The sequence below is a fragment of the Aquibacillus halophilus genome, assembly GCF_009649745.1.
GTDB classification, from domain to species: Bacteria; Bacillota; Bacilli; order Bacillales; family Amphibacillaceae; genus Aquibacillus; species Aquibacillus halophilus.
In genome coordinates this window covers 57672-115342 of record NZ_WJNG01000009.1, presented here as the reverse complement: position 1 = coordinate 115342, position 57671 = coordinate 57672, and the positions used below count along the sequence as shown (strand labels likewise).

The 57671-nt window shown below is 35.4% G+C and carries 60 protein-coding genes, 1 tRNA gene and 3 pseudogenes (2 of these 64 cut by a window edge); 23 read left to right on the top strand and 41 right to left on the bottom strand.

Features of this window, described 5'->3' with window-relative positions; all coding sequences use genetic code 11:
- The 3 genes in view from GH741_RS12345 to GH741_RS12335 are tightly spaced (at most 51 nt apart) and all read right to left on the bottom strand, a layout consistent with a single transcriptional unit that may run on beyond the window.
- Positions 1-421 carry the 5' portion of an RNA polymerase sigma factor gene (locus tag GH741_RS12345; RefSeq protein WP_338079406.1) on the bottom strand. 95 nt of this gene lie to the left of the window's left edge, so the window shows 421 of its 516 coding nt (coding positions 1-421); its start codon is at positions 419-421; its stop codon lies off the left edge, out of view.
- Between the two features lie 51 nt (positions 422-472).
- A complete protein-coding gene (locus GH741_RS12340) occupies positions 473-2710 on the bottom strand; it encodes a histidine kinase dimerization/phospho-acceptor domain-containing protein (protein WP_153737093.1) in 2238 nt (745 codons plus the stop codon).
- Positions 2688-3380: a response regulator transcription factor gene (locus tag GH741_RS12335; RefSeq protein WP_153737092.1), complete on the bottom strand. Its 693-nt coding sequence runs from the start codon at positions 3378-3380 to the stop codon at positions 2688-2690. The genes GH741_RS12340 and GH741_RS12335 overlap by 23 nt, the downstream gene beginning before the upstream one ends.
- Positions 3381-3851: 471 nt before the next feature.
- Here GH741_RS12335 and GH741_RS12330 point away from each other — a divergent pair, with 471 nt between their 5' ends.
- On the top strand, positions 3852-5408 hold the full coding sequence (locus tag GH741_RS12330; RefSeq protein ID WP_153737091.1) for an ABC-F family ATP-binding cassette domain-containing protein: 1557 nt from the start codon (positions 3852-3854) through the stop codon (positions 5406-5408).
- A 46-nt stretch (positions 5409-5454) separates the two neighbouring features.
- Here the strand turns inward: GH741_RS12330 and GH741_RS12325 are convergent, their stop codons facing one another.
- The 3 genes from GH741_RS12325 to GH741_RS12315 form a co-directional block, all read right to left on the bottom strand.
- Positions 5455-5874 carry a hypothetical protein gene (locus GH741_RS12325; protein WP_205677332.1) on the bottom strand — a complete coding sequence of 140 codons (420 nt, stop codon included), beginning with the start codon at positions 5872-5874 and terminating at the stop codon, positions 5455-5457.
- 45 nt (positions 5875-5919) lie between these two features.
- A complete protein-coding gene (locus GH741_RS12320) occupies positions 5920-6384 on the bottom strand; it encodes a DUF2243 domain-containing protein (protein ID WP_338079404.1) in 465 nt (154 codons plus the stop codon).
- A 150-nt stretch (positions 6385-6534) separates the two neighbouring features.
- Positions 6535-7254: a YwaF family protein gene (locus GH741_RS12315; protein WP_153737088.1), complete on the bottom strand. Its 720-nt coding sequence runs from the start codon at positions 7252-7254 to the stop codon at positions 6535-6537.
- A gap of 171 nt (positions 7255-7425) precedes the next feature.
- Between GH741_RS12315 and GH741_RS12310 the strand changes: the two genes are divergently transcribed.
- The 3 genes and pseudogenes from GH741_RS12310 (at position 7426) to GH741_RS12300 (ending at position 9172) form a co-directional block, all read left to right on the top strand.
- A complete protein-coding gene (locus GH741_RS12310) occupies positions 7426-7626 on the top strand; it encodes a hypothetical protein (protein ID WP_153737087.1) in 201 nt (66 codons plus the stop codon).
- Between the two features lie 21 nt (positions 7627-7647).
- Positions 7648-7896: pseudogene (locus tag GH741_RS22440) on the top strand (OsmC family protein); the annotation flags it as partial.
- A gap of 205 nt (positions 7897-8101) precedes the next feature.
- A complete protein-coding gene (locus tag GH741_RS12300; protein ID WP_153737086.1) occupies positions 8102-9172 on the top strand; it encodes a DUF3231 family protein in 1071 nt (356 codons plus the stop codon).
- A gap of 47 nt (positions 9173-9219) precedes the next feature.
- On the opposite strand, the gene GH741_RS12295 is transcribed toward GH741_RS12300, so the two are convergent.
- A complete protein-coding gene (locus GH741_RS12295; protein WP_338079409.1) occupies positions 9220-10134 on the bottom strand; it encodes a phosphatidate cytidylyltransferase in 915 nt (304 codons plus the stop codon).
- Between the two features lie 98 nt (positions 10135-10232).
- Between GH741_RS12295 and GH741_RS12290 the strand changes: the two genes are divergently transcribed.
- Both GH741_RS12290 and GH741_RS12285 read left to right on the top strand, forming a co-directional pair.
- On the top strand, positions 10233-10790 hold the full coding sequence (locus tag GH741_RS12290) for a hypothetical protein (protein ID WP_153737084.1): 558 nt from the start codon (positions 10233-10235) through the stop codon (positions 10788-10790).
- 117 nt (positions 10791-10907) lie between these two features.
- A complete protein-coding gene (locus GH741_RS12285; protein ID WP_153737083.1) occupies positions 10908-12257 on the top strand; it encodes a dihydrolipoyl dehydrogenase family protein in 1350 nt (449 codons plus the stop codon).
- Positions 12258-12326: 69 nt separating this feature from the next.
- Here the strand turns inward: GH741_RS12285 and GH741_RS12280 are convergent, their stop codons facing one another.
- Both GH741_RS12280 and GH741_RS12275 read right to left on the bottom strand, forming a co-directional pair.
- Positions 12327-13157 carry a metallophosphoesterase gene (locus GH741_RS12280; RefSeq protein WP_153737082.1) on the bottom strand — a complete coding sequence of 277 codons (831 nt, stop codon included), beginning with the start codon at positions 13155-13157 and terminating at the stop codon, positions 12327-12329.
- A gap of 135 nt (positions 13158-13292) precedes the next feature.
- Complete coding sequence (locus GH741_RS12275) at positions 13293-14459, bottom strand: TraB/GumN family protein (protein ID WP_153737081.1); 1167 nt, start codon at positions 14457-14459, stop codon at positions 13293-13295.
- Positions 14460-14731: 272 nt separating this feature from the next.
- On the opposite strand from GH741_RS12275, the gene GH741_RS12270 reads away from it, so the two are divergent.
- The gene (locus GH741_RS12270; protein ID WP_170287625.1) at positions 14732-15058 is read left to right on the top strand and encodes a YolD-like family protein; all 327 of its coding nucleotides are present in this window, start codon (positions 14732-14734) and stop codon (positions 15056-15058) included.
- An 82-nt stretch (positions 15059-15140) separates the two neighbouring features.
- Complete coding sequence (locus tag GH741_RS12265; RefSeq protein ID WP_153737079.1) at positions 15141-15317, top strand: Spo0E family sporulation regulatory protein-aspartic acid phosphatase; 177 nt, start codon at positions 15141-15143, stop codon at positions 15315-15317.
- A 298-nt stretch (positions 15318-15615) separates the two neighbouring features.
- Here the strand turns inward: GH741_RS12265 and GH741_RS12260 are convergent, their stop codons facing one another.
- Both GH741_RS12260 and GH741_RS12255 read right to left on the bottom strand, forming a co-directional pair.
- The gene (locus tag GH741_RS12260) at positions 15616-16044 is read right to left on the bottom strand and encodes a DUF3995 domain-containing protein (RefSeq protein WP_153737078.1); all 429 of its coding nucleotides are present in this window, start codon (positions 16042-16044) and stop codon (positions 15616-15618) included.
- A gap of 264 nt (positions 16045-16308) precedes the next feature.
- Complete coding sequence (locus GH741_RS12255; protein WP_205677331.1) at positions 16309-16902, bottom strand: TetR family transcriptional regulator; 594 nt, start codon at positions 16900-16902, stop codon at positions 16309-16311.
- A gap of 191 nt (positions 16903-17093) precedes the next feature.
- On the opposite strand from GH741_RS12255, the gene GH741_RS21620 reads away from it, so the two are divergent.
- A complete protein-coding gene (locus GH741_RS21620; protein WP_170287624.1) occupies positions 17094-17237 on the top strand; it encodes a hypothetical protein in 144 nt (47 codons plus the stop codon).
- Positions 17238-17525: 288 nt separating this feature from the next.
- Positions 17526-17792: a hypothetical protein gene (locus tag GH741_RS12250; protein WP_153737076.1), complete on the top strand. Its 267-nt coding sequence runs from the start codon at positions 17526-17528 to the stop codon at positions 17790-17792.
- A 1-nt stretch (position 17793) separates the two neighbouring features.
- Here GH741_RS12250 and GH741_RS22145 read toward each other — a convergent pair whose 3' ends face one another.
- Positions 17794-17925, bottom strand: coding sequence for a hypothetical protein (locus GH741_RS22145; protein ID WP_276608233.1), 132 nt, complete (start codon positions 17923-17925; stop codon positions 17794-17796).
- A 66-nt stretch (positions 17926-17991) separates the two neighbouring features.
- Positions 17992-18768 carry a DUF2268 domain-containing putative Zn-dependent protease gene (locus GH741_RS12245; RefSeq protein ID WP_153737075.1) on the bottom strand — a complete coding sequence of 259 codons (777 nt, stop codon included), beginning with the start codon at positions 18766-18768 and terminating at the stop codon, positions 17992-17994.
- A 195-nt stretch (positions 18769-18963) separates the two neighbouring features.
- Between GH741_RS12245 and GH741_RS12240 the strand changes: the two genes are divergently transcribed.
- Positions 18964-19653 carry a class I SAM-dependent methyltransferase gene (locus tag GH741_RS12240; RefSeq protein ID WP_240795486.1) on the top strand — a complete coding sequence of 230 codons (690 nt, stop codon included), beginning with the start codon at positions 18964-18966 and terminating at the stop codon, positions 19651-19653.
- Between the two features lie 268 nt (positions 19654-19921).
- Positions 19922-20428 carry a CBO0543 family protein gene (locus GH741_RS22435; protein WP_420809401.1) on the top strand — a complete coding sequence of 169 codons (507 nt, stop codon included), beginning with the start codon at positions 19922-19924 and terminating at the stop codon, positions 20426-20428.
- Positions 20429-20561: 133 nt separating this feature from the next.
- Here GH741_RS22435 and GH741_RS12235 read toward each other — a convergent pair whose 3' ends face one another.
- Positions 20562-22790, bottom strand: a complete 2229-nt coding sequence (locus tag GH741_RS12235) for an MMPL family transporter (RefSeq protein WP_338079403.1) — start codon at positions 22788-22790, stop codon at positions 20562-20564.
- 169 nt (positions 22791-22959) lie between these two features.
- On the opposite strand from GH741_RS12235, the gene GH741_RS12230 reads away from it, so the two are divergent.
- Complete coding sequence (locus GH741_RS12230; protein WP_153737072.1) at positions 22960-23580, top strand: TetR/AcrR family transcriptional regulator; 621 nt, start codon at positions 22960-22962, stop codon at positions 23578-23580.
- Positions 23581-23780: 200 nt separating this feature from the next.
- Here the strand turns inward: GH741_RS12230 and GH741_RS12225 are convergent, their stop codons facing one another.
- From GH741_RS12225 to GH741_RS12175, 11 genes and pseudogenes are all read right to left on the bottom strand, one after another.
- Positions 23781-24164, bottom strand: a complete 384-nt coding sequence (locus GH741_RS12225) for a DUF302 domain-containing protein (protein ID WP_153737071.1) — start codon at positions 24162-24164, stop codon at positions 23781-23783.
- A gap of 390 nt (positions 24165-24554) precedes the next feature.
- Positions 24555-25331 (bottom strand): sulfite exporter TauE/SafE family protein, encoded by a 777-nt coding sequence (locus GH741_RS12220; protein ID WP_153737070.1) that lies wholly within the window; start codon positions 25329-25331, stop codon positions 24555-24557.
- Positions 25332-25436: 105 nt separating this feature from the next.
- Positions 25437-25664: a sulfurtransferase TusA family protein gene (locus tag GH741_RS12215; RefSeq protein ID WP_153737069.1), complete on the bottom strand. Its 228-nt coding sequence runs from the start codon at positions 25662-25664 to the stop codon at positions 25437-25439.
- Between the two features lie 27 nt (positions 25665-25691).
- The gene (locus tag GH741_RS12210; RefSeq protein WP_338079402.1) at positions 25692-26819 is read right to left on the bottom strand and encodes an MBL fold metallo-hydrolase; all 1128 of its coding nucleotides are present in this window, start codon (positions 26817-26819) and stop codon (positions 25692-25694) included.
- A 111-nt stretch (positions 26820-26930) separates the two neighbouring features.
- Positions 26931-27506 (bottom strand): sulfurtransferase TusA family protein, encoded by a 576-nt coding sequence (locus tag GH741_RS12205; protein WP_153737068.1) that lies wholly within the window; start codon positions 27504-27506, stop codon positions 26931-26933.
- 32 nt (positions 27507-27538) lie between these two features.
- Positions 27539-27835: a rhodanese-like domain-containing protein gene (locus tag GH741_RS12200; protein ID WP_338079401.1), complete on the bottom strand. Its 297-nt coding sequence runs from the start codon at positions 27833-27835 to the stop codon at positions 27539-27541.
- A gap of 14 nt (positions 27836-27849) precedes the next feature.
- A pseudogene (locus GH741_RS12195) lies at positions 27850-28211 on the bottom strand (rhodanese-like domain-containing protein).
- 55 nt (positions 28212-28266) lie between these two features.
- Positions 28267-28746: a DsrE/DsrF/DrsH-like family protein gene (locus GH741_RS12190; RefSeq protein WP_153737066.1), complete on the bottom strand. Its 480-nt coding sequence runs from the start codon at positions 28744-28746 to the stop codon at positions 28267-28269.
- Between the two features lie 480 nt (positions 28747-29226).
- Positions 29227-30147 (bottom strand): aldo/keto reductase, encoded by a 921-nt coding sequence (locus GH741_RS12185; protein WP_153737065.1) that lies wholly within the window; start codon positions 30145-30147, stop codon positions 29227-29229.
- Positions 30148-30192: 45 nt separating this feature from the next.
- Positions 30193-30600, bottom strand: a complete 408-nt coding sequence (locus GH741_RS12180; protein WP_153737064.1) for a VOC family protein — start codon at positions 30598-30600, stop codon at positions 30193-30195.
- 20 nt (positions 30601-30620) lie between these two features.
- Positions 30621-31565 carry an aldo/keto reductase family protein gene (locus tag GH741_RS12175; protein WP_153737063.1) on the bottom strand — a complete coding sequence of 315 codons (945 nt, stop codon included), beginning with the start codon at positions 31563-31565 and terminating at the stop codon, positions 30621-30623.
- Positions 31566-32343: 778 nt separating this feature from the next.
- On the opposite strand from GH741_RS12175, the gene GH741_RS12170 reads away from it, so the two are divergent.
- Genes GH741_RS12170 through GH741_RS12160 form a run of 3 tightly spaced genes read left to right on the top strand, consistent with a single transcriptional unit; the run spans position 32344 to position 36819 of the window.
- A complete protein-coding gene (locus GH741_RS12170; protein ID WP_420809400.1) occupies positions 32344-33303 on the top strand; it encodes an AAA family ATPase in 960 nt (319 codons plus the stop codon).
- A 4-nt stretch (positions 33304-33307) separates the two neighbouring features.
- Positions 33308-34549 (top strand): DUF58 domain-containing protein, encoded by a 1242-nt coding sequence (locus tag GH741_RS12165; protein WP_153737061.1) that lies wholly within the window; start codon positions 33308-33310, stop codon positions 34547-34549.
- A complete protein-coding gene (locus GH741_RS12160) occupies positions 34546-36819 on the top strand; it encodes a transglutaminase-like domain-containing protein (RefSeq protein WP_153737060.1) in 2274 nt (757 codons plus the stop codon). The genes GH741_RS12165 and GH741_RS12160 overlap by 4 nt, the downstream gene beginning before the upstream one ends.
- Positions 36820-36889: 70 nt before the next feature.
- On the opposite strand, the gene GH741_RS12155 is transcribed toward GH741_RS12160, so the two are convergent.
- The 11 genes and pseudogenes from GH741_RS12155 to GH741_RS12110 form a co-directional block, all read right to left on the bottom strand.
- Positions 36890-37837, bottom strand: coding sequence for an ATP-grasp domain-containing protein (locus GH741_RS12155; protein ID WP_153737059.1), 948 nt, complete (start codon positions 37835-37837; stop codon positions 36890-36892).
- 245 nt (positions 37838-38082) lie between these two features.
- Entirely contained in the window at positions 38083-38274 is a 192-nt protein-coding gene (locus GH741_RS12150) for a hypothetical protein (RefSeq protein ID WP_153737058.1), read from the bottom strand.
- 109 nt (positions 38275-38383) lie between these two features.
- The gene (locus GH741_RS12145) at positions 38384-39625 is read right to left on the bottom strand and encodes an ATP-binding protein (RefSeq protein ID WP_153737057.1); all 1242 of its coding nucleotides are present in this window, start codon (positions 39623-39625) and stop codon (positions 38384-38386) included.
- Positions 39626-39946: 321 nt separating this feature from the next.
- A complete protein-coding gene (locus tag GH741_RS12140) occupies positions 39947-41197 on the bottom strand; it encodes an ATP-binding protein (protein ID WP_153737056.1) in 1251 nt (416 codons plus the stop codon).
- A gap of 291 nt (positions 41198-41488) precedes the next feature.
- A complete protein-coding gene (locus GH741_RS12135) occupies positions 41489-42565 on the bottom strand; it encodes a YkvI family membrane protein (protein ID WP_205677330.1) in 1077 nt (358 codons plus the stop codon).
- A gap of 296 nt (positions 42566-42861) precedes the next feature.
- Positions 42862-44190: a CoA-disulfide reductase gene (locus GH741_RS12130; RefSeq protein ID WP_338079407.1), complete on the bottom strand. Its 1329-nt coding sequence runs from the start codon at positions 44188-44190 to the stop codon at positions 42862-42864.
- Positions 44191-44287: 97 nt separating this feature from the next.
- Positions 44288-44404, bottom strand: a pseudogene (locus GH741_RS22430) (thioredoxin family protein); the annotation flags it as partial.
- Positions 44405-44465: 61 nt separating this feature from the next.
- On the bottom strand, positions 44466-44594 hold the full coding sequence (locus tag GH741_RS22140) for a hypothetical protein (protein WP_276608232.1): 129 nt from the start codon (positions 44592-44594) through the stop codon (positions 44466-44468).
- A gap of 424 nt (positions 44595-45018) precedes the next feature.
- Entirely contained in the window at positions 45019-45273 is a 255-nt protein-coding gene (locus GH741_RS12120) for a stage VI sporulation protein F (protein WP_153737054.1), read from the bottom strand.
- A 303-nt stretch (positions 45274-45576) separates the two neighbouring features.
- Positions 45577-49002 (bottom strand): glycoside hydrolase family 2 TIM barrel-domain containing protein, encoded by a 3426-nt coding sequence (locus tag GH741_RS12115; RefSeq protein WP_153737053.1) that lies wholly within the window; start codon positions 49000-49002, stop codon positions 45577-45579.
- Positions 49003-49025: 23 nt separating this feature from the next.
- On the bottom strand, positions 49026-49586 hold the full coding sequence (locus GH741_RS12110; RefSeq protein ID WP_153737052.1) for a sugar O-acetyltransferase: 561 nt from the start codon (positions 49584-49586) through the stop codon (positions 49026-49028).
- 432 nt (positions 49587-50018) lie between these two features.
- On the opposite strand from GH741_RS12110, the gene GH741_RS12105 reads away from it, so the two are divergent.
- Positions 50019-50564 (top strand): CotY/CotZ family spore coat protein, encoded by a 546-nt coding sequence (locus GH741_RS12105; RefSeq protein WP_153737051.1) that lies wholly within the window; start codon positions 50019-50021, stop codon positions 50562-50564.
- Between the two features lie 222 nt (positions 50565-50786).
- On the opposite strand, the gene GH741_RS12100 is transcribed toward GH741_RS12105, so the two are convergent.
- Both GH741_RS12100 and GH741_RS12095 read right to left on the bottom strand, forming a co-directional pair.
- Positions 50787-50859: transfer RNA gene (locus GH741_RS12100), tRNA-Val, on the bottom strand.
- A 150-nt stretch (positions 50860-51009) separates the two neighbouring features.
- Positions 51010-51573 (bottom strand): biotin transporter BioY, encoded by a 564-nt coding sequence (locus GH741_RS12095; protein WP_153737050.1) that lies wholly within the window; start codon positions 51571-51573, stop codon positions 51010-51012.
- 318 nt (positions 51574-51891) lie between these two features.
- Here GH741_RS12095 and GH741_RS12090 point away from each other — a divergent pair, with 318 nt between their 5' ends.
- Positions 51892-52482 carry a cell wall hydrolase gene (locus GH741_RS12090; protein WP_153737049.1) on the top strand — a complete coding sequence of 197 codons (591 nt, stop codon included), beginning with the start codon at positions 51892-51894 and terminating at the stop codon, positions 52480-52482.
- Between the two features lie 84 nt (positions 52483-52566).
- On the opposite strand, the gene GH741_RS12085 is transcribed toward GH741_RS12090, so the two are convergent.
- Complete coding sequence (locus GH741_RS12085) at positions 52567-53187, bottom strand: class I SAM-dependent methyltransferase (RefSeq protein ID WP_153737048.1); 621 nt, start codon at positions 53185-53187, stop codon at positions 52567-52569.
- A gap of 157 nt (positions 53188-53344) precedes the next feature.
- Between GH741_RS12085 and GH741_RS12080 the strand changes: the two genes are divergently transcribed.
- Positions 53345-53857, top strand: coding sequence for a DUF3231 family protein (locus tag GH741_RS12080; RefSeq protein WP_153737047.1), 513 nt, complete (start codon positions 53345-53347; stop codon positions 53855-53857).
- 87 nt (positions 53858-53944) lie between these two features.
- On the opposite strand, the gene GH741_RS12075 is transcribed toward GH741_RS12080, so the two are convergent.
- Both GH741_RS12075 and GH741_RS12070 read right to left on the bottom strand, forming a co-directional pair.
- A complete protein-coding gene (locus GH741_RS12075; RefSeq protein WP_153737046.1) occupies positions 53945-54157 on the bottom strand; it encodes a hypothetical protein in 213 nt (70 codons plus the stop codon).
- 70 nt (positions 54158-54227) lie between these two features.
- Positions 54228-55073, bottom strand: coding sequence for an SDR family oxidoreductase (locus GH741_RS12070; RefSeq protein WP_153737045.1), 846 nt, complete (start codon positions 55071-55073; stop codon positions 54228-54230).
- Positions 55074-55336: 263 nt separating this feature from the next.
- Between GH741_RS12070 and GH741_RS12065 the strand changes: the two genes are divergently transcribed.
- From GH741_RS12065 to GH741_RS12050, 4 genes are all read left to right on the top strand, one after another.
- Entirely contained in the window at positions 55337-56062 is a 726-nt protein-coding gene (locus GH741_RS12065; RefSeq protein WP_153737044.1) for an alpha/beta hydrolase, read from the top strand.
- 142 nt (positions 56063-56204) lie between these two features.
- Entirely contained in the window at positions 56205-56717 is a 513-nt protein-coding gene (locus tag GH741_RS12060; RefSeq protein ID WP_153737043.1) for a YjcG family protein, read from the top strand.
- 9 nt (positions 56718-56726) lie between these two features.
- Positions 56727-57149, top strand: a complete 423-nt coding sequence (locus tag GH741_RS12055) for a GNAT family N-acetyltransferase (RefSeq protein ID WP_153737042.1) — start codon at positions 56727-56729, stop codon at positions 57147-57149.
- 123 nt (positions 57150-57272) lie between these two features.
- Positions 57273-57671, top strand: partial view of a YetF domain-containing protein gene (locus GH741_RS12050; RefSeq protein ID WP_153737041.1) — the 5' portion only. It continues 273 nt past the right edge of the window; 399 of the gene's 672 nt are visible here — the first part of the coding sequence; its start codon is at positions 57273-57275; the stop codon falls past the right edge of the window.

Genomic DNA, 57671 nt, shown 5'->3' with positions numbered 1-57671 from the left:
GTGCAATTTCACTTTCCTTTAACCCTTTCTCTAACTTAAGCCAAAGAACATCCTGATAATCAACTGTCAATGTTTTAATAGCACGATTCACTTCTTCATTTAATAATAAAATTTCTACTTCTTCTAGCACGTTCTGGCTCACTTGTTCACCTAGTATCTCAAGGATTTCTTCATCAAACAGGACACCTTGATTTTTCTTTTCTTTGCGGACAAAATCAATCGCAGTTCTAGTTGTAATTGCTGATAGCCACGCACCCACCTTACTTTCATCTTGGATAGAGGAAACATGCTTTATCGCCTTAATAAAAGTTTCTTGAACGACATCTTCGGCCAGATGTGCATCTCTAACAATCGAATAACTCAGATGAAATAGCCGCTTAAAATACAAATGATATAATTCTGTGAAATCTATCGTAGTCACCGTTTTCTCCCCTATCTTGTCATCACACTAAAAATGGAATAAACAACTTAATTACTCCTCTAACTTTAGAGATATACACACTTTAAATAAATCACCATCAGTATCCATATCAAGACTGCCTTCATGGAGGTCGACGATTGATTGTGCGATCGCAAGCCCAAGTCCTGAACCTTCCGTTTGCCTAGATGTATCTCCACGCTTGAATCTTTCAAATAACTCATCACTATTTTCGCCTAGCTCATATTTTGAAACATTCTTAAATGTAATAATTGCTCGGTCATTCTTTGTAGATAGATTAATATAAACCCTTGAATACTCCAAAGAATATTTAAGGATATTTCCTATTAAGTTATCAAAAACACGCCATAATTTCTGACCGTCGACCAGAGAATATACCGGTTTATCGATGTTCGTAATCCTAAATTGGAGACTAGAGTCGTTGATTGTGTCATCATATTCCGCAAGTGCCTGCTGCAATAACTGAACAAGATCAACCTTTTCCTTTGTTAATTGAATATTGCCACTAGCCATTTTTGATACCTCAAACAGATCATCAATTAACACCTTCAAGCGCTGTGATTTCCTGTCAATTATTTCAAGATATGCTGCACTCTCATCACTTGATACATCACCAGATTTTAATAGCTCGGTATAGGTAATAATTGATGTCAAAGGCGTACGAAGATCGTGACTGACATTGGTAATTAACTCTGTTTTAAGACGTTCACTCTTTGCTTGCTCATTCTGTGATGCTCGTACACCTTGCTTTAGTACATTTATATTACTAGCCAGTTGGGCAAAAACCGATTTTCCTGTTACCTGCAGATCGTTCCCCAAATTACCTTTTGCCAATTCGTTGGTTTTCTCGACAATTTGATTGAAATAACCGATACGATTAACCAACACCATCACCAGAGGCAATCCCACAGCACCAAGCAATATAATATAGAAAATAACAAAAATTGGATGTACGATCGTCATAATTACTGAAATTCCTAATAGGAATATCAATCCCAAAACAATAAATAACTGTGTACCGGTCGTTTGGTCTAAAAATGCTGTTTTCAGACTGTAGACTACTTTTCGAAAAACTACCTTTAGTCGCTTTGTCATTTTATTCAAGAGTGATTTTTCTAATTGACATTTAAAGTTTTTCCAATCTTTTAATGTTCCTGCTAGAAACTTTCCCTGAATAAAAGTAAGACCAATACCAACTGTCCCAATGAGCAGCCCTACCGCTATGAAAAAGCCCTGTATTAAGGAATGATCAAATATATAAAGTAGCCTACCAGCTGCTAACAACGTAGTTATAATGGTAGCAATTCCTGTCAGTCCAAAAAGTACGGCTCTTACATCGATCGAAAGCTTATTATAATAAGTCTCCAAGTTAGAGACTTCAGCCTTAATTCCTTTTGATTTAAAAATGATAATAAGAATTAGTATAAAAGCAAGCACACTTGCTGCTACATAACTCCAAAATAGTATTTGTTCCTGTCGATAGTTATGATATTCTTCCATAATTGGATTCGACCACGAAAAGGATTTTGGTACGGCAATTTCACCTTCAACCGTACTATTTGTCGGGGTTATTGAGTCTATTAACTCTTCTGCATATCCCCCGACATAAGCATACTTAACATATTCTCCGATCGAATAATTTGTAACATATAACATATCGACTGGATCTATTGGGGCCAATTCATCTTCTGGATAGTCTAAATTTGAGTAAACTTCACCTGTAACTCTATCTGTAAAATAGTATTTAAAATTCTCTTTTAATCTTAAAAAATCAGAGCGATAATTTTCTCGTTCATTATAATATTCTCCTAATAGTTCTTCCTTCTCCTTAATAACCTTTGCCTCAACATACTCATCACTTTCAAAATTCTTGGTAATGTCCTCAATTTTAGCATCTCTTTCAGCAATGTAGGTATCAGCTACCTGTTGACTACCCGTATCCAATGCTCCTTGAATTAAGTGTTCATATTGAGAATTTATGCCATTGATTTGTTCTGGTAGATCACCATATCGATAACGGTGTTCGTTGATTTCCTCTTCTGTAACAGTTAACGACTCTTTTGCTTCGTCTAACGGAACACTATTTAGCTCAAACATACTTAAATATCTTGCAAACTCGTCAATTTCATCTTGGAATTTCGATGTATGGAAATAATCCTTTTGGGCGTAATAAGTACCGTAGTTAGCAAGGAAAAGGATTCCACTTAAGTTAAAAGTAAATAAGATAGCGATTATACATATGATAACTTTACTTTTCCATTTTGTAGCCAATGCCCCATACCACCTTTAGATATCTTGGATTTTTCGGGTCTATTTCTATTTTTTCACGAATTTTGCGGATGTGGACTGCTACAGTATTTTCAGCATTATAGCAAGGCTCATTCCAGACCTGCTCATAAATTTCATTAATTGAGAACACCCGACCGGCATTTGTCATAAGTAGCTCAACAATCTTATATTCAATTGGCGTAAGCTTAACCGTTTCTCCATGAACGGTGACTTCTTTTGCGGATTTTTCTAATGTAAGACCATTTAAATCAATTACTTTGTTTATTCCTTCATATGTACCGAACGTTACATACCTTCTTAATTGAGATTTCACACGCGCCACAAGCTCCATGGGATTAAATGGTTTAGTTATGTAGTCATCTGCCCCTACCTGAAGGCCTAATATCTTATCTGTGTCCTCAGCTTTAGCACTCAAAATTATAATTGGAATGTTTTTCTTTTCTCGAATTTTATATGTGGCAGAAATTCCATCGAGTCTAGGCATCATAATATCTAAAATAATCAGATGGACCTGGTGTTCATTTAAAATCTCCAATGCATCGATTCCATCCTTGGCCTTTAAAACGGTGACTCCTTCATTTTTCAGGTAAATTTCAATACCGTCTCGGATTTCCTTTTCATCATCTACTACTAGTACATAATAATTATCCATTTCCACCCAACTTTCTATTAAGCCTCTTCTATATTTTTATACTAAACTACATTTCTTAATATTCGGTTACTATAATTCTTAAGAATTTCTTAAGTTTGATGCAAGTTTTAATTATAAAACTAGCTCTAGTATATTAGATTTTGCGTTAGTAGTGTAAAATCACCCTAAACTGTAGAATTAAATTTAAATATATCTATTAATATATCGAGCGAATCTAGTTCTAGGAGAGCTCACTATTATTAGTAATTTTTAGTCTGGACTTCTAGCAGTCATGACCTTGGCTAAGATATAATTTCACCATTCCCTAATTCATTTCTGAATTTATTCATCAAAAAAACCACCCTTAACCTTCACAAACACTGGATTGGAAGTTTCTTCTTAATAAACTTTTCGTTATCCTCTACCACTTTTGTTGAATCACCTTTATAATAGGTAAAGTCTGAACTTATTAAAGGAAAAGGTGTTTTAATTATGAGTTTACTATCGGTTAGTAATTTAAGTCACGGATTTGGCGATCGAGCCATCTTTGATGACGTATCATTTCGTTTGTTAGCAGGGGAACATATTGGGCTTATCGGAGCTAATGGCGAAGGTAAATCCACTTTTATGAATATTATCACCGGCAAACTAGATCCTGATGCAGGTAAAGTTGAATGGTCTAAAAATACAAGGATTGGTTACTTAGATCAACATACCGATCTAAAGCAAGGCATGACAATTAGAGATGTGCTAAGGACAGCCTTTAAATACTTGTATGATATCGAGGAAGATATGAATAGTCTGTTTGGGAAAATGGGTGAAGTCGAACCAGAAGAATTGGAACAACTTCTTGAAGAAACTGGTCGTATGCAAGATTCCCTCACAAACAATGATTTCTATATGATTGATGCAAAAGTTGAAGAAGTTGCTAATGGTCTTGGGCTAAATGAATTTGGCTTGGACCGTGACGTTAACGACTTAAGTGGTGGACAACGAACAAAAGTGTTGCTTGCCAAGTTGTTATTAGAAAAACCAGATATTCTATTACTTGATGAGCCAACAAACTACCTTGATGTCGAACATATTGAATGGTTAAGGAATTACCTATTACAATACGATCATGCTTTCATTTTAGTTTCCCATGATATTCCATTTTTAAATAGTGTTGTTAATTTAATCTATCATATGGAAAATCAAGAAGTAACACGTTATCCAGGTGATCACAATGAATTCTTACGTGTTTACGAAATGAGAAAGCAGCAATTAGCATCAGCTCATAAAAAGCAACAAAAGGAAATATCCAACCTAAAAGACTTTGTGGCAAGAAATAAAGCCAACGCGGCAACGAGTAAAATGGCAATGTCACGTCAGAAAAAATTGGATAAGATGGATATAATCGAACTAGATGCTGAAAAACCGAAACCACAATTTCGTTTTAAACAAGCAAGAACGCCTGGTAAATACTTGTTTGAAACAAAGGATCTCGTAATTGGATATGATGAACCCCTATCAAGACCGCTTGATTTAGCAATGGAACGCGGACAAAAAATTGCCCTATCGGGAGCAAATGGCATCGGGAAAACCACTTTACTTCGAAGTATTCTTGGAGAAATCAATCCTATATCAGGTTCTGTCCAGCAGGGTGAGCATCTGCATCTTGGCTACTTCGAACAAGAACTAAAGGAAACAAGCAAAAACACATGTATCGAAGAGATCTGGGACGAGTTTCCTCACCTAACCCAACAGGAAGTTCGTTCTTCCTTAGCAAAGTGCGGCCTTACAAGAAAACATATTGAAAGTAAGGTGCAAGTACTAAGTGGTGGAGAGAAAGCAAAGGTACGACTATGTAAATTAATCAATAGTGAAACAAATTTGCTAGTGCTAGATGAGCCAACCAATCACCTAGACGTTGATGCAAAAGCTGAATTAAAACGAGCACTTAAGGAATATAAAGGAAGTGTTCTTCTTATCTCACACGAGCCTGACTTCTACGACGGTGTTGTCACTGACGTGTGGAACTGTGAAAATTGGACTACAAAAGCATTTTAACTATTAAAAGCCTATCTTCCCTTCAAGAGAAGTTAGGCTTTTTATTTTACTTGATAATGAAGGAAGGAACCTTTACAAGCGTACTATCTTCAATCCTATTCCCCTTAACTACCAAGGCTCCATGATTATTGGAATGAAGTGAAACTTTTATTTCTTTTTCCCCTGGTTTAAGCGATCCCAGGTTATAATACTCCCCATATAAACGATTTATTTTAATGCCATTTATAAAGAGATGGGCGTGACCCTCATTATAACTTTCTAGATTATCTCCCACTTTCTCGGGGGCAAATTCAAAGTTCTTAACTTCCAATTTTAAAAGCCAGGTAGCTGACTGATCTTGTTGAACCAAAATTTCGACTGAAGGAATTAAATATCCTTCTGGAATATGTACTTGATCATGATCCATCCCAGTCGAAGATGAATGCATGTGTTGATTCTGATTTATAAAGTAAATAAATAATATCAAAAATAAGGCTAAGAAACTTAGAAAACTTTTCACCTTTTTCATCTTCTAACGCGCTACTTTAATCTGTTTAGATTTTCTTATAATCATCCATCCAACAATAATGAGCAAAATGCCCAGTGCTAAAAACGCCAAATCATAGACTAAAGGATTTTCAGCAGTTGGTTTTACGCGATGGACCTGTAATATATGGTGATTAACGATTCCTTCGACTAGATTGAACGTCCCACCACCAATAAAAACGCCCCCAAAAAATATACTCCAATTATACCCGAGCTTGTCATTTCGGGTATCCTTGAAAATTTTAATTCCACCCCAAATGAGCAAAGCAGAGAAAGCAGCAGTAAAGAAACCATCAGTTAGGATCTCCAGCTGAATATTAGTACTAAGTACCATGTGATGCCATTGCAACAACTGATGAAAAACAATTCCATCAATAGCACCTAGCAAACCTAATCCAAGAATAAACGCAGCTACAAACAAATTTTTATCTTTGATACTCAACGAAATCACCCTTTTAAATCTATCATCACCTCAATTAATATCCAAATCTTGCAATATTATACTTACAAAATCAAAACACAGATATAAGAACTTTTGTTAATACTGGGTAACTATACTTTTAAAACTTTCAAATTTAGAATGTAACAGTAACTAATTAATTTATTTCCGGAAATATTTCGCAAAGAAAAACGGAGAATATAATAGAAAAAACGTAACTAATGCTATGACCTCAAGCAAGAGAATATATGTTGGCCACGGACCTAAATAGTCGAAGATAGATGGGTTAATCGGCTTCCTCATGATATACATGTAATTGCCATCTATAGCTTTATTGATAATAAAAATAAGTGCTGCATATCCATTCAAATACAACACTGCTTTAAAAATAGATTTGAAAGTAGGACGATATCCTTCAACGAACACCATAAACATATTAGCAATAACAATCCCTCCATGGGAGATGAAAAAATGGACATATCTAAAGTGAGGGAAAGTATATGCATGGATGTCTGGTGTAATCATTGCTTGAATAGCACTTCCTATCCCCGCAAAATAAGTAAATTCAAATAGTTTATAATTTCTTGTTAATAATAAGACACTAGATAATAACAAGGAAATACTACTTAAGTGAAGAGGAAGAGAATACCTAACTGTCCAAGTCCCTATATGGCTTTGCCACCAGATCAAGCTTATTTCAGAAAAGAGCAAAATAATCGCCAATGAATACCTGAAGATTTTATTTGTCAACCGCTGCCTTAGCTGTTCTCTGAAAAAATACATCCCAATACAAATAACGAGAATGACCACCAGAGTGAACAAATGAGTATGAGAAAACAAAACAAAAGGTTCACTTCCGTCTTTAATGAACAAATCGCTCATAATTTCCTCCTCCTTTGTCTTATATAAAATATCTAACAACGATACTACAACACTAATTGGTATGTTAAGTATAAACCAAAAGCCTAAGTTCTCAAATGAAATAAAGCTCAGATCATTATCATTGCATATCATTTTCTGAAAATGTACTCTATAAGAAAAGGTGGTGTGTTAATGAGTAACCCAATTGAATTAACAAAAATTACGATTGTTCAAAAGGATACTGCTAACAAAATCCGACAAGCTTATATAGGAGATTTCGAGGAACCTGTGTACTATGGTGTTCATGGGGGAGTAAAGGATTTCTATGGCACTGAAACTGAAGTCGAATACCCTTCAACACTAGATCATATTGTGGCTGCAGCTGGTGGCTGACTAGTTGGTACTCTTTCTGGCGCGCTGGAAGCGCGTAAAATACCAACTTCACCAGACAAAGTAAGTGCGGATATTCAAGGTACAATTGAAGCACCTGAAGGCATTTTAAAAATCACTAAAATAAAGTGTCATTATCATGTTAAAGTACCTGATGGAAAACAAGAAACAGCTGAGCGAGCCTTATCTGTGTTTGATAAAAAGTGTCCAGTGGCTCAAACCCTAAAGGGTGCGGTTTCATTCGAACATACTTGGGATATTGAAGCATATTGATACTGAAAATAATTAAGCTTAAAGTACCCACCTGTTAATTAACAGGTGGGTACTTTAAGTTAGAGACTTTTCCCACGCTAATAGCCGAACAAAAAATGGTCTAAATTTCTTGTAAACTTCAATCTAAAAAATATTAGTAACAAACTAATAATTTATAACCTATTCACGAATAATACCTCAAAAGGATACTTTAGGAGGAACAAGAATGGACAAGGATGCCTCAACGCATGTGGATAAAGACACACTTGAGAAAATTCGAGAACACCAACAAAATAAAAAGTTGGTGTCATCTGAACTAGGAGATTTATTTGCAAACTATCTCGGTGACTCCTTATTTAGTTGTGTTTTTGAACATCACCTTCAGGTTGTCCAAGACGATGAAATAAAAGATTTTCTTGAATATGCCTTAGCTACATCAAGCAAACACGTACAAATGATTAAAGAAATTTATTTAAAGGAAAAGATTCCTGTACCTGTTGGCTTTGGAGAACAGGATGTTAGAAAAGATGCACCGCGGCTTTTCAGTGATATATTTATGGTTTTTTATATTACAGAAATGTCAAGAGCAGGTTTGATGACTTATGGAAGTGCACTATCGAGTTCGTCAAGACAAGACATTGTCGATTACTTTAAAATGTGCATCGATGATACAGTAATCACCTATGAAAAGGGATTGCATCTATTACTTTCAAAAGGGATGAATACTTTCCCACCTACTATTCCTTACCCGAAGAAGGTAGATTTTGTTGAAAAGAAAACATTCATTTCGGCTATAGCAGGCAAGCTTAGACCATTAACAGGGTTAGAGATTAAACATATACAAGTTAATATTAATACAAATACATTAGGAAAAGCGATGATGCTAGCATTTAGTCAGGTTGCAGCATCAGCTAAACTAAGGGAATATTTCCAGGATGGCGCCCAGGTAGCAGATACACAAATCAAACAATTAGGTTCCTTCCTACTTGCTGATGACTTGCCTGCTCCAAGTTTAATGGATGCACATATCACAGATTCTACTACCCCTCCCTTTTCTGATAAGTTAATGCTTTATCATACAGCACTTGCTAATGCTATTGGCATTTCGAATTATGGATTAGCTGTATCTAAAATAATGAGGCATGATTTACATAGCCAATTTGTTACACTTACAGCGGATATTGGAAAATACGCAAACGAAGGTATAAACCTTATGATAAATCTTGGATTGCTAGAAGAACCTCCAACAGCCACAGATCGAAAAAAACTTTCAAAAGAATCACACGGGAACAATTAGAGAATTAAAAGCCACCTGAAATAGTTGATTTCAGGTGGCTTTTAATTTCACATAAATTCAAAATAGTACCTAATAATGTGGAAAAATATTGGTGACGTATAGGTTAAGCTATCAATCCTATTTAGATAACTTCCCTTTAGTGTTTCGAGTTTTTTGCTGTCATCGATTAGTAAGTCTCGCTTTAAAACTGAAATAGTCAGGGATCCTAAGTATCCAGCTATACTAATTATTACACCCGATAATATTCCAAAAGTGAGCCCAAATGGAGTCAGAAATGGGTAAAGAAAGTAAGAAACCAGTGTTGTGACTAGCATTGCACCAATGAAGCCTTCCCATGTAATATATGGATTTGCCGAAGGAACAACCTTTCTTCGACCAAAATATAAGGATATCAGATAATGTGCGACGTCATTCAACTGGGTTAGAACGATTAGGAATAATACTAGACTCGATCCAAACTCTGGAGATGCAAATTGATAGTATGCTAGATGACTTAATCCGAACACCATCAGCATTAATCCCCATTGTGTCGTACTAACAGAACGAAGAAAACCCAAAGTCCCCTTATTAATAATCCTGGGTAAAGGCAAGAATAAAAAAACGTAAACAGGGATGAACACTATAAACATTCCGTACCAACCAATGTAAATCCAATAAAACTGAACTGGAATTACTAAATAACACCAGAGATACAAGCGCCTGTCGGATTTCTTTGACTTAATCATTGAGAAATACTCTTTCAATGAAAAATAGCATAAGACCATTATCGATAGTAAGGAAACAACAGGGTTAAATAAGGTTGCAAAACAAAAAACTACGAACATCCCCCACCATGTTTTAACACGGAGCAGGATACCAGAAAAATCCTTGGTACGCTGTTGTTTTTTCAAAACAACCAATACAATTGTAGCCGACAACAATCCAATGAATATAATAGCTAACGTCCATAGTGTTTCAATCACATGAATCACCCATTCTTTATTAAAAACTGCATTCATTTTACTAAATTTACTATATAATTGAAAGAAGAATAAGAATATTTGAAAAAGAGGTACTTGAAATGACTGCAAATTCTTACGTGTATATCATGTTATCAGACACAGGAACCATGTTCACGAATGTAATTAAAAAATATACAAAAGCCCCTTACAACCATGCCTCCCTCTCATTTGATCCCGAGCTAAAAGAAATGTATAGCTTCGGACGCAAAAACCCTAAAAATCCATTATACGGAGGTTTTGTTAAAGAAGATATTTTCACAGGAACCTACAGTAGGTATAAAGGGACAACCTGTGTTATCTATAAGCTTGAGGTAACCGAACGTGAAATTGTAAAGATGAAACGAGTTCTTGATGTATTTATAAGAAATGGCGATAAATTTCTATATAACCTTTTAGGTGTCATTGGTGTGTCATTAAAAGAACCTGTTGAATTTAGCAATTCCTACTTTTGCTCTCAATTCGTTGCAGAAGTTCTTAATCGATCTGGGATTAAACTATGGGATAAGCTTCCGGCTTTGGTAACTCCTGAGGATTTCAGGAAAAGTGACCGTCTTCACCTTACCTACGAAGGGAAGCTTTTTGAGTTTGAACCAATCAAACGACAGCTCTCAGAGTAAAGAATGAATTACAATCTGAATGTGAATAGTAAAAAGCCGTATAAGATGCACGGTGTTTAATGTGAACTCAAAGGGGAATCTTACCATCAGAAGAACCCTAAAGAGGAGTGCATAAGGATGGAAAAAGAATATGATTTGATTGTAATTGGAAGTGGAACCGGAGGATCGGTCGCAGCATCAAAGTGTAATCAAGCAGGCTGGAAGGTAGCAATGATTGATGAACTTCCTTTTGGTGGAACATGTGCATTAAGAGGTTGCGATCCTAAGAAGGTATTAGTAGGAGTATCGGAATATCTAGACGGAGCTCAACGATTGAATGGGCATGGAATAAATGGAGAAGTTACGATCAACTGGAGTGACCTAATGCAATTCAAAAAAACGTTTACAGCTAGTGTTCCTGAAATGAAAGAAAAAGGGTTAAATGACCAGGGAATTGATACTTATCATGGACGTGCGAAATTTATTGATGAAGACAAATTGCAACTAAACGATACTACTCTTAAAGGAAATTATATCCTAATTGCTACAGGAGCAAGCCCGGCAAAATTACCTATCGATGGTAGTGAGCACTTAACATATAGTGATGATTTTCTAGAACTTGAGCAACTACCAAACCACATAGTGTTTGTGGGTGGAGGATATATTTCTTTTGAATTTGCTCATATTGCCACTAGAGCCGGCGCAAAGGTTCAACTCCTTCACCGCGGTGATCAACCTTTAAAAGCTTTTGACTCCGATTTAGTAAACAAACTAGTCGATTATTCAGAGGAACTGGGTATTGACATACAACTCAAAACAGAAGTTAAAGAAATTAGAAAAACAAACAACGGCTACTTAGTTGTTGCAAAACAAGGCAATAAAACTCTCGAGTTTGAAACAGACATGGTAGTCCATGGTGCTGGTAGAACTCCAAACATAGATTCCCTAAATCTTGATAAAGCAGGGATAACTGCCAGCAATAAAGGAATAGAAGTTAATGAGTTTCTCCAAAGCACTAGTAATCCAAAAATCTATGCGGCGGGGGATGTTGCAGCAACCAATGGAAAAGCCCTTACACCTGTAGCTGGAACGGAATCACACACCGTGTCATCGAATCTTCGGAAAGGAAACCACCGTTCCATTGAAGAACAGGTGATGCCAACCAATGTGTTTACACTTCCTAAACTTGCCTCGGTTGGTTTAACTGAAGAAGAAGCATCAACAAAAGTTAGTAACTACACAGTTAATGCTATCGACACAACTAACTGGTTCACCTACAAACGAACCAATCAACCTGTAACATTTGCGAAAGTAATAATAGATCAAGAAAATGACAAAGTAATTGGGGCTCATTTTCTTAGTAATGAGGCTGATGAATTAATCAATCATTTTGCCACCGCAATTCAATTTAATTTAGCAACCAAAGATTTAAAAAAGATGTTGTTCGCTTACCCCACGGTAGCATCTGATATTGCACATTTGATATAGGGTACCAATTAAATTGTTTTGAAATAACCTCTGTCTAAGTCTAATGAATAGACAGAGGTTATTTTTTAATCAATTAGTTGTATCCCTATTAATAACCCTGATTAAGCTTAATTGACTTGGATTTAAAAACCGAATTGGCAATATACTTGTACCAAGTCCGCTATCAATATATAGATATTGATTCTGGCCAAGTTTATACTTTCCTTTGTCTAACTTTGGAAGGAATCCTTGATCTGGAGCTACTAATGCCCCAATAAATGGGAATCTCACCTGTCCACCATGTGTGTGTCCACTTAAGGTTAGTTCCGCTGGTATATGATAGTTTTCTACGATACCCGGAGAATGGGAGAGTAACACAGTATAGCTGTCATCGCTGACACCCGAAAAAGCTTGTTGGACATCTTCATGATTGGTTGATGAATCGGCAACCCCAACTAAGTTAAGTGTTACATTATTCTTGGTAATTTGAATATTTTTGTTATCCAAAATTGTTACATGGCGGTTTTTGAGGCCGTTAAAAAACTCTTCAGCACGAGGGTTTTGCCACTCATGATTACCGGATACAAAATAAATGTCCTGATTAATGTTCTTCAAATTATCGATAAAATGAAAGACATCATCAAATTCAACTGTACCACGGTCGATTAAATCACCAGTTATAACAATGATATCTGCATTTAACTCTCTTACGGTGCTAATTAATTTTTGATTGTTTTTTCCAAAAACTTTATTATGTAGATCACTAATTTGCAAAATCAGCAAATCCGTATCCGTTGGAATTTTATTACTATTTACCTCAACACTGTTAATTTGAAAATAATTTGTGTCAAAATAAATCTTCGCAGAAACTGCTAATATAACTACTATAAAAGTTAAAAGAGCCAATCGTTTTTTATTCATACATACCACCTAACGTACAATTCTTTTACATTTCGACTTTTTTATGACTATTCCTGTTAATAAAAAAGACACCATCCCTATATCTGCGGATAGCGTCTGCTTTAATGAAAAGGATCTATTGCGAATCAACTTACCTTATATATTTTCTAGAAACAATCGGATGACATCTGCTCCACCAACTACAGTTCCTAATACACTTCCCAAGTTTGCTAAGACAACAATAAGTAAAATACGCGTTACCTTATTATTCCAGAAGCCTTTTACATTATAAACATCCTCAGAGAGCGTTTCAAAGTCCGCTACATTAGGCTTACGTACCAATGCTTGAACAATTCCAGCAAACCAACCAGCCGCAATTAATGGATTTAAAGAAGTTATTGGTGCTGCAACAAATGCTGTTAAGATAGCCAGTGGATGTCCTAATGCAATCGCCGTTCCAATAGCTGAAAATGATCCATTCCAAAGTATCCAACTAACGGTCTGCTGAATTCCTGCAGAAGGATTTGCTAAAAAGGTATAGGCAATAATTGAAATAATCAGGAACGGAATCGCCCATCCAATTATTGTAGGCATCTTAGATTTAGGTGGAATTTGGGATAGTTGATTAAGGTCCTGTTCTTTTTCTATTTCTATTTTAATACCCGGAATATGAGCAGCACCTAAAACAGCAACGACCTTGTTTCCTGGAGCATTTTTGATTTTGTGAGATAAATACTGATCTCGTTCATCAATTAAAGGCACTTTCAATCTAGGAAAATTAACTGTGAGCTCATCTAGCATAGCATCCAGCATATCTTGGGATTTCATCTTTTCAAGTTCTTCTTCCGTAATAGTCTCATTACTAAAAATACTAGCAACAATTTGCATAAGAAGCTTGGTTTTGCCCCATAATCCGACACCATGCCATATACGGGCAAATGTTATTTGAATATTTCTGTCAGCAAGTACTAGATTGGCACCTATTTCCTCTGCTGAATTTATTCCTTGAATCATTTCTTGACCAGCACTAATCCCTAATTGTTTTGCCATCCTTTTTTGGAAAGAGGATATGACCAAATTCATTAGCAATAATGTAGCTTTCTTTTCTTTCATCACCTTAAAAATATCCATCTCTTTCCAACGATTTCCATCAATAATAGATTGATATCTTTGCTCGTCCAATTCTATGCAAACAGAATCTGGTCTTTCAGATTCAATAACTTCCTTTACTTGTTCGGCACTTTGTTTGGATACGTGAGCAGTTCCGATAAGGATAATTTCCTTACCATCTAAATTTATTCTTGTAATATTTTGGTTTGACATAAACTACCTTCCTTTTGAAGATTCTTATTAATACTCAACTTATCCAATACGTTGTTATTAACAGCATATGAGTAACTTTTCTACATTAAACTATTTTTTATCTGTCCCTCAAATAATATACTCTATCAACCTAAAAAGCCACCATGAAAAATTGAAAAGTTGTATTTCATCGTACAGGTTGTGAACTATTCACCTTAAGTTTATGACTTGTAAAAATAAAAAAAATAGCATATACTACACTTGTAGAACATATGTTCCTTAGAGGTGATGGAATGACTAATGTGAATGACCGCGGGAGTATCAAGTGGACTCCTTTCATGATGCCGGAACACATTGAAATGCTAAATAATTATTGGAAATCACAAAACAATGTAGAGAAGCCTATTTTAAGTGAAGATCATTACGAAGAAATGAGTCGGACGATAGAAGAAGCTATTGAACACATGCTTAAAGTTGCTATCCAGTATTATAAAAGTCAAAGAATTAAGGTGGTTGAGGGGATAATTAAACGACCTGTAATGGATCGATTAGAAATTCAAACTGCAGACGGTATAGACTACATAGCCTTTACGGATATTTTGGATGTATCGATTATTTAATAATTAATTGATGTGTCATATTCCATAATGCAAAAAAAGTATTGTATAATTTTATAAAGTCTAGTTAAGGTTGTGGCAGCCAATGGACAAGAAAAAAAACACTATTGACGAGCAAATAGAACAATTAAGATTAGCAATGTATGAAGCATACTCTAGAGATCCTTCTGGAGTAGAATTACTTTTGATATCGCAACAACTCGATAAAATTTTAAACAAAGAATTTGCAGAAAAAAATAGATCAAAAGAGAAATCTTCTTAAAATGAGGATTTCTCTCTTCTTGACCTAAGCCCTAGAAAAGTTTCAGTACTTTGGGATCAGTTCGATAACCTATGATCCACTATCTAATACATAACAATAATTTATTGAATACATTTTTTTGTATCACATGAATCTTTTGGTTTACTAAATACGTAGTAAATATAGAACGCTATTAGTGGATAGTGAGGTGACAAACCATGTTTATGAGAATTTTCCATAAATCAAATCGTTTGACCCAGACGGCTCTAATCACAGGCTCGATTCTGTTACTAGTAGGTGGCATAGTTATGCTTTTTTTCTAGAATATAACTGCCACCACAAAAGACAGTGCAAGGTATAAACAAAGTGGACTAAAATATTTTGTATCGTATTTAGCGAACTTAGTTTGTCTAATTCTTTTAAAGAAACCAAGGTATTTAAAGTCTCCTATTGCTCTTAAAACAAATACAGAAGCAACAATATAACTCCCAACCTCACTGAAAAAATTTGCTTGAAAAAAAGGTACCATATTTGCTTGAATAAGTAGAATACAACAAGCAGCTAAAATTAAAATCGCAACTGATACTGTTTCAAAAACTCGAGGGGTAAAAATAGGCTGTTCCCCTCCCTCTTTTTGAGGTAAAACAACACTACTTCCCCAAGTCCCGCCAAAAGCCCAGTAAAAGTGTACGCCACTTATTAGCAAAAGGATGGTGATTGCTGACAATAAAATGAGTGTATCTGTCATATCTCAGTCCTCCTTTTTTTTACAGAACTACCAGTATAAAAAACCAAAACAATTTAAATTAAGCTGATACAAGAAAAGAAAATTAATGTGACCAATCGAAATGATTACATATCAGAGATACACTTATATTTATGATAATTATCTCCCCCATTATTTCAATTCAACGACTGCTTAATCACAAAATTCAAAAGAAAAAAAAAGAACTTTGATCCTTAGATTAAATACTTTAGGACGCTATTCTATACAATATAGACATTATCTCTGTTACTTTTCACCATTCTCAATCCCCTCCCAGACAACCTCGAATTGTTCTTGGAAATATCTTGTAATATCATTCACCGTCATATCAGTTGATGCCCAAGAAACAAGTGATTGGAAATAAATAGCAACTAAAATAGATGCAATGACTCTAGGGTCTCTGTCACTAACAAAGGATTTTTCCTCCAATGCTTCAACTATGATCTTTTCAATCTGAGACTGAAGTTTCACTATATTATTAGACTCATCTTTCATTACGATCGCCGATCTGATTGTTTCTGATATAGCTGTTTTTAATAGAACTGAGTACTCAACATATATCGATAATAGGTCTGCAAAAATAAGCTGTAATCTCTCTTTAAGTTTTTTCTGGCTGTGTTGATGAACAGTAGTCTCCAAGAGTTCTAGTTGGGAATTACCCAACTGTAATAGAATATGTTCTTTCTTTTTAAAATGGTTAAAAAATGTTCCCTTTGCAATTCCACATGCGGATGTAATTTCCTCTACTGATACATTTTCATACCCTTTTTGTTTGAATAACTCAATAGCCTTAAGAAATATTTGTTCTTTTAATTCTTTTTTTCTATTGCTTCTTAACACGATTTTCATCTCACCTCGTTTATAATGACCTTAGTCAATTATTGACTAAGGTCATTATAGTGCAGTAGTAAAAACATTGCAATGCAATTGTCTGATCCAGCTATTGTAATAAGTAAAGAGTAACTATGGAAGCAAAAATTCCCATTGTAAATCCCTATTTTTGTTATACTAAATTAAAGAGGTGATTAAAAATGAGTCTAAAGTCTAACATTTATAAGATTTTACGCATTTGGAATGATGTTGATTCCGTTCGTAAGGGGCGAGTGGGTAAAAGAATTGGAAGGCGTGCTGCAGGAAAGGTGACAGGAAAAATGATGAGAAAGTTGTTTAAATAGGAAGCCTTGCCATATTGGCAAGGCTTCTTTGATGCTCTGGCTACTGTAACTCCCCCATCTCCATTTAAACTCCAGCTAACAAAAAGAATATTGTTTGTGCACAGCGATCACATGAATAGTTATATAATTAACATCCTCAAAAATACCACTGATAAAGCAGAGTTACTCCTATTAACTATTGCACATCTAATTAAATTTCCACTAATACCCTGATTCACCTGTCCTTTACGTTCATTGAAGTCCATACATAAAATACTTTATAGGTCAAATAGATATGGGGGTGACGAAATGTCAGTTGGACATTATCATGAACTATGCCACAAATATAGAGGAAAAGCTGTTGAAATTAGAACACATGACGGAAAAACCCATAGAGGAATCATTCACCACGTTGTAAACGACAGAGTTATTTTACATCCTCTAAATCGCCCTAGCAATTTAGGGGGGTTTAGTTATGGTGTCTACGGTCCGGGTTACGGTTATGGTGGTCTTGGCTGGGGCGTAGCTTTAGGTTCTATTGCGACATTGGCTTTGCTTCCTCTATTTTTCTGGTAATTTAATTGTTGTTGAGATTTTGTTTTTTCCCTCGTTGAATAGTAGTAGTTGAATGTAAAAACTGGTAGTTAATGGTCAAAATAAAAACAGACGAAACATCGTCTGTTTTTATTGCCATTATCCATGAAGGCATATATACATACATCTCCCAAACATTAGGTTAAGTGGATTAAATACGTATTTGAAAATCGTTATTTATTTAATATACTTTAGCAATTTCTTCTGTTTGAACATCCAATAAATCTTTACTTTTTAAGCGGTTAGTTTCCATATATTTTTTTACTAAGTAATATCCAACACAGTACCCAGCCATTTTTGGATAATGGCGTAAACCAAATAAGATGTCTTGGTGTTTACGGTCTGTTTTTAAAATATTACGATTTGGTTGTAATAGGTTAATCCACATCGTTTCAAGTTCATCAGGTGAGTAGTAAGCAGTCCAGTCAGCTACAAATTCTTCAGTAAATCTTTCTCGGACCGCATTTTCAGCCAATCCTTCTAAAATAATTGTGTCTAGCAGTACGTAATCAACTTCAGTTTTTTTGAACTTAGATAGCCGGCACACATGATTATATTCATGTGTGAACATTGCCTTTACTTCTTTTTCTGAATTATCCTCTGATAAAAAGAGAAAAAGCTTATCTTTAAAGGCTATACCTGATTTCCCGTTAAAGTCTTGCATTAAATTTAAATTATTTATATCTGATGGAAATATAAAAGTGGGGATAGTTGGACCCTCCCACATTTTTTTTAGTCGTTGTTCTTCATTTGCCACTATTCTCCAAACTTTGTTCTCCTGTAACTTTGTGACTTGTTCCTTTCCATTCCTTAATGGAAAATACATTCCATGTAGGGTTAAGTAATTATATATCTCAGAAGCCTGAACATCGTCAAATAGAACCTCTAGCTTCTCACAAATTTCTATTGGTTTATCATATAAATCTAGTAACCACTTATCTGTTCTTATTACACTCATATTGGACACCTCTGATTTTACAGTAATCTAATTTACGATATGTATTTTATCTGATATACGTTACATTCCTTATTATGTTTAATATTAAAGCTAACTTTTTATTAAGAAAGTGACCAATTGTTTCTAGTTACATAGAATATCATAAATATTAACAACGGGGCGGGGCTAATTTTGGAATACACTTATCTTGATTGTTTGGCATTATTCGGGGTTGGGGGAGCCCATCCTGGAGGACTTCAACTTACAAAAGATATGTTATCAAAGGAAGTTATCGACGAAACAAAGTCAGTTCTTGATGTTGGTTGCGGAACAGGGCAAACCTCTGCATTTTTAGCCAAACAATATGGATGTGATGTTACTTCTATAGATTCCAACACAATTATGTTAGACAAAGCAAAAAAAAGGTTTTCATCCCTACAACTACCAATCAATACTGTACATGGGAGTGTTGAGTATTTACCTTTTGATGATGGAGTATTTGACATTATCTTATCAGAATCGGTTACGTCATTTACAAATGTGTCGTTAACAGTTCCTGAGTATAAAAGAGTGTTAAAGCATAGTGGGTTATTACTTGCAATTGAAATGGTAATTGACAAAAAAATTTCTGAGGACGAATCGAAACCAATTATCGATTTTTATGGAATTTCCCAATTACTAACTGAATCTGAATGGATCAATCTATTTAAACAAGCTGGTTTTAAACATATAAGCATAGATACTTTCGGACAACAATTTGACGAGAATAATGTACAAAATGCTGCTGATTTCTCGCTTTCCGAAAATATAGATGAGGAACTAATTCAAATTCTCGAGAAACATGAACAATTAACTGATACCTACAAGGATATACTAGGTTATCGTATATTTAGGTGTTGTGTTTAGCTTAAAATGAGATGTTAAAGTGGGTAATGTCCAGTTAACATCTTTGAAAAATTAATGGTAACCATTTTCGACTACAATTAAATTGAATTGTGGTCACTATACACTAGAATACTGTTCCTTTAGTTGGCACATAATATCTTAATGATGTTAACTTTTTATGGCAAATATAAGTACTATTACATCAGTCAAAAGTTTACAAGCATCAACCATTAAAGCTGTGTTTATACTCGATAAACGGAGATAATGCCTTATCTTAAGGATTGGTATCATGTATATTTTAGTGAGTGTGTTCTATATTATAGCGGGGTTCATTTGGGGCGATTGGAGAAATTGGAGAAGGTATTATCCCACATTTCTCTTTTTTATGATTGGAGATTTATTATATAATTTTTTACTTTTTAATAAACCAATGTGGCTTTTGAACGATCTAATTCTCCCTAATCATACAATAATATCACTTTTATATATGACTACTATTTACTTTGCAACAGTATTGATTTATTTAGGGAGGTTCCCTAACGGTTGGAAGCAACGTTTTTTTTGGTTTTTGTTATGGTTAATTATATATTTGGCAACCGAATACTTAAACTTTAGATTAGGTTTTATTAAATTCTATAATGGTTGGAATATATGGTGGTCTGCTTTATTTTCAGGTATGATTTTCTTTATTCTACCGACTCACCATAAAAGACCTCTGTTAGCTTGGGTGATATCTACTATTTTTATAATCACATTGTTAACTATATTCAATGTGAACATTAGTGACATGAAATAAGTACCAATAAAAAATGCTAAAACCCACTTTTACATAGGATTTAGCATTAAAGTGGCTAGTCTTATAACGTCTAACCTGACAGATCTATTTTTCTTTACAATTTGTTATACATATTGAAATTCTAATTTCTTCTTCAACTACCACTTTGCTTATCAACTTCTTCTTTCTTCCAAAGCATACCTGGCCAGAAGGCATATTTTCCAAGTACAGTTGTTATAGCTGGAACAAGTAACGGCCTTACAATAAAGGTGTCCAACAAAATCCCGATGGCTGTTACAGTACCAAACTGCACCAAAACCTGTAGAGGAAGTACAGCCAAGACGGAAAATGTACCTGCTAAAATTAAACCGGCTGAGGTAATTACACTGCTCGTTTCACCAACGCCTTCAGAAATAGCCTTTTTCAGTGGCATATGCCTTCTGTTTTTCCAGATACTTGAAATCATAAAGATATTATAATCTCCTCCAAGTGCCACTAAAAATACAAATGCATAGAGCGGAATCAAACCTTGCATAGCTTCTGCACCCATACCATAATGTATTAGCAACCATCCTAGTCCTAATGCGGACAAATACGAAAGGACAACAGTTAGGAGAAGATAAATCATTGCAATAATCGAGCGTAGATATATCAATAATAAGGTGGCAATGATAACAAGTACAACTGGGATAATAATACTTTGATCACGACTCGTTATCTCTTCCGTATCATACAAAGTAGCTGTTTCTCCACCTAACCAAACACGTTCACTTGCATTTTCAATACCCGCTTGGTCAAGCACTTCAGTAACAGTAGTTCTTAACTCTGGAATCTGTGAAACAGCTTGATTCGAGTAAGGATCAACAGATAGCGTGATTGTGTATTCGATAACATTAGGATTACCTTTACCAGTTCTCAGATCACTGATATTTTCTACTATTGAATTAGATGCAAGTATTTCCTTTAGTTCAATATCCTTATCACCTGTATCAACAATCAATTGAACCGGTGCTATTTCACCAGCTGGATAATGTTCAGCAATGATTGCAAACCCTTCACGGGACGGCATATCCTCTGGGAATGAGTCGAGCACACCGTATGTGTACTCAATTTTTGGAACGAATAACGCAAGCCCACCTAAAAATATCATACATATTATGATAATCTGCCAAGGTTTTTCCGTAACCAAACGTCCAGTAGCTATGCTGAACCGACTCCTCTGCTTCGGATGTCGGACAGGTTTTCCTTTCTTTTTCTCCAATTCCTTTGTCATTTTCTCAGTTCTCGGAATGAAAGGGAAAAAGGCCACCCTACCTAACAATGCAAGAATTGCAGGTAACAGAGTCATGACTGCTATCGCCATCATAAATATCGCCAGACTAAATGGAACGGCAAAACGATCATAGGAAGCATACTGAGCAAGCGATAAAGTTAATAGTCCCAACATTGTCGTTAGAGCACTCATCATAATTGCACCGCCAGAATTAGCGATAGCAAGTTGAAGTGCTTTGTATTTATTAGGTTCTAGTTGCAATTCATCTCGATATCTAGAAACTAGGAACAAGCAATAGTCAGTTCCTGCACCAAACAATAGAACTGTCATAATGGATATTGCCTGTGCATCAACAACAATCCAACCTCTACTTGCCATAAACCCAAGCATTGGACTAATTAATCCATACGCAAATCCGACCCCGACAAGCGGTACTACGGCCAAAATTGGGGAGCGGTACAATACGATAAGAAGTACCAAAACTAGCAATACAGTAGCAATGAGTAATGTAACATCTGCTTGGCTAAACAATTCAGTTGAATCTGTCTGAATTCCTATCGGGCCCGTAAAACGGACGTGTAACCCTTCATCTGAAACGTCTCCATTAAAGGGATCTGTTTCCATTAGACTTGTTATGTTTTCTTTTAGAACTACCAGTGACTGTTGTAGTTCTTCTGTTGAGGCGCTTTCTTTAAAAAACACAGGTGTTGTCAACGCTTCCCCATCACTAGATGCAGATTGCATTAATGCTTGAATAGGAATATTCCCAAAGTCAGGAACCATTGACTGATGATTTAATGAATCAGATTTTAGTTCTTTGTATAGGGTTTGTACGGACTCAAAGTCAGTTTCAGTTAACCCACCTTGGCGTTGCCATACTAGTAATAATGGCACTCCACTATCATCTGGAAACTGTTCTTCCATAATCTTTGATGCCTCCACTGACATGGCATCATCTGGCAACAAGTTGTTCGAACCAGACTCTTCATCATTTACTTGTGGCCAAACAGTTGATAACAGAGCAACAAGCCCAATCCACAAGACTAATGTAATCCATCGACTTTTAGAATTTGCGACTATATTTCCCCATTTATTCAATAAATTATTCACAGATGTCTCCCCTTCACAACGATTCAATCGTTTTTACTAATTCATTATTATTGGAAAATTTCTATTACTAACAAATTATATATACTAGTTAGTTAATTATCAAGAATAATCGATTAAAGCTCAAATATGATATACTTAAATCTAATGAATCAACAAGGAGAGAATAATTTTGAAAGCCAAAAAAAAACGTTCACTTGGTAGACCTCGTTCTAGTGAATTGAAACAGCCAACCAATGAAATTATTCTCCAAACTGCTACCTATCTTTTTTTAGCTAATGGTTACCAGGACGTATCTGTAGACGATATTGCAAAAAAATGCAACGTGACAAAGGCTACTGTATATTACTATTATGATAGCAAAGCAGAATTATTTACAGAAGCCATGGTTCAGATGATGTTTAGGATTCGTGAACGCATGCGAGCTATGTTATTAGAGGATTCCCCGTTGTATGGACGCCTGCTAAAAGTTACCCAAGCACACCTCAGGGCTACTGTTGACATTGATCTGGATGGATTTATGCGTGAGACGAAAAATTCTTTATCCTCTGATCAAATAAAAAAAATGCAAGAAGCAGAAGAAAATATGTACAAGGCAATTGAAGAAGCATTTGTAAATGCAATCGACAATGGAGAAATTAGTGAGATAAATCCAACCTTTGCAGCACACACTTATATATCTTTGTTAAGAGTAGGTAATTATAAAAACACAGATAACACGACAATTTTTCCATCTATTGATGAAACATCAGAACAAATTATGACTTTCTTTTGGAACGGTCTATTTAGTTAAATTTATAGATGGATAGGTTTTGTAAAATCTTTCCCGATGATTAGAATTTTGCTATGACTCAAGGGGCGATCAGCCATGCTAAGTGAAAGATTTCCTCACCATTTTTATCGCAATCAATCTATATAAGGAATATTTATAGCAATTAACCTTGCCTAAAAAAAGAACGATGAAGACTTTTCAGCCTTTATCGTTCTTTTTTGTTAGATGCTATTATCAATGCAAGTAATTAGTCGTTCTTCAATGTCTTTGGCTAATTCTTTAATCGATTCGTCATTGACCATTTGAATAAGTGCAGTAGGTTTTGGCATGCCTATCTTCGTCTTTCCTGAATCTTCATAAACTACAATCTTGCAAGGTAGAAAATATCCAACCATCAAATTTTGAGATAATACGCGTTGCGCCTCATGTGGATTACAAACCTCAAGAACCATATAGTTTTGATTAAAATCAAGCCCTTTTTCTTGTAGTTTATCTTTTATATCAAATTGCCATAGGACCCCAAACTGTTCCTCTTTTAAGCTTTTCTCCAACGATTGGATTGCATTTTCCATTGATTTATTAGTCTCGACTGTATAATGAAACATAATTTATCCTCCTTTTTTTATAAAAACTAAGATTCAAGATAGTTACCACAAAAGCTACTCCTGGCAGGAACATATTAATTAGTTGGGATAGTCCATACAATTTCCGTTCTCTAATACTTCATTTGTAAAAGCCTTCGCGACATAATTTGCTGGATTTAACTGAATAATTTCTGTATCAACCCATATTCCCTCACAATTTCACTCATTTTATCAGAAGGAACTTTCATGGAGTGGTCGTCCTGCTTCAGTATCAATAACTTCCCATTCAAATAAAAGCAGTTGACCACTAGGTTGTAAAATCCGTTTCATTTCCCCCAAAATACGTAGAAATACTAATTTGAACATGTATTAATGATGATTAAATTCATTAATCTAGTTTGATGTTTCATCTTACAAAATATCCATCCAGATTTTAATCGCTGTTCCAGCAATTAAAACAGCTAGAATTACCTGTAATGCTTTTGTATTTACCTTTTTACCAGTCACTGCTCCAAGTGGGGATGCTATGATACTAGCGATAATCATAATAACAGCTGGAAAATACTCCACTTGCCCAGTGCTGACCTTTCCTACTGTTGCACCTATCGACGAAATGAAGGTGATTGCTAAGGATGATGCAATGGTCATTCGGGTAGGAATTTTTAGTACAACGAGCATAATTGGTACCAGTAAAAATGCACCTGCTGCTCCCACAATACCCGCCCCAAGACCTACAACTAGAGCGAGGGATGTAGCCAGCCATTTGTTAAACTTCACTTGATCAAAAGGAATATCGTCAATTCCCTTTTTAGGGATAAACATCATAACTGCAGCAATTATCGCTAATATTCCATACGTAAGATTAATACCTGCCTCCGGAAGTAGTCTTGATCCATATCCTCCTACAAAACTTCCAATTAAAATGCTGGCCCCCATACAGATAATCAACTGCTTATTGAGGTAACCACCTTTTCGATATGCCCATACACCACCAATTGATGCAAAAAGCACCTGAACAGCGCTAATACCTGAAACCTCGTGGGCAGTAAATGCCGCTAAACCAAATAAAGGTGGAATATATAAGAGCATTGGATATTTTATGATGGATCCACCAATACCTAACATTCCAGAAATATATGAACCAATAAATCCGATTAAGAAAATAGTAATAATAAATCCAAAATCCATTTCCTTCCCTCCTTCATAAAAGTGGCCCGTCCTGTCAGTTATACAGTGCCACACAAAATGGTTTTCTTAACCTGTATTTCTGCAGACGAGCCAAATTTAAGAATATTATCCTTTCTTAATCCAAAACATTAATACACCATTCTCCTCGGAATCTTTCAACAATTCATGTCCACCGGACTTTGCCCAAGCTGTTAGGTCGCTTTTTGCTCCTTTATCGGTTGCATGAATTTCTAATATTTCACCAGGCTCTAAGTCATTCATTGCTTTTTTTGTTTTTACGATTGGCATTGGACATGCAAGTCCTTTTGCATCTAGTAATTTTGCTATTTCCATTCCAACTTCCTCCTCAATTTTTATAATTTAACGAACCGCACAACGATTTGGTCCGATTTCCATTTCTCTTTGTTTCTCTTCTTCAGGTCTAATCTTACCCATGTTAGTTTCACGAATTTCTTGATAAGCATTTGGTTGTGGAGGTAGATTCTCCGTAACTAATTTTCTGAATTCATTTTCATCTTTAATATTCAAACCATGATTTTCCGCAAATAGCGCACCTAGTTTTACTGCTACAGTACCATCATCATTTAATTCACTGATGATCATAAAGTGTGCTGGAAGAACTACCAATTCTTCAGATAATTCTTTATAGCGAGTGTATAAGCTTTCTCTTAGATCTCCCACCCAATCATCTGCCATTCCAGCAAGATCAGGCCTTCCAATCGAATCAATAAATAAGATATCCCCAGAAAGTAAGAACTTTTCATCTATAACAAATGATGTTGAACCACTTGTGTGTCCTGGTGAGTATAGTGCATAAATATCAATTGCAGTGTTACCAATTGTAACAACATTTCCACCTTCTAATGCCGCATAGTCAAACGTTACTTCTGTTGCATCTTTTGGAGGTAACCAGTATGTTGCATTTGTTTTTTCTGCGATTTCTCTTCCTCCTGAGATGTGATCGGCATGAAGGTGCGTATCAAAAACATTTGTGATTTTTACAGCTTTACTTTCAGCAAATTCAAGATAAATATCTGTCATACGTGTTGCATCAATAATCGCTGCTTCACCATCTGAAATAACCATGTAAGAAAGACATCCTTTTCCGATACGAACAAATTGATAGATCTCTCCACCATCAGTTAAGTCCCCTACTTTAATAGGCTCTAAATGTTCACTCCAAGCTTTCATACCACCTTGTAGATAAGAAACAGTTAAACCTTCCTCAGAAAGCATGTCAGCTATCATTTCAGACGAACCTTCCTTAGCACATGCAACTAATACGTCCTTGTTTGAAGGGATCTTTCCGATAATTTCTTCCACCCCATCTAAAAGTTCAAAATAAGGAATATTGAAATGTTTGAAGTTATCCCCTTCAATTTTCCACTCATCAAAAGCATCTTCGTTACGTACATCTAAGATAAACAACTCTTCCTTATTAATAACTTTTTTCGCTACATCTTTTGCTGTCATTATATTTACGGTCACCTTTATTACCCCCTAAGGTATTAATTTTTTCAAAAAAAAAAATGCGGTTTAATAATTACTTTGGACAAATTCGAGAAGAATTAACCATTCACTTCTTTAAATTCCATATTATTAGTCTTCAATACTAGTAGTTTCTTTAGACCATTCGCTCATACCTGGTACTACATTGATTACTTTAGTAAAACCTAATCCAGCTAATTTTTGAGAAGCAAGATCACTTCTACTACCAGTACGACAAATAACAAAAATTTCATCTTCCTTGTTTAATTCCCCAGTACGTTTTTCTAATTCCCCTAATGGAATACTAATTGCATTTGGAATGTGATTAAAAGCAAATTCTGCAGCTTCTCTTACATCCAGCACAACGATGTTTTCGTCAGATTTTAGTTTCTGTTCTAGCTCTTCATTATTTGACACATTTGGATGTTTTTTTTCAATAGTTTCATCATTTGAAGACTTTCTCAGGTAATGCTTTAATACATCCGCTTCTTCAATTGTACCTAAATATTGATGACCTGAGCTTTTCGCCCATGCTTGAATATCCGCCTTTGATCCTTTGTCTGTTGCTTGAACTTCAATAACTTGACCCGCTTCTACATCCTTCATTGCCTTTTTCGTCTTTACAATCGGCATTGGACAAGCTAGTCCTTTAGCATCCAACACGATATTTACATTTAGTTGTTCCATGCTAATCCTCCTCGTATATTATTTAATAATGATTACTCCATGTCGCCTTCCCAAGCAAGCATTCCACCCGTCATGTTTATGACTTTGAAACCTTGATTTTCAAGAAATTGAGAAGCACGACCGCTTCTACCACCAGAACGGCAAACCATGACATTTTCCTTTGATTTATGGAGTTCATGCATACGAAATTCGAGCAAACCTAGAGGAATATGAATGGAACCAGGTATTTTACCTGTTGCAACCTCATCCACTTCTCGAACATCAATAACATTTACTATTTTTTCTGTGTTAAACAATTCTTTTAGTTCAGTTGATGTTATTTTTTTCACACTTACCCCTCCTATTATCTCCAGGCGTTCATTCCGCCTTTAACATTCGTAATGTTTGAGAATCCCATTTTTTTTAAAATTTTACTAGCCTTCTGACTCCTCATTCCACTCTGACAGATGACAAATACTTCTTTATCCTTAGAAAGTTCTTTCTCGGCTTTTTGAGAAAGTTGATGTACAGGTATATTTTTAAATCCTCTAATATTATTACCCTTGAATTCACCCGTGTTCTAACATCAACAAATTGCTTGTTCCCATCTTTTAGTTGATTCTTTAATTCAGTTGTTGATATATTTTTAATACCCTTTGTTGGCACAAAACGTTTAACTACCAAGAATAAAAATAGTGCAATAATAATGTAATTTACATAGTCCATCTAAATTTCCTCCTAATGAATAGAGAAAAGAGACTATCAGCCCCCAATCTTGTTATTAGATAAATAAGTTTACATTGCCGTCTTCAGCATCACCTAAATAAGCTGCTACCCCTGCATATTCAATATCATTTAGCAGTTCTTCTTTTTGTAGTCCTAACAGATCCATTGTCATAGTACATGCAACTAGCTTAATCTCTTGTTCTTGTGCCATCTCAATTAAGCTTGGTAAACTCATAGCATTATGTTTTTTCATCACACTTTTAATCATTTTTGGTCCCATACCGGCAAAATGCATTTTAGATAATCCCATTTTTTCTGCGCCTCTTGGCATCATTTTCCCAAACATTTTCTCCATGAAGCCTTTCTTCACTTCTATATTTTCATCTTTACGAAGAGCATTTAATCCCCAAAAAGTGTGAAAAATTGTTACTTCATGGTCATATGCAGCTGCACCATTGGCAATAATGTAAGCCGCCATTGCTTTATCGTAATCTCCACTGAATAATACTATTGTTGTTTTTTTCTTGTTTGTCATGTTAATCCTCCTCGTTTTTTTACAAAATAAACACAATACCAATACGGGTAATGGTATTAAAATAACAAAAATTTAAAAGGCTGTTAACCTTTTGTTGTTTTTAACAATATGATCTTTTAAAAATCATGTTCAAAAGAATCATAAGAATACTATATACTTTCGATGCCCCAATTAATTTAACAGAACATGATTCATCATATACCCCTTCAGGTATATTTGTCAATATAAAAATGTTAAATCTTCTATTGTCTAGAATTAACTATTGATACGTGAGCAATGGGAGTAGTTTTTCTCATGCCTAACTATTTGTATTTGTTTAGAAAAAACAATTGCTGTCATGTTTGCTAGGAACTGGAATTGTGATGGTGGGATCTCATTGATTGTTCGAGAGCCAAATGGAAGAGGTAATGGATATATAGAGGACAATTAAAAAACTGTGCTGTTCCTATTAAAATAAGGAACGCACAGTTTTTATTATACTTATTCTACCCAAGCACTCGGATGCTCTAAAGGCACCATATCTAAGTCTGCAGCTCTAGCATTGGCCTCAACTTGTTCGGGACTCTTACAACCAGGAATAACACACGTAACTGCTGGATGTTTCAAACACCAAGCCAGAGCCCACTGCGCCATCTCCACACCCTCTGGTAACTCTGTTTGTCTAATTTCTTCTACACGTCTTAATTGCTCATCGATTTTTGCTTGTTCCCTACGCCCTCGAACTTTATCATCAAATACAGAACCAGGTTTGTATTTCCCACTTAAAAAACCACTTGCTAATGGTACTCTAGCCAGTACACCCAGATCTTGTTCAAGACAAGAATAGAATACTTCTTCTTCAGGAGATTTATCTAGTCGATTGTAGACAACTTGAATTGCCTTTGCATTAAATTCTGTTGCTCGCGACGTCTGATGAATATTCGTATTGGCCCCAATTGAAATTCCTAAATTACGAACTTTTCCTGCTTGCACCTGTTTATCAAGCATTGTCCATAAGTCATCATTATTAAAGTCCTCGTCAGAACCAGAATGAAACTGGTAAAGATCAATATAGTCTGTTTTTAACGCCCGTAAGGATTCATCTAGCTGTTGCCGTACCTCATCAACACTCCATGCATTTCCCCATTTTTCATGCCAATGATGACCGAATTTTGATGCAACAACCCAATCTTCACGCTTATCTCGAGAAAGAAAATCCCCAATAAAGCTTTCAGATAGATGATCGGGACCATAGCATTCCGCTGTATCAATTAAGTTAATTCCTAGTTCTTTTCCTTTTGATAAAATCGCATCAACTTCCGCTTGTTTAAAATCTTTCCCCCAGTCGCCACCAAACTGCCATGTACCAATTCCTACAACAGAAACTTTTAAATCAGTCTTACCTAAACGTCTATATTTCATTATAAACACCTCTTTTTTATATTGGTTCACAAACTATAAACACTATCAACAGTTCATATGGGGCGATGTTGAAACGAGTTGCATGAACTCAATTCGATTACCATCAGGATCCTTTGCCCAGCACTGAAAATTATCATCCGCACCTTGCTTTGGTCCATCATCAATCGTAATACCTTTAGACTTTAAATGATTTGCAATTTCATCAATATCAACTACCTCAAGGCAAAGATGATCAACCCCGATTGAATCACCAACAGCTACCGGTTTATTTTCTCCTCCATAAAATAGTTCAATGAATTGACCAGGTGCTACTTTGACATATTCAATCCAAGGATTACTGCTCTCGTCTCGAATTTCAAAGGCGTGCTTCAAGCCAAGAACCCCACAGTAGAAATGAAGTGACCTTTCCATGTCTTCTACTTTTAATGCTAGATGCCCTATTCCTTTAATCAAAATTATTCCCCCTCATAATCTCAAGCTAAAATCGTTTCAATCTTCTCGTGAATGTCTGCAGAAATGTGTAAATCAATTGCCTTTACATTTTCTTCAACTTGACTAGGTCTGCTTGCACCGATTAAAGCACTTGATACATTCGATTGTCTTAATATCCATGCTAAAGCCAATGTAGGTAATGTAGTATCTAGCTCCTTAGCAATCTCCTTCAGTTTCTCCACTTTGCTTAAGACTTCCTCATTCAACATGCCCGTAATGAATCTATTAATCGACTGATTAGCGGCACGGCTATCTTCAGGTACTTGATTTGCATGATACTTACCAGATAAAATTCCCTGAGCTAACGGAGAAAATACCACTTGCCCAATTCCATACTTTTCACTAACAGGAATAACTTCCGATTCGATATAACGATGAAACATATTGTATTGTGGTTGGTTAACGACAATACGATCTAGTAGATATTTATCAGCAACACCAACGGCTTCTTCAATCTGAGCTGCACTCCATTCGCTAACACCTGCATATAAAATCTTACCCTGGCGAATAAGATCATCAATTACTCTCAGGGTTTCATCAACCGGTGTTTCTGGATCATAGCGGTGGCAATAGAATACATCTACATAGTCTAACTTCATTCTTTTCAGGCTTGCATGTAACTGCTCGGTTACGTGTTTTCGTGATAGACCATGATCGTTTGGGCCATCACCCATTGGCCAAAATGCCTTTGTAGTGATGACATAGGACTCTCTTTCATACTCTCTTAATGCTGCTGACAGTACACGTTCTCCCTCGCCACGCTCATACACATTGGCCGAATCAAAAAAATTAATACCTAATTCGTATGCTTTATGTATTGTCTTTGCTGCCACATTATCCTCAACCGATTTCCCGTAGGTTAACCAACTACCCAAACTAATTTCACTCACTTTTAAACCAGATCTTCCTAGTCTTCTATATTTCAAGGTCATCTTCCTTTCTCAATGTAAACGCTATATTGATTGTACCAAATTTTTCTATTTTCGTTTATATAAAAGGCTTAGCATGATTGCTTTTAATCCCCCCAATGGTTAACAAATTGTGAACATTGTCTCATCACACTAGTTTTATTTTCACTTTCATTTTTAAAAAATTGTAATAAAGGTTAGTCCAACGATAACAATATAGCCAACTCTTTATTTTAATTATGAAGGACCCTTTTTAAAAAAAATGTATTTTGCTATCTATCGTTACCTCGACTGATAATTGAACGTCTACCATTTTAACTTGCTCCATTGTTCATATTATGAATCTCCACCAAAGTAAAATCATCCACCTCAATACACCCTCTCGCAGTTGTTAAAACAGACAATCCATCTTTCTCAATTTTCGTTCTAGAATGATTCCATCCTGAATAATCTCAGTTGATAGTGCACTTGAAATACGAATAAGGTACAAATCCTTTTGCTTATAGGAAGGTTTTTAGCTTGTTGAATACTAATAATTTACCGTTTGTTTCAAAACAGCATTTTCGATTTTTTTTAACATCAAATATATTTTTATAACTATGAAACATCATCAACTCAACTATTTATACAGAAGTCACTAAGAAAGCTATCAGACTTATTATTTTTCAATAATAATTACTTAACTTTTGAAAGGGTTTTAAAATATGTAAGCCGAAATAAACAATAGAAAAGCTTTTTATTAACTTTACATAATCGTCATTATTAAAGGCAAAAAAACATAGGAAATTCAGGAGGAATGGCCCACATGGAAAACGAATACATAAATATCATAAAGCAAATAGAGGCAAATCTAGATCATTGCATCTTAGGGAAAACCGATGAGGTAAAACTTATTATAACTGCACTCTTGGCAGATGGACATGTACTAATCGAGGGTGTTCCTGGTACAGGTAAGACGATGCTCATTAAGGCCTTGGCTAAAACAATTCAGAGTCAATTCAGAAGAGTTCAATGCAACCCTGACTTACTTCCAACCGATATAACAGGTTTTTCAATCTATCACCCAAAGAAAGAAGAGTTTGTCTTTAGACCAGGACCTGTTATGACTAATATTTTATTAGTTGATGAAATAAATCGAGCATCAACGAAAACACAATCAGCTCTACTTGAAGCAATGGAAGAAAAACAAGTAACTGTTGATGGCAAGATACATCATTTACCTCAACCTTTCTTTGTTATGGCAACACAAAATCCAATCGATTTTGAGGGTACATACTTTTTGCCTGAGGCCCAACTGGACCGATTTATGATGAAAATCAACTTAGGTTATCCAGATAAAAAAACGGAGAAGGAATTACTTTACGCACAACGTTTGAATACTCCCTTAGACGACTTGAAGGCTGTTACTGACATAGAAACTGTCGAAAAAATTCAACAATATGTTAGAGAGGTGCACATTGCTGATACTGTGATTGACTATATATTGTCAATAGTTGAAAAAACTAGAAGTCATTCTTCCATCTTTCTTGGAGTTAGTCCAAGGGGAACCCTAGCGTTAATGCGTGGAGTAAAAGCGCTGGCTTTTATCAATCAACGAGATTTTGTCACTCCAGACGATGTAAAGTTTCTAATTCCTTATTTTTTTAATCATCGAATTATCTTACAAAATGAAGCCCAAATGAATGATGTAATGATAGAAACTGTCGTACAATCCATTTTAGCAGATGTGGACGTACCGTTAAGACTGGAGAAGTGATTAGATGTTACAAGTAATCAAGCAATCAATGCCCAAAGACCAGCAGCCATTATTTTGGGGAGTAATGGTTGTTTGGTTATGTAGCTTCCTGTACCTTTTATTTTCAGGCGGGAAGCTAGCCCTTATTATGGTTATAATCACGACAATAATAACTGCTTATCTTCTTTTATTGGCTAGATGGAGTGGAATCAATGACATTACTGGTAAGAGGGTTTTTAGTAATACAAATGAATTGAATCGATTAGAGACTGGGGACACCTTTCATCTCAAAACCTTTTTCAAGATTCCTGGTTTTTGGCCAATTCCCTATGTATTGATTAAAGACCAGTTAATCCATCATCAGTTAGGTACGGAAACATATGAATCATCATTCGTACCCGACTTTTATAGAAGTGGGGAAATTGATTACTCAATTTATGATCTAAAGCGTGGTAGCTATAGGTTTGGGGAAACAGAATGTTCAACAGGGGATCTTTTAAATTTGTTTGAACATAAAAGTTCACTCCAACTTCCTAGCGAATTCAAGGTATATCCTAAGACAATACGTATCAAGGATTGGCCTTATATTTCAACATTTAGAAAAGCGATAAGTATTTCTTCTTCTACTATCTATAAAAAGGAAACAACAGAAATTAATGGGGTGCGAGAGTATATTCATGGGGACCGCCTTTCTAAGGTTCACTGGAATGCATCTGCCAAAACAGGCGACTTGAAATCGAAGGAATTCACACCGGAGTCTGTAACAAAAATACTTATTATAATTGATCAATACAAACTTTTCTATAACGATGATAAACAGTTTGAATTAGCTGTATCAATAGCAGCTTCCATCATTAGGTATGTTAGCAAACAGCAAATGCCCATCGGATTGTTCTCTCCCGGCAAACAAGTCAGCTTTTATCAACCCAAACCTGGGGTAACTTATAGCCATCGTTTGGAGGAACATTTGCTTTACGTGGGGATGGATGGCAATCTTACAATCCAAAAGGCACTTCTTGATCAAAGGCTGAAACGATTACAAGGAAGTCTTGTTATTATCATTACACCAGATGCGAGTGATCAATTGTTTCATAGATTAAAATGGTTGAAGAAAATGAATCTCCATCCATGTTACATCTGGCTATCATCAATGAAGAATCCGGAATCAGAAGAGTGGGAACGCAGGTTAAAAGGGGAACAAATCACTTTTTATCAAATTGATTCTCTAGCTAAGCTACCAGTGGCGTTAGAGAGGGGCCGCCCATGAAAGAAGTAGATTGGCTCCAGCGCTGTGTCATTTTCTTAACTGGTGTTTTCTTATTTTCTTTTTTAACTTGGCTTTCTGCATATTTGTTACCCGAAACAATTCAACTCATCACATGGGTACTGGTAATCACTTGTACTGTAGAAATGTTCTTTCCATTCAAAAAATGGGGACGCTGGATTATTGAGCTACTTGCTTGTTTTATTTTGATTCTTTTTATCCTAAAATGGAAAATCGTTTTTCCACATGAAAACACATGGGCACATCTTATCGAGTTCTTAATTCAAAACATTATTAGATTAGATGTACTTTTTCCCTACCTAAGCTTTGGTCTAGGTTCATGGCTTGTTTACTTGATAATGGTTAGATGGTTTGAATCAAAATGGAGAGCCCTTGCAACAATACTAATTTGTGCTATCACCTTAACAATCATCGATACGTTTACCTTTCACAATCTTTGGGGTGATATTACTCTTATGATTAGCGCAGTTCTCTTGCTTCTTATCGTAGACCACTTTAAGGTTCTAAGAAAAAAAAGTCCTGAAGGGTGGAATCATCTGAAGGACTATCCGGCAACAGTTGTCGTTCCAATCATTATTTTCTTTACTGTAGTAGTTATTTCAACAATTTTCGTTCCAGAAAATGTACGTCCATTGCTGACAGATCCTTATACTGCTTGGAAAAAGTACCTTGGAGAAGAACCGGAAATATCCCGTTATACGGAACGAGTTGATAATGGACATATAGATAAAAAGGAAAGATTATCTGGTTACAGTCGTGATGATAGTCAACTAGGGGGCGGGTTTGAATTTGACTATTCTCAAATCATGTCCGTGGAAACCTCATACCCCACTTATTTTCGAGGAGAAACACGTTACTTTTATAATGGAACAGGGTGGGAGGAACAAGATTTAAGCTATCATCTTGAGAACCACGAGTTACTCCTTGATCAAAAAAGTGAGGCGTTGACTGGTCTAGAACACTCGAAAATCAACCGTTCATTATTACAAACAAGAGAAATCGTACAGACCATTAGCATTTATCCAAATTCAGTCTACTCTGGTAGCGTGTTACTTGGATCATACAGGATGGATTCGATTGAGATTATTGATCAGACAGAACGGGACGATGAAATATTGATTGATAGTATTGTAGATAACTCACAAATTGAGATTAATACTAGTACCCCATTACTTTGGTTACCGAATGTAGGAGAGTTGCATTATATCGACGATTCAGGAATGTTTCCTCAAAAATATCAAGTTACTTCAAAGGTGCCACTTATCGATAAGACTGGATTACGAAATGCCCCTCTGATTGACCGAGAGGATGCCTTTTGGGAGAGATATTTGCAACTACCAAGTAACTTACCTACAAGAGTATCAGAGCTTGCCAAAGAGGTTGTTGCTAATCAAACGAATCCCTACGACCAAGTAAAAGCAATTGAATTTTATTTAAAGGATACATTTCCATATACAAACGAACCAGACGAAAGCCTTGGAAAAAGCGATGATTTCGTTGATCGGTTCTTATTTGAAATACAGGAGGGATACTGCGACTATTATTCCACTGCTATGGTTGTCTTAACTAGAACACTTGGTATCCCTGCCAGGTGGGTTAAGGGATATACACAAGGCAATAGAAATGACGACTTAGATCCACATTATTTAGTAGACCGAAATCAATTAGGCCCTGGTGTCTATATTGTACAAAATGCAAATGCACACTCCTGGGTTGAGATTTATTTTCATGGGTACGGCTGGATACCCTTTGAACCAACGGCGTCTTTTTCTGCACCTACATTAGAGGTTCAAGAGGTAACGGTTACACCCGAAACAGATGAGAATGAACTTGTTGAAGTAGAAAAATCTTTATCTTTAGCAACAATTGTTCAAAATCTATTAATAGTTTTGGGAATTGTAGTTATTTTTAGCGTTTCTTTAATCTTGCTTTTGAAACGGAGAAAATGGTTATACTGGCATATTTTGAAACGTCATAGGGTAAAATCGGTAAATCAGAAAATTATTATTGAAATTGAAAGATTACTTAATTATGGTCACAGACGTAGCTATCAAAACTTCAAAAATCAAACGCTAAAGGAAACTTTTAAACGATGGATCCATCAGAATAAATTATTAGAAATGGATTTGCAAGAGTTGGAAATTCTTTTCGAACAAGCAAAATATGGTGTTCGGGATATGTCTGACAAAGAATTACTACTAGCTCAGGAAAAGATAAGGAGCATAAAGAGGATAATGAGAATTAGAATATAGCCAAAAAATTATTGTGACTATTAGACAATAAAAATTTTAGCAAAAAACAAATGCAGTACACTGCCGTAGTTTATGACAGTGTACTGTTCTTCAAGGTATTCCCTAAAAACGTAGCAAGCTCTAGCATGCCGTATTTCCCCGCTTTAGCTTCTGCATCTGAATTATAATTTGTGTTTGTATTAACATCATAGGTGAAAATTTCACCCGTTGCATTACTAATAAACTCAATTCCTGCAACTGCAATATTATTTGCTTGAAGAAAAGATTCATATTTTTCAATAAGCGAAGAGTCAACGTTATCGGTAATTTCAAACATTGGCCTTTCCTCTCCCACTTCTTCACCCACCGGACAAAATTTATCATCAATACGGCAAGCATCAGCAGGACATAATTCGAACCCTTCAGAAGTATCAACCCTCACTGCATATAAAAATTTCCCACCGACAAATTCAGCCCTAGTAATAAATGCTTCAGTCGACTCAATATACTCTTGAATCAGTGTGATACCATCTATGGGTTCTTCAAAATCTGGTCCGTCTAGATAAGACTCTAACCCCTCAATAGAATAAAATAATTGAACTCCTAATCCCTTACCAGCTCGATTGTGTTTGGTAATAAAAGGTGTTCCCCCTAATTTTATGGCCGCTTCTAAAACTTGATCACGACCAACTGCACCAATTGTTCTTGGTGTTTTTATACCACTTAACTCTAGCGCAGAATACTGATTAATTTTACTAAGCTCTAGGTTCAGCGCTCGGCTTCCGTTAAGAACAATACGATTATGACTTTCTAGCCAAGTAAGAATACCACCTGTCAATTCTGGTGCATAGCGATGTCCTCTTGTATGAGAAGAAGCACTCATTCGATTATAAAAAACACCATCAGGAGGTGTAGAAGTTAAATCTACTATTCCTTTGTCTAAATGCCATGATTCATAAGGGAGAGTTAACTCTTCTAAGCGCTTCGTTAAATGCTGTGTCCAATCATCATTTTCATGAATGACAAATATTTTAGTCATATTATGAAAAACCCCTTTTTATTTAGTTGTGAAACACTTTTCCTTTAATAGCAACTGTAGTTATCATAATATGTATTCTCAATGAAAGATAGTGATAAATACATCTATTAATTAGTGATGTATGCTTAGACTTAAGGCAAACAATAGACTTCCAACCTAGTTAGTTTCTAATATAGACTCATCATTTTAGAAAGAATGTTCTCTTACAAAAGAAAAGGCACCTCAATAGGTGCCCGTGTTAAACTTTATTTAACTCTCTCTTGAACCTCAAAGCTTACAATTTTGTTCATATTAAAATACTTTCCAGTTTGTTCACATCTAATCCAAACATTCTTTGTTATATATTCTTCTAGATTATTACTTGAATCAGAAGTTAATATAATTCCTTCAAACCGACCGTTTTCTAATCCTAAATAAACATCGAACATTTTTTTCAAGTGAAATCACCTCCTAACAAATTACTACACCTACTTAGAGATTATACACATTTTTCGGGTTCTAGTGTTCTTTTTAAAATAACCCCTAGTGACTAATAGTATCTTACTATCAATATTTTTGATAGACAGGTAACAAAATCGTTACGGTTGTCCCTTGACCTTCTTCACTATCATATTGGATTTGCCCATGATGTTCTTCGATGATTTTGAAGCTAACCATCAATCCAAGGCCTGTACCGTCTGACTTTGTTGTATGAAATGGGGTGCCTAATAACTCATGATTCTCTTTTGAAATTCCATTACCCTCATCTGTTACAGTGATCTTAATAGTATTATCCTTCCAGCTTTCTGCCTTAATTACTAGCTTTCCACCCTCAGGCATCGCTTCCATACCATTTTTAAAAATATTAATTAACACTTGTTTTATTTGTTGTGAATTACATTCTATCTCTGGAAGACCATTTTCAATTTCCTTAGTAACCGAAACTGTTTGTTCCATTCCATTATGATTTATGATCGAGCTGACATATTCAATCAGCTCTTGTATGTTGTTCTTTTCATATGTCATTTTTTTCGGTACACCAATTGCCATTAGATCATCGAGAATCGAGTTAATTCGCTCTAGTTCATTCATCATGATGTTATAATACTTGCTATCTTGTGGATGTTTTTCCTTTTGCAGCTGTGTTAACCCTTTGAGAGAAGTTAACGGGTTTCTTACCTCATGTGTAATCGAAGTGGCAAGCTGACCCACTATTGCGAGTTGTTCCGATTGTCGAAGCTCATTGTTTACTTTCAACTGTGCTTTAAGATTGGATTGAAACCGAGTTAAAAGAATGTAAGATAATATTGATAATAGACTATACAATCCAATGGGTGACAAAACAATCAATGAATTCAAAGCTAAACCTACAACAATATATTTACCTATTACACCGAATAAAACAAACCAAAAAAACCTTTTATTAATGAAAAGTGGGGAAAAAAGGATAAAAACTAATTCCACCGCATTTCCAGTATTAAAGTCATTATTTGTTCCATAATATATTAAAAAATTATTAATTAGATCAATAAAAATATAACTAAACAAATACAGATATTTTACTGTATATACATTACCTCTTTGCTTTATAAAATAAAAAGATACGAAGAAAATCGGGATAAATATTAAGTGATACCAAAACCCTAATCCCTCTGAAGGCAAGCCAATTTGTTCATTATTGTAATAGGGAAACACATAGTAGTAAATTAAATCAAATCCAATAAAAAACAAATAAAACAATGTCAAAAAGAGCTTTAATCCTTTAAATTCTTCTTTTAATAGTAAATTGTGATTATTTTGCTTACCCATAAAATTACTCCTCTAATGCCATAGTTTATATAATGATTCTGATATCATCATATCGCAAAATGGGTAATAAGTGGGATAAATATCTGTATTTATTTGTCGTTTTTTGTCATATATCGACAAATACTATCCTAAACCGATTTTTTGTTGGAGTTTTACTTCCATAGGCTGACTTATAATGACTGTTAATTTTAAAATAAGATCACGTAAAAAAAAAGCCCTATTAAGGGCTCTTATGATTTTATACTATTAATAATTAGCAAAATTATTAAAGTTGTACAAGCTATGAATCCCTTGTACAGCCCAAAAATCAACTGTACTACGCTATCGATTATTTTGTTCGACAGGCAATAGGATCGTTACGGTTGTCCCTTGACCTTCTTCACTATCATATAGGATTTGCCCATGATGTTCTTCGATGATTTTGAAGCTAACCATCAATCCAAGGCCTGTACCGTCTGACTTTGTTGTATGAAATGGGGTGCCTAATAACTCATGATTCTCTTTTGAAATTCCATTACCCTCATCTGTTACGGTGATCTTAATAGTATTATCCTTCCAGCTTTCTGCCTTAATTACTAGGTTTCCACCCTCAGGCATCGCTTCCATACCATTTTTAAAAATATTAATTAACACTTGTTTTATTTGCTGTGAGTTACATTCTATCTCTGGGAGGTCTTCCTCAATATCCCTGTTAACTGTAACTTTTTGTTCCATTCCATTATGATCGATGATCGAGCCGACATATTCAATCAGCTCTTGTATGTTGTTCTTTTCATATGTCATTTTTTTCGGTACACCAATTGCCATTAGATCATCGAGAATCGAGTTAATTCGCTCTAGTTCATTCATCATGATGTTATAATACTCGCTGTCTTGTGGATGTTTTTCCTTTTGCAGCTGTGTTAACCCTTTGAGAGAAGTTAACGGGTTTCTTACCTCATGCGTAATGGAAGTGGCAAGTTGACCCACTATAGCGAGTTGTTCCGACTGACGAAGCTCGTTGTTTACTTTCAACTGAGCTTTAAGATTCGATTGAAACCGAGTTAAGAGAATGTAGGATAAAATTGATAATAAACTAGACAATCCAATAGGTAGAAAAACTTCTTCAAATTGAAATATCAAGCCTATAGCAGCATATTTAGTAATTATTCCGGTCAATGCAAGCCAAAAAAACTTTTTATTTATGAAAAGTGGGGAAAAAAGAATAAAAACTAATTCTGCAGCATTTCCTGAATGAAAAGTATTTTTAGTCTCAGAATAAATTAAACAAAGATTAGTAAAATCAATAATAAGATAACTGAACAAATAAATATATTTAATTGAAAGTACATTTCCTCTTTTTTTAACTAAATAAAGCGATAGGAAGAGAATAGGTATAAATATTGAGTAAAACCAAAAACCTAATCCCCCACTTGGTAAGCCCGCCTGTTCAACACTACCATAATAAGGAAACGCATAGTAATATAAAAAATCAACGCTGAAAAGAAACAAATAGAAAAAAGTTAAAAAGAGCTTCAACGCTTTAATCTCTTCCGCTTCGAATAAATTGTGAATAGTATTTTGCTTACCCATTGAATTGCCCCTCTATATGCATAATTTATATAATGATTCTGATAACATCATATCGCAAAATAGGTAATAAGTGGGATAAATTTTTGTATTTATTTGGTGTATTTTGTCATATAGAGGCGAAATGGTTCTCCTGACTCGAATTTTAAATAATAATTGGTCACTAGTAATAGTACTGGCTATACACTATTGTGTAATAAGATCTTAGAGATAAAACGATTATTGCATAAAAAAAGCCCTCATTCTTTTAGGGCTTTTTAACTATACACGACTCAGCTAAAAAATAGTTGTTTATCATACAAATTTTTTTCGTTTAAAAATCCAACTATACCCCAAACCGATAAGTAACAACATTCCACCATAACCCACTGCAGGATAAAGATATTCAACCATTGTTGAAAACCCCAATTGACTAACACCAAAAGCAGCAACAGTTGCCCCTATGATGATAGGTTTTCGAAAACCTTGCTTAATATAGGATATCCTTGAAACAAATCCGTAGAGATTACCAACCGCAGTTGTATATACTTCAGCGAAAAGTACAACTGCAAAGACTAATTGAACTATTGGAGAGATTTGATTTGCAATGGCAATCATCGGTACCTCTACAGATGCGGATTCTGAAATACTAGTTAATATGCTAAAGTTAATAGCTAAGACACCAACACCTAGTCCAAGTCCACCTAGTAAAGCACCCCAAAAGATTGTTTTCCCAGGTTTTGCTTTTGCACCTAATGGAGCTAATATGGCAATAGCAATAACCAAATTATATGAAGCATAATTGATTGCTGAGATAAACCAATTTGGAGCAACTCCTCCAAACTCACTTGCTACTTGAATCTCTTCCTGGGTTAAAGGATTCTTAGTCAGGCTATAAATGGTTATAAACAACACTGATCCCAGTAAAACAGGGACGACATAACTAATTGCATTGATAACACCAGTTATCCCTGTTAAGACGGTCAATAATGTAATAATCCCCATAATCAACGTTCCAAACAGTGGAGAAATATTAAATTGTTGTTGAAAAATAGCACCCGCTCCGGCTATCATTGCTGCCAAAGCACCGAAAAGGAACACAGTAATGATAATATCGATTATTGTACCAATGATTTTTCCGTTCGAAAATCTAACTACTTTAACATGGGATTCAGCTTGAAGTTTTAATCCTAAAAGTAAGATTAGGTATCCATAAAAAAAGAAAAGTAACGTTGCTAAAAGAATTCCCCATATCCCACCCATTCCATAGGAGGTGAAAAACTGAAAAACTTCTTGTCCTGATGCAAATCCTGCACCAACTATTGTCCCTATATAAGTGGCGGATATTTTGAAAACCCCTACATTTTTAGTAGTAGACGATTCATTCATCATTCACACTACCTTCGTTTAATTTTCTATAGGTTTTACTGCTTATTAAGGATTATGTATTTTTGTTCTTAAAAGCATGTACGGTTTGAGAAATGATTTAGAGAATTTGTTCTTTAGGGAGAATGGTTTTTATTAGGATACTGAGGATCTCGGGATGTTTAGTTTAAATAATGATACCTTAATAACATTGGTAGCTATGGGATAAAATTAATTTTGGCATGAAAAAAATCACCATGTCTACATGTCACGTGGTGATTTTTTCATGCCAAACAAAACGAATCTTTTGATTTCTGAATAGACTAACCACGTCGTGCAGCTTGCTGTAACGGATCCCATGTACTGTTGTATGGTGGAGCATACCCTAAATCAAGATCTTCTAATTCATGAAGACGCATGCCATGATATAACGCCGTTGCAAGTACATCTATTCGTTTATCAACGCCACTCTTTCCAATAATCTGTCCCCCAAGAAGTCGTTCATCATCTTTACGGAAAACTAATTTCACATGCAAGGGTTCATTATCTGGATAGTAGCCCGCTACATCTGAGGACTCGATAAATACTATATCATAGGGAAGATTGAGTAGTTGAGCTTCTTTTTCAGAAATACCAGTACGGCCGAGCGTAAGGTCCATGAATTTAATTATCGAAGTGCCTACAATACCCTTAAATGTTTTTGGAATTCCTACCATGTTTTTTCCTGCAATGCGACCCTGTTTGTTAGCTGTCGAACCTAGTGGGACGTAATCGTACTTTTCCTTCACAATATGAAATTGCTCTGCACAATCACCCGCCGCATAAACGTCAGGGACGTTCGTTTCCATGTAGCGGTTCACGCGGATAGCACCTTTTATGCCAGTCACGATGTCTGTTCCCTCAATGAATTTTGTATTGGGATTAATACCTGTAGAAATTAAAACCAAGTCGGATGGATAAGATGCTTTGTCAGTTTGAACGAATTCTACCCTGTCTTCTCCCTTCAGTTCCTCGACCTGTTCATTCGTATGAACCGTGATACCATGTTTTTTTGCCTCGTCGTGAATCAGACCTGCAATATCTGCATCGAATATTTTTGCCAAATGATCCCCTCGCTCGATGATTCTGACTTGTTTACCTAACGAGTGAAAGGATTCAGCCATTTCTAGACCAATATAACCGCCACCAACAATGGTTACCTGTTTAATATCACGATTCAAATAATCGATAATTTTTTTTGCATCAGGAATTGTTTTTAAAGTAAATACGCCTGGTAGATTTACACCTTTAAAAATTGGAACAAACGGACTTGCACCCGATGCAATTAACAGCTTATCATACGTATATTCAAAAAGTTTGCCACTAGCGGTATCAGTTCCAGATACTGTTTTTTTAACTGGATCAACCTGTTGAACATGATGATTAACCTTGGCGTTAATCCCATATTTTTCACGAAATGTCTCTATCGTTCGAGCAATCAATTTGTCAGTCGATGAAATCACCCCGCTTACTGTATAAGGGAGGCCACATTGCCCATAAGAATAGATTTCACCTTTTTCAAGTGTTATAATTTCTGCATTCTGTTCTTTTCGTACAATTTGCATCGCGGCGCTCATGCCCGCTGCATCTCCGCCAATTATAATGTACCTGATACTCATCACCCTCCTTTTAATCTATATACAAAAGTGTCCCATATATTGATTGACTTCACGAATAATCGCATCAAGCACTAAGGGACACTTGTTTATCTTATGATTGAGCAAATTCAGTTACTTGTTCTTCATGAATAAACCCAGTGGAACGTTTTGCCTCTTCTCCATCTTTAATTAAAATTAATGTAGGAATACTTTGAACCCCAAATCGCTTAGCAAGATCTGAAGTTGATCAATATCCACATAATAAAAATCAACTGCACTCAATTGTTCAGCTACGCTTGAGACAACGGTCTCAGGCAGACGACAGCCCGGTCACCAAGCTCACCAAATTCGAGCACAAAGGGCTTTTCCATTGTTTTTGCAAATTCTACATACTCTTCTAAAGTAATAGTCCTTACCATTTATATACCTCTTTATTAATTTATAGTTCTTTTTCGATTTCAGTATAATATACCCAATTATACATCATTTAATTGTTTATAATACTGAATATATAAACGAGATTATTGAAACTTTCTACATTGGAATACCCCAATTTTCCCAAAAAAACCTCTCAATAAAAATATAAATTCCAAGAGAATTGTATGAACAGTACAAACTCTTTACCTTAAAATTCAGAATCCCATACGAGATTAGGTTCACGAAAAGAAATATCATTTAAAAGCTACTATTTTCTATTATAATGAAGAACAAGGGATGTAAGGACATTAGCGCCTAACCCAAACTAAATCAAGGATTTTGTATGGGATAGGCGCTAATTTTAGTTCACAGTCATCAGATAATTTGAACAGTATCTTCTTTTTTTGTTGTGTACGAAATAACTATTTACTTCTTTCCAGTCATTTTTGTAATTTCTGATATGTCTTTTGGCACTTTATTATTTAAAATTGCGTGAATGATTTTATCTTCTTTTTCTTTAGAAACGGGTTTCTTGGCAAGGGATGATACTTGCTTGATTACTTTTCTTATTGTTTCTTCATCTTTGAAATTTGCGTGTTTTAAAGAATTAGATAATTTAAACACATCTTCCATTTTTACACCTGTTTTCTTCTCAATATTGCCAAAAAGTTTGTTATTCATCGCCATTCTCCTCTCTCCATTAACTTAGGAAAAGTTACTTTTATTTTATGGAGAAAGGTTGAATTCGTAACATCATATATCACTACTATTTGGAAAATAGTAAACTAACCTATAAAAAAAGGTAATTAAATATAATGAATAGTTACCTTCTTGCTTTTCTAGTTATTTAGCTATCTTAGTAAGCTTCACTACAAAAACGCAACCCTTATCTTTCAAGGGTCACGGTTTTTGCTTCTAACACTTAAATCTGACTAACTAAGATAGCTGGATTTACTGAAAAACATTACTATGATGATATAAGCCTTATCTTATAAAACGGAACCAACCAAAATCAAAATTACTTCCTGGTAGGAATATAAATGTCACTTTTTGTTCGCCTGTAATTTTTTCTAAATCTACACTATGTTCAACGTAGTCATCCGACTGTGTGAATTCGACTAATTGATTACTTTCTCCTTCCTCATTTGCAAACCGCACATGTATAGTATTTTTATCAATCGGTGATCTACCACAAATAACGAGTTTTCTAGCACCCTTTTCAAAGTCTAGATGATTGTACTCAAGTGAAACATTGTTTCCAATTCCTTCTACACTTTGATCCTTAATTTCAAACGTATCTCCATAAATATGGTCACATTCTGTCGCCATATTTTGTTCAAAGGCTCTATTCTTTTTCTCAAAAGAAAATCCTTTAATATGCACCTTCTGGTTAAGCACAAAACAAATCGACGTAATCCCACGAAGTCTCTTCGGTAAACGATAAGTTTCTTCTTGATATACATTCCACTTAGATTCTTTTTGATAGATGACGTCCGCTAATAATTCGCTTTCCGCTTCCTCAGGTATTCCTTCCCAGATTTGCAAGGAATACTCCTCACTAGTAAGAGCGAAAATTGGAATGGTTATTGTGTCAGATCCATATTGGCCAAAATCAATTCCGCGAAAGCCTACTTGGGTCTGGCCATCTCTACTTGTCGCAATGCCTCTTTCGTTTCCGTTGCTAACTTCCCCCTTACTATAATCATAGAGTCCAGCTGAAATAAATCCATAAGAGTCTTTATAAGCTGTACCAAGACCTTCCACCTTAAACTCTAACTCGGATATTAGTTTAGTCTTATCCGTTCCATTCTTACTTGTACACCGAACTCGAAAGTCTCCATCACCTAGCGCGATTACCTTTGCTTTATGTCCATTCGATTCAATCTTAGAAATATTGGACTCGATCCCTACATCGTTCACAACACTCCACTCTAATTCCTGATAGGAAGTATTCTCAGGATATAATTTTGCTTGCACACTAATTTCCCTTTTCGCTGGATCAAACACTTGACCGGACCCACTAGAAATTTCAATCTTACGAAGGGGAACTTCTGCCTTATTTCCCATTACGGTTGGTACGTCTTTATTCTTAGTATTCACTGCGATACCCATTAAATCTAGATCGTTTGCTCCAAGCGATTCAACTGTCAGTCTAGCGTCTTCCATCCCTAGTGAGGTTACTTCAAGTTCAATTGGTCCGGGTTCTAACGTAGAGCCAATAATCGCCATTAACTTACCACTAAATAACCTTCTACTTATTCCTTTATATTGATCGTAATCGGTACTATCCCCATTATCGAGACCAAGCAAACGACCTGCTCCTTTAACCCGGACAGAAACACGATTTGTTGCATTTTCAACTAGATTACCATCTTGATCTTCCATATTAATTTCGGCAAAGATTAAATCCGTACCATTTGCAATCAGCTTCTCTTGATCTGCTTCTATACGAATCTTCTTTGCATCACCAAAAGACCTTTTTACCTCTGTTGCTATTACCTTGCCTGTTTCATCATAGGCAATTGCTTTTAGTTCTCCTTTTTCATAAGGAAGCTTCCACCATCCTACAAGTTCTGATTCCTTCCCGTGTTTATGGTCAATATCATGTGTTCCGATCGTTTTACCATTTAGCTGTAGTTCGATTCTAGGTGCATTTGAACATACGCGAACATCAATCATTTGCCCAGGATTAAAATCCCAATATGGGAAAATATGAACCATGGGCTCTGTCTTGTAATCAGTCCAGGCAGATTGATAAATAAAATAGGAATCCTTCTTAAATGTTGCTGTATCAATTTGGCCTAAATAAGCATTTTTCGTATGATATGGTGTCGGTTCACCAATATAGTCAAAACCAGTCCATAAAAACTGCCCAAGTGAAAAAGGTGTATCTCTTTCAGCTATAATGCATGCTTCGGCTGATTTCGCTCCCCAGCTCGTTGTACTATTTCCTAGCGCAGAGCATTGTTCATCATCGTCTGCAAGAATAGATCTTTCAAATGGGAAATGATAGATCCCTCTACTTTGCACGACTGATGATGTCTCACTTCCATAAATAATCCAGTCTGGGTGTTCCGCATGGTGTTTCTGATAGTACTTTTCCGCATAATTATAGCCTGCAACCTTAACAATATCCGCGCATTTTTGGGCATTTTCCCAAGGCATAAAATTGGACCCAATAGTAATTGCTGCATTTTTCTTCGAATCATATTTAAGCACTTCATCCATCAGCATTTTCGTTATAGCTTGGCCTCGCTCATCTGCGTGTGTATCATAAATTTCGTTCCCAATACTCCACATCAGTAAGCTTGGATGATTACGATCGCGCATCACCCAACTTTTCACATCGGTAGCAGCCCATTCCTTAAAAAATCTCGCATAATCATAAGGTGTTTTTGATCTTTCCCACATATCAAAAGCTTCTGTGACAACGATCATTCCCATCTCGTCAGCTAATTCCATTAGTTCTTTTGCAGGCATATTGTGCGCTGTTCGGATTGCGTTTACGCCCATATCCTTCAAGATGATAAATCTTCTTTTTAGCGCAACTTTATTAAAAGCAGACCCTAATGCTCCCAAATCATGGTGTTCACAGACTCCATTTAATTTAATTTTTTTGTCATTTAAAAACATTCCCTGGTTAGGATCAAGAATCATTTTTCGAAACCCTAGATTCTGAGATATCGATTCAATCTGGTAATTGGTCCCATCATCTAACTTTAATCGGGTAATAACTTTGTACAGATTAGGATCATCTGTGCTCCATAGCAGAGGATTTTCCACAAATAGCTGTTGTCGATTTTGTATATTAGATTTAGGGACTGAAATAACCATCTCAGAAGATGTTGCAACAATTTGATCCTTGTACATGATAGTATGTGAGAGTTGAACACTTTGATTAATGCTAATTTCCGTATCAACTTCTATTTGCCATCCATCCTCTTTTTGTGTTGTTGCTATGTAAATGCCGTCCGTTACAATATGATTTTCATCCCTTGTTTTAAGCCAGACATTGCGGTAAATACCAGCACCTGAATACCATCTACTGTTTGGGGCTTGGTACACTACTTTAACAAGAATTTCATTTTCACCAGCTACAAGTGCATCTGTAATCTCATGTTCAAATGAAGAATATCCATATTTCCATTCACCAACAAATTGGTTATTCACATACACGGAAGAATCCATGTACACACCATCAAAGCAGAGAATTGTCTGTGCTTCTTCTTTTCTATAAATAAAGCGCTTACGATACCAACCAATGCTATTTTCATTAAGGTCTGATGTATCGTATATTTGCCAATCATCAGGGAGATCAACCGATTCAAATTGTAAATGTACATGATCTGTAGTTTCTAAGTTACTTTTAGCAAACTCCCAACCATCATTAAAAAGTTTTTTTGTATTCATGCTATACTCCTCACTTTCACAATCTATTGATTAATTTCTTTAATTGTCCTGGCAGGATTACCACCAACTACAACATTATCTGGAATATCTTTAGTAACTACTGCACCCGATGCAATAACAACATTATCTCCTATCGTCACTCCCGGATTTATTACTGCACTTCCCCCAATCCAAACATTATTTCCAAAAGAAATCGGTTTTGCATATTCTTTTCCTGAATTACGTTCAATTGGATTAAGTGGATGAGTTGCTGTATAAATTTGCACACCAGGAGCAAGCATGCAGTTATCTCCAAATCGTACTTCACATACATCTAGGATGGTACAGTCAAAATTCGCGAAAAAGTTTTCTCCTACATAGGTGTTAAACCCATAATCAAATCTTATATTAGGTTCCATGTACACGTTTTCTCCAGTTGAACCAAGTAAATCCCTTAACAATTCAGTGCGTAGATCACCTTCTGTTTCCAATGTTTGATTATAAATCCTAACCTTTTTTCTTGCTTCTTCACGGTCCTTAACTAATTCATAGTCAGCAGGATCATACATTTCTCCAGCAATCATTTTCATCTTTTCAGTTCTCATATGATACACCCCTTATTAGGTTTAAAAAGTATGTTCTGAAATATCAAACTAACTAGATGCTAAACTTCCAGTTTCATATATGTTTCAAAAGCATAGAGTGCTAGGGCGATTTATATAGGTATTATAACAGTTGACGGAGTATAACGTTGTCGAAGGGTTTCAATTTGTTAACTTTTTAATAGTTAATTTACACCCCTACTCATTTTGAAAAAAGAACAAAGGCTTGTTTTAAAGGGGGATTAGCAATCTACTAAGTAAAGTGTTTAATTTAATAAAAATATCCCCCTTAGTATATGAAAATCGACTAAATTCCGGGGACTGTGATCATGCTGCACAAATTAATCAATTGTTTAAAAGCAGAGACGATTGAACAAGCATTTCATATAAGCCTCCATAAACTATAATATCCTAACATAGAAAGGGGGGATTATTTTGGCAGCTATACTTCAGGAATTTGATCAATGTGTTTGTGATGTTGTACAAAGTATTGTCAATGCTCAAGATGCTGTAACAGATAATAACTGCTGTTCATCTAGTTGCGAGCAGTCAATTAGACAACTGTTGTCACCACAAGTACAAAATGTGACTAACACAACTATTCCTTTTGTTCTTTATTGTAAAGATTGTCAACCTTTTATTGGCAGTGGCGTGTTCCAGGATGAATTAGGTGCATCCAACAACACCTACTTTGGTTGTGTTGAATCTCCAATATTCCGGGCAAAAGAATTTGTGGAAGGAAGTGACTGTTGCGTTAAACTTGAATTATTACTTCCGGTTACAGAAGGTGGGTCCACTCCCGGACCAACTAACAGTGGTGTCAGTGATGTATGTAGGTTCTTTCCGGGTAGAAGCATAAGAGACTTTCAAGCAACGGGTATTTGTTTGATAGTAGACTTGAATTGTTTTTGTGGTATTACTTGTCTAGACCCTATTACACCAATACCATCTTCAGAATTTCCAAGCGATGATAGTGATTAAGTAAAATCCTTAGAGGGTGTATTCATTATTATGAACACCCTCTTTTTTGTTGTTTTACCTAAAAAAGTAAATCCCGTAGATACGCAAGTTTAGTTTTAGAAAGTCTATTAAGTGGAACAGATTTTCAGATTAAATCCCCTATAATTGCTATTTATATAAATGGGGAAAAAGATAATTAACAGCCAAAATAAAAGAACCCTTGATATCAAGGGTTCTTGGGTATGATTCCGACTGGGCTCGAACCAGCGACCTCTACCCTGTCAAGGTAGCGCTCTCCCAGCTGAGCTACGGAATCATGGTAAAATAGTAAACTGGATAAGTATTAATATAATAGTTAACCACTGCTTTTGTCAATAAAAATTCTTTTTCTATTGAATTAGTAGAAATCTAAATACCCACACCTAAAAGGTGAGGGTATTTTTAGAATGCTTATAGCTTATTTAGGCTAACCCTTTATAGGTTGAGTAATTAATCTCGCTTGAACTAACCGTCGTCTCACTGTTATTCCAAGCCAGCTTGCCAAAAATGCTTTGATAAGCCCCACAACTATAAACGGATATACCCCAGTTACTAATGCCTGTCCCCATGTCATATCAAGAACAATTTTCAGTTGAGTGGCGCCAAAGATCAATGTAATAAACATTCCAATAGTATTAGCAATCATTGCCATAGGCACTGTAAATCTCGTTTTTTCAAGAATTAACCCTGTTACATATGCTGTTAAAATAAAACCGATAATATAGCCTCCAGTAGGGCCTATTAACACTTGCACTCCACCTTTAAAACCAGCAAATACAGGTAAACCAACTGCACCTATAAGCGCATAGCATATCATTGCCACTGCACCATACCTACTTCCAATAATGGTTGCCGTTAAGCCCACTGCTAAGGTCTGTCCGCTTATTGGTACAATTGGCAATGGAATTTCAATCTGTGCCAGTATGGCTGTAATAGCTGCGAAAATACCACAAATGATAATAACTCTTAGTTTTGAATTACTGTTATACATTATAATCCCCCTATTGTTAACCTAACATAAATCAGGTTAACATATTTATTTAAGTTCTGGTAGTATTTTTTTATTTTGGGGGATTTTTGATTTTCATAGATTTATCTTCTCTGTTACAATCCATCCTTTCTATCCCATTAACACCAATATCCACCAACTATTTACCTATGGTAATTATTTCCGGCAACCTACCTTCTCCTTAATCTATATAGAATAACTAGACTATTAGATTAATAGTCATTTTTTGGTTAATGAAAAACTATGTTACACCTGATAGCCTTTTCAGTAGACAACAAGTTTACTAGGAGGATATCAGACATGAATAAATTTAAAAAAGTGCTACTAGCCGCATCATTATCTATCAGTTTTATGATCGCACCCTCTGTAGCTGATGCTGCATCCTATACTGTTCAAAAGGGAGATTCCTTTTGGACTATTTCAAATAAATATGGTGTGTCGCTATCGGGCTTACTAAAAACCAACAATCGTACTGGAAGTTTGTTATATGCCGGAGAAACTCTATCAATTCCTTCTTCTATTACTAACGCAGAAAAAGAGTTAATGGCGAGACTTGTACATGCGGAAGCAAAAGGGGAACCTTACGCAGGGAAGGTTGCTGTAGCAACAGTAATTCTTAATCGAGTTGATAGTAGCTTATTTCCAAACTCGGTTAATGGGGTTATTTATGAACGTTCTGCTGGTGGTTACTATGCCTTCAGCCCTGTTCAAAATGGTGCGATCAATTATACTGCCAATGCTGAAGCAAAGCGTGCAGTAAACGAGGCATTAGCTTTTAGAGGACAAGGAGCTGGGTCAATCTATTTCTATAATCCTAAAACAGCAACTAGCACTTGGATTACATCTAGAAAAATGACAGTAACAATCGGAAACCACCGCTTTGCTAAATAAATAGAAATTAATTTAGTAAAAGCGTAGAGAACCTTATTCTTATTCTCTACGCTTTTACTAAATGGTAGATTACTGATACTAGTACTATTTCAATCTATTAATTATGATTCTTCGATACATACCTTTAAACAACGCTGGTTGATTATCTTGAACTTGCAAACTTTTCGCATGACGCTGAAGTAGTTTTTCAAAGCTTAGTCCAATATCAGTTCCTAAAAAGGCAATAATAGGTCGAGCAGTCTTTTTCAAAAAGGATATTTTTTTACCTTTTGGAACAAACTTATCAAAAATAATTAATTGTCCTCCAATTTTCAAAACACGAATCATTTCATCAAATCCCCTTTCTGCCTTAGGAACAACCGAAAGAATTAAACTAGCGACTACATAATCATAGCTTTCATCGTTAAATGTCATATTTTGTGCATCCATCTCAAAAAAATCAATTGGATAATTTTTAAATTTTTCCTTTGCTTTTTTTAACATATCAGGTGAGAAGTCAATTGCGGTTATAGTTATCCTTGAACAATTTACTTGCTCCAAATCGACTCCTGTTCCAACACCTACAAATAGAACCTTACTATTTTCTTTAAATATAACCTCTTTAAACATTTCCTCTCGAGCTTTAAGAAATTTTCCTGAATTAAAAATCTTATCATAAACTGGTGACCAAATTTTATAGATAATTTTGTTCCATGAGTTATTCATATAGTCGTACCCACTTTTATCATAATGAAATTCAATTTAATTATACTATAACTTTCTGTTAGTTAATTTAATTAAATAAATAAAAAACTACTGGATAAGATAACATTGTGCATTTAGGAAGGTGGCACTTTACATGAACATAATTAGGAGGATTAAAATGGGAATCTTAAGTGGAAATCCAAAGGATGAACCAATGCACTACGGTGAAGTATTTGCTGCATGGTCATTTTTAATGGCATCTCAAGACGGAATAGCAGGTTACCAAACAAAACTCAATCATGCCGGTGATGAGGATTTACAAAAACTACTTCAAGAAGCAATTCAACAATGCCAACAAGAAAGTAAACAAATAGAAGAATTATTAAAAGAGAATGGTGTAGGCTTACCGCCAGCGCCACCTGAACGTCCGAATGCTTGTGTAGAAGACATTCCAACAGGAGCCCGCTTCCAAGACCGAGAAACAGGAGCTGGACTATCAGCAGTAACTGCAGCAGGATTGGTTGCTTGTAGTCAAATTATTGGTCAGTCGATCCGAGAGGATATTGCCATGATGTTTGGACAATTCCACACACAAAAGGCAACTCTAGGCGCAAAAGCTTTACGCCTTAACAAAGAAAAAGGATGGTTAATTCCCCCTCCATTACATCATACCAATGCAAAGGATTGTTAGATCTATTTTTGAACTAGATTTTCTATAAAAATAACGAAAAAGACGCATGTGATTTTCAAAATGAAAATCACATGCGTCTATAATACCTTAGCTACCCATTTTTCTACGGGTATTGCTAGGTTTTTTCGTTTGTTGACTTTTCATTCTTTGACTAGAGCCCATTCCATTCATAGCTTGCTTACCATTTCCCTGAGCTTGTTTTTTTCGCTCTAGCTGTTGTTTTACTAATTCCTGCGTACTTAGTTTCTTACTTTCTTCTGGCTGTATAGGTTGGTCATTGTTATTTTCTACATTAGACATAGCTTGTCTCCTCATTATTAACTCATACGTTCAAAATATATTATAATACATTACGTGAACAATTACACCTTCATTTTTTTAAGATTGTTTTCAACACTATTTTCTCCCACCATTTCCAAGGAATTAAAGCCTTCATAAGGATGGTAGCTTTTAATCCTTTTCCGATTGGATACCGAAGTTTCTTAAGTTCTTTCATACTAGCAATTTTGCTAATAAGATTGGCCACAAGTACAGGATCTCCATGATTTTTCTTTCCTGATTCCAGTGCCGAAGTTATTGCTGTCATATAGTCATAGTATGGAGATTGTTTATCTGCTGACCGCTCAGAGATTTCCATTCCTGACGACCAAATATTTGTTTGAAACGAACCAGGCTCAACAAGGGCAACTTGAATACCGAATGGTTTTAGTTCTAACCGCAAACTTTCTGTATATCCCTCCAGAGCATATTTTGATGAAACATACGCAGACAAACCTGGGAAAGCTGTTCTGCCACTTACACTACTAACATTTATTATTGTACCCATTCCTCGCTCATGCATTTTAGGTAAAATTGCTTGTGTAACTGCGATAACCCCAAATAAATTAGTTTCAAATTGCCTACGGTAATCATCTATTTCCACATGTTCAGCAAAACCACCAATTGCAAAGCCTGCATTATTGACTAGAACATCAACACGTTCTAATCCTTTAACATACTCAGAGAACTTGCCTATCGAAACTTTATCGGTGACATCTAATTGACGAGGCTGAATTCGGTCAAATACATCCTGCTTCTTAATCAGTTTGTTGAATATTTCTGCTTTTTTCAAATTACGCATCGTTGCAATCACATGAAAACCTTGCTCAGCTAGTTTGATTGTAGTTAATAATCCAAAACCACTTGATGATCCCGTTATAATTGCAATTCGATCCAAGCTATCCCCCCCTATTCTTGTCACTTATGAAAGACATTCTTGTCCTGACCTAGAAATAACCCAATCATGTTGAATATTTTAAAATCCGGTGTACTAAATGAATCCATTATACCATTCTTCCTTTATTTCCTCTTTGGTTCATTTATTGCTGATAAAAACAATTAACAATTTTTTTAACTTACTTGTGATAAACTAAACTTATGGTTTATTGTATTCACATCGGGTAGTATCGTAACAACAACGATTGATAAGGGGTGTCGAAAATGGGTAGAAACGGAAAAATGTTAGATAAAGATATAGATAGTACCTATTTAAAAGAAAAAATTAAAGTGAAATGGTATCAACCAGAAGCTTTTACTCCTCTAAAAAGTTATCATATTTGTATCATGCAGGATGGCAATGATTACTTTCAGATGGGAAAGGTAGCAACCTTAAGTGATCAACTACACGAGGAAGGAGTCATCGAGGATACTATATTTGTCGGAATTCATTACAATGACAAGTATGATCGACAAGATAAATATCATCCAGATGGGGCAAAGCAAGCTGATTATATGAGTTTCCTCGTTCATGAAGTAATTCCAATGTTAGATGAAGTTATCCCAACCCATCAAGTTGGTGGAAGCAGAACATTGATGGGTGATTCCCTTGCTGGGACGCTTGCATTAATGACAGCATTGAAGTACCCACATACGTTTGGAAAAGTGATCATGCAATCCCCATATGTCGATGACACTTTGATACAGGTAATAAAAGATACTAAGACGATTGATACCATTGATATTTACCATACAATAGGTAACAAAGAAACAAAGGTACAAACTACCTCTGGGAGTATTGAGGATTTTCTTACTCCGAATCGAGAGCTACATAACCTGTTAAAAGCCTATGGTTCTAGCTACGTATATCATGAGTTAGATGGCATTCATACGTGGAAATACTGGCAACAGGATCTAAAACGGGCAATGATTACTATGTTTGGTTACTAATCAATAAATGGAAAAATTTCTTTTTCAAATTACGTTATTTAGCGTTTTTTTGATATAATAAAATACAAACAATTGAATTAGCAGTGCGTTTGACTAATTCTCAACTACGCCAAACAACTATTAATGAATAGGAGGAGTAAACATGAAATATGGTATTGTTATTTTCCCTTCAAAAGAAATTCAAGATGAAGCAAATTCCTATCGAATGCGCTATGACCCACATTATGCTTTGATTACACCTCATATCACAATAAAAGAATCGTTTGAGGCTGACAAAGATGAGATTCAAACAATTATACAAGAACTAAAAAGCGTCGCGCAAAAATCAAAACCGTTCCAAATAAGAATTCAAAAAGTAAGTTCGTTTTTTCCGGTCACCAACACCATTTATTTAAAAGTGGAACCTGCTCAAGAATTAATTGACTTAAATGAAAGACTACACACTAAAAATCTGCCGAACAATCAAACATATTCATTTGTACCTCATATAACCATAGCACAAAAGCTATCAGACGATGAGTTTGCTGACGTTTTTGGCAGTCTAAAGATACAGGAATTTAACTTTGAAGAGGAAATAGATCGTTTTCAACTAATGTATCAACTAGAAAATGGTACTTGGACAGTATATCAAACTTTTACATTTGACAAGGAGTAATGCAGGATTATGGAAGTGAAAATTGCTAAAACGGACGAACAACAACAGGATGCCTATCGAGTAAGACATACAGTTTTCGTCCTTGAACAAAATGTACCACCAGAAATAGAGATTGATGAGCTTGAAAACGATTCAACTCATTTTATTGGGTATGATGGCAATCAACCAATCGCCGCTGGCCGACTTCGCTATGTTGAAGATTATGGAAAATTGGAGCGAGTCTGTGTTTTGAAGGATTTTCGTGGACTACAATTTGGTAAGCAAATGATTGCTGAAATGGAAAATGTTATTCGATCAAAAGGGTTACCAAAAGCTAAGTTGAATGCACAAACACATGCCGAAGATTTTTACAAATCCATTGGATATCAGACCATTTCTGAACAGTTCATGGATGCAGGTATTCCACATGTGACAATGATAAAAGAAGTTTAAAAACTAGGGACTGTCCACTATTGGACGGTCCTTTTTTTTAGTTTATAACCCTACTTCCATTAGTATGAATAAAAAAAATCTGGTAAAGATAATTAAGGAACTTTAAAAAGGGTAGGGGTTAGTATGATTGGTTCAATTTTTGTTGATACACTTTTTGGATTCATAGCTTTATTTGTAATTGTTAAGGTTGTTGGAAAAACTCAAATTTCTCAACTGACTGCGTTTGATTTCATTGCAGCACTTATTTTTGGGGAGCTAGTTGGAAACGGTATTTATGATGATAAAGTAGGATTTAAAGAAATAGCATTTGCCGTCTTCCTTTGGGGACTATTATTGTTTATTACAGAACAATTAACGCAAAGATTTAAAAAAACACGTGCCCTACTAGAGGGGCAGCCAGCAATCATTATACATAAAGGTCAACTAAGTAGAGAGGCAATGAAAAAGAACAAATTGGACATTAACCAGTTACTACATTTACTACGGAATAAAGGTGCCTTTTCAGTGAGAGAAGTTGATTAC

Bases quoted from the DNA above. Each gene is read 5' to 3' on its own strand.
- GH741_RS12335 (WP_153737092.1), bottom strand. From the start codon at position 3,380: ATGGATAATTATTATGTACTAGTAGTAGATGATGAAAAGGAAATCCGA.
- GH741_RS12330 (WP_153737091.1), top strand. From the start codon at position 3,852: ATGAGTTTACTATCGGTTAGTAATTTAAGTCACGGATTTGGCGATCGA.
- GH741_RS12315 (WP_153737088.1), bottom strand. From the start codon at position 7,254: ATGAGCGATTTGTTCATTAAAGACGGAAGTGAACCTTTTGTTTTGTTT.
- GH741_RS12310 (WP_153737087.1), top strand. From the start codon at position 7,426: ATGAGTAACCCAATTGAATTAACAAAAATTACGATTGTTCAAAAGGAT.
- GH741_RS12300 (WP_153737086.1), top strand. From the start codon at position 8,102: ATGGACAAGGATGCCTCAACGCATGTGGATAAAGACACACTTGAGAAA.
- GH741_RS12290 (WP_153737084.1), top strand. From the start codon at position 10,233: ATGACTGCAAATTCTTACGTGTATATCATGTTATCAGACACAGGAACC.
- GH741_RS12285 (WP_153737083.1), top strand. From the start codon at position 10,908: ATGGAAAAAGAATATGATTTGATTGTAATTGGAAGTGGAACCGGAGGA.
- GH741_RS12280 (WP_153737082.1), bottom strand. From the start codon at position 13,157: ATGAATAAAAAACGATTGGCTCTTTTAACTTTTATAGTAGTTATATTA.
- GH741_RS12275 (WP_153737081.1), bottom strand. From the start codon at position 14,459: ATGTCAAACCAAAATATTACAAGAATAAATTTAGATGGTAAGGAAATT.
- GH741_RS12270 (WP_170287625.1), top strand. From the start codon at position 14,732: ATGACTAATGTGAATGACCGCGGGAGTATCAAGTGGACTCCTTTCATG.
- GH741_RS12265 (WP_153737079.1), top strand. From the start codon at position 15,141: ATGGACAAGAAAAAAAACACTATTGACGAGCAAATAGAACAATTAAGA.
- GH741_RS12260 (WP_153737078.1), bottom strand. From the start codon at position 16,044: ATGACAGATACACTCATTTTATTGTCAGCAATCACCATCCTTTTGCTA.
- GH741_RS21620 (WP_170287624.1), top strand. From the start codon at position 17,094: ATGAGTCTAAAGTCTAACATTTATAAGATTTTACGCATTTGGAATGAT.
- GH741_RS12250 (WP_153737076.1), top strand. From the start codon at position 17,526: ATGTCAGTTGGACATTATCATGAACTATGCCACAAATATAGAGGAAAA.
- GH741_RS22145 (WP_276608233.1), bottom strand. From the start codon at position 17,925: ATGCCTTCATGGATAATGGCAATAAAAACAGACGATGTTTCGTCTGTT.
- GH741_RS12245 (WP_153737075.1), bottom strand. From the start codon at position 18,768: ATGAGTGTAATAAGAACAGATAAGTGGTTACTAGATTTATATGATAAA.
- GH741_RS22435 (WP_420809401.1), top strand. From the start codon at position 19,922: ATGTATATTTTAGTGAGTGTGTTCTATATTATAGCGGGGTTCATTTGG.
- GH741_RS12225 (WP_153737071.1), bottom strand. From the start codon at position 24,164: ATGTTTCATTATACAGTCGAGACTAATAAATCAATGGAAAATGCAATC.
- GH741_RS12220 (WP_153737070.1), bottom strand. From the start codon at position 25,331: ATGGATTTTGGATTTATTATTACTATTTTCTTAATCGGATTTATTGGT.
- GH741_RS12215 (WP_153737069.1), bottom strand. From the start codon at position 25,664: ATGGAAATAGCAAAATTACTAGATGCAAAAGGACTTGCATGTCCAATG.
- GH741_RS12205 (WP_153737068.1), bottom strand. From the start codon at position 27,506: ATGGAACAACTAAATGTAAATATCGTGTTGGATGCTAAAGGACTAGCT.
- GH741_RS12190 (WP_153737066.1), bottom strand. From the start codon at position 28,746: ATGACAAACAAGAAAAAAACAACAATAGTATTATTCAGTGGAGATTAC.
- GH741_RS12185 (WP_153737065.1), bottom strand. From the start codon at position 30,147: ATGAAATATAGACGTTTAGGTAAGACTGATTTAAAAGTTTCTGTTGTA.
- GH741_RS12170 (WP_420809400.1), top strand. From the start codon at position 32,344: ATGGCCCACATGGAAAACGAATACATAAATATCATAAAGCAAATAGAG.
- GH741_RS12165 (WP_153737061.1), top strand. From the start codon at position 33,308: ATGTTACAAGTAATCAAGCAATCAATGCCCAAAGACCAGCAGCCATTA.
- GH741_RS12160 (WP_153737060.1), top strand. From the start codon at position 34,546: ATGAAAGAAGTAGATTGGCTCCAGCGCTGTGTCATTTTCTTAACTGGT.
- GH741_RS12155 (WP_153737059.1), bottom strand. From the start codon at position 37,837: ATGACTAAAATATTTGTCATTCATGAAAATGATGATTGGACACAGCAT.
- GH741_RS12145 (WP_153737057.1), bottom strand. From the start codon at position 39,625: ATGGGTAAGCAAAATAATCACAATTTACTATTAAAAGAAGAATTTAAA.
- GH741_RS12140 (WP_153737056.1), bottom strand. From the start codon at position 41,197: ATGGGTAAGCAAAATACTATTCACAATTTATTCGAAGCGGAAGAGATT.
- GH741_RS12135 (WP_205677330.1), bottom strand. From the start codon at position 42,565: ATGATGAATGAATCGTCTACTACTAAAAATGTAGGGGTTTTCAAAATA.
- GH741_RS22140 (WP_276608232.1), bottom strand. From the start codon at position 44,594: ATGGTAAGGACTATTACTTTAGAAGAGTATGTAGAATTTGCAAAAACA.
- GH741_RS12120 (WP_153737054.1), bottom strand. From the start codon at position 45,273: ATGAATAACAAACTTTTTGGCAATATTGAGAAGAAAACAGGTGTAAAA.
- GH741_RS12115 (WP_153737053.1), bottom strand. From the start codon at position 49,002: ATGAATACAAAAAAACTTTTTAATGATGGTTGGGAGTTTGCTAAAAGT.
- GH741_RS12110 (WP_153737052.1), bottom strand. From the start codon at position 49,586: ATGAGAACTGAAAAGATGAAAATGATTGCTGGAGAAATGTATGATCCT.
- GH741_RS12095 (WP_153737050.1), bottom strand. From the start codon at position 51,573: ATGTATAACAGTAATTCAAAACTAAGAGTTATTATCATTTGTGGTATT.
- GH741_RS12090 (WP_153737049.1), top strand. From the start codon at position 51,892: ATGAATAAATTTAAAAAAGTGCTACTAGCCGCATCATTATCTATCAGT.
- GH741_RS12085 (WP_153737048.1), bottom strand. From the start codon at position 53,187: ATGAATAACTCATGGAACAAAATTATCTATAAAATTTGGTCACCAGTT.
- GH741_RS12080 (WP_153737047.1), top strand. From the start codon at position 53,345: ATGGGAATCTTAAGTGGAAATCCAAAGGATGAACCAATGCACTACGGT.
- GH741_RS12075 (WP_153737046.1), bottom strand. From the start codon at position 54,157: ATGTCTAATGTAGAAAATAACAATGACCAACCTATACAGCCAGAAGAA.
- GH741_RS12065 (WP_153737044.1), top strand. From the start codon at position 55,337: ATGGGTAGAAACGGAAAAATGTTAGATAAAGATATAGATAGTACCTAT.
- GH741_RS12060 (WP_153737043.1), top strand. From the start codon at position 56,205: ATGAAATATGGTATTGTTATTTTCCCTTCAAAAGAAATTCAAGATGAA.
- GH741_RS12055 (WP_153737042.1), top strand. From the start codon at position 56,727: ATGGAAGTGAAAATTGCTAAAACGGACGAACAACAACAGGATGCCTAT.